The 52,062-nt window shown below is 66.2% G+C and carries 51 protein-coding genes and 1 pseudogene; 38 read left to right on the plus strand and 14 right to left on the minus strand.

The features are described 5' to 3' along the window. Positions 1–125: 125 nt before the first annotated feature. From ACZ6YI_RS19035 to ACZ6YI_RS19045, 3 genes are read right to left on the minus strand one after another with little or no spacing between them, the layout of a single operon-like run. On the minus strand, positions 126–1,334 hold the full coding sequence (locus ACZ6YI_RS19035; protein WP_440327543.1) for an acetyl-CoA C-acyltransferase: 1,209 nt from the start codon (positions 1,332–1,334) through the stop codon (positions 126–128). Positions 1,335–1,346: 12 nt separating this feature from the next. After that, entirely contained in the window at positions 1,347–3,716 is a 2,370-nt protein-coding gene (locus ACZ6YI_RS19040) for a 3-hydroxyacyl-CoA dehydrogenase/enoyl-CoA hydratase family protein (protein WP_440327544.1), read from the minus strand. Between the two features lie 32 nt (positions 3,717–3,748). After that, positions 3,749–4,414 (minus strand): TetR/AcrR family transcriptional regulator, encoded by a 666-nt coding sequence (locus ACZ6YI_RS19045; protein WP_440327545.1) that lies wholly within the window; start codon positions 4,412–4,414, stop codon positions 3,749–3,751. A gap of 240 nt (positions 4,415–4,654) precedes the next feature. Between ACZ6YI_RS19045 and ndk the strand changes: the two genes are divergently transcribed. From ndk to moeB, 8 genes are all read left to right on the plus strand, one after another. Then, positions 4,655–5,080, plus strand: a complete 426-nt coding sequence (ndk, locus tag ACZ6YI_RS19050; protein ID WP_247426371.1) for a nucleoside-diphosphate kinase — start codon at positions 4,655–4,657, stop codon at positions 5,078–5,080. An 8-nt stretch (positions 5,081–5,088) separates the two neighbouring features. Further along, a complete protein-coding gene (gene rlmN / locus ACZ6YI_RS19055; protein ID WP_440327546.1) occupies positions 5,089–6,213 on the plus strand; it encodes a dual-specificity RNA methyltransferase RlmN in 1,125 nt (374 codons plus the stop codon). Beyond that, positions 6,203–6,988 (plus strand): type IV pilus biogenesis/stability protein PilW, encoded by a 786-nt coding sequence (gene pilW / locus ACZ6YI_RS19060; protein ID WP_465780014.1) that lies wholly within the window; start codon positions 6,203–6,205, stop codon positions 6,986–6,988. Before rlmN ends, pilW begins: the two co-directional genes overlap by 11 nt. Positions 6,989–7,077: 89 nt before the next feature. Continuing rightward, positions 7,078–8,049, plus strand: coding sequence for a helix-turn-helix domain-containing protein (locus ACZ6YI_RS19065; protein ID WP_465780015.1), 972 nt, complete (start codon positions 7,078–7,080; stop codon positions 8,047–8,049). A gap of 130 nt (positions 8,050–8,179) precedes the next feature. Beyond that, positions 8,180–8,830 (plus strand): YfgM family protein, encoded by a 651-nt coding sequence (locus ACZ6YI_RS19070; RefSeq protein WP_465780016.1) that lies wholly within the window; start codon positions 8,180–8,182, stop codon positions 8,828–8,830. After that, entirely contained in the window at positions 8,827–10,023 is a 1,197-nt protein-coding gene (bamB, locus tag ACZ6YI_RS19075; RefSeq protein WP_465780017.1) for an outer membrane protein assembly factor BamB, read from the plus strand. The genes ACZ6YI_RS19070 and bamB overlap by 4 nt, the downstream gene beginning before the upstream one ends. A 26-nt stretch (positions 10,024–10,049) precedes the next feature. Then, complete coding sequence (gene der, locus ACZ6YI_RS19080) at positions 10,050–11,459, plus strand: ribosome biogenesis GTPase Der (RefSeq protein WP_465780018.1); 1,410 nt, start codon at positions 10,050–10,052, stop codon at positions 11,457–11,459. 28 nt (positions 11,460–11,487) lie between these two features. Then, the gene (gene moeB, locus ACZ6YI_RS19085; RefSeq protein ID WP_465780019.1) at positions 11,488–12,657 is read left to right on the plus strand and encodes a molybdopterin-synthase adenylyltransferase MoeB; all 1,170 of its coding nucleotides are present in this window, start codon (positions 11,488–11,490) and stop codon (positions 12,655–12,657) included. Between the two features lie 36 nt (positions 12,658–12,693). Here the strand turns inward: moeB and ACZ6YI_RS19090 are convergent, their stop codons facing one another. Further along, on the minus strand, positions 12,694–13,254 hold the full coding sequence (locus ACZ6YI_RS19090) for a GNAT family N-acetyltransferase (protein WP_465780020.1): 561 nt from the start codon (positions 13,252–13,254) through the stop codon (positions 12,694–12,696). A gap of 50 nt (positions 13,255–13,304) precedes the next feature. Here ACZ6YI_RS19090 and folD point away from each other — a divergent pair, with 50 nt between their 5' ends. The 6 genes from folD to ACZ6YI_RS19120 all read left to right on the plus strand — a co-directional run bounded on the left by folD (position 13,305) and on the right by ACZ6YI_RS19120 (position 19,975). Further along, positions 13,305–14,159, plus strand: coding sequence for a bifunctional methylenetetrahydrofolate dehydrogenase/methenyltetrahydrofolate cyclohydrolase FolD (gene folD, locus ACZ6YI_RS19095; protein WP_440327554.1), 855 nt, complete (start codon positions 13,305–13,307; stop codon positions 14,157–14,159). A 166-nt stretch (positions 14,160–14,325) separates the two neighbouring features. Then, entirely contained in the window at positions 14,326–15,783 is a 1,458-nt protein-coding gene (guaB, locus tag ACZ6YI_RS19100; protein ID WP_247336822.1) for an IMP dehydrogenase, read from the plus strand. 95 nt (positions 15,784–15,878) lie between these two features. Then, positions 15,879–17,435 (plus strand): glutamine-hydrolyzing GMP synthase, encoded by a 1,557-nt coding sequence (guaA, locus tag ACZ6YI_RS19105; RefSeq protein WP_465780021.1) that lies wholly within the window; start codon positions 15,879–15,881, stop codon positions 17,433–17,435. A 36-nt stretch (positions 17,436–17,471) separates the two neighbouring features. After that, complete coding sequence (alkB, locus tag ACZ6YI_RS19110) at positions 17,472–18,116, plus strand: DNA oxidative demethylase AlkB (RefSeq protein ID WP_465780022.1); 645 nt, start codon at positions 17,472–17,474, stop codon at positions 18,114–18,116. Between the two features lie 106 nt (positions 18,117–18,222). Beyond that, a complete protein-coding gene (locus ACZ6YI_RS19115; protein ID WP_465780023.1) occupies positions 18,223–19,044 on the plus strand; it encodes a type IV toxin-antitoxin system AbiEi family antitoxin domain-containing protein in 822 nt (273 codons plus the stop codon). Continuing rightward, on the plus strand, positions 19,028–19,975 hold the full coding sequence (locus tag ACZ6YI_RS19120) for a nucleotidyl transferase AbiEii/AbiGii toxin family protein (RefSeq protein WP_465780024.1): 948 nt from the start codon (positions 19,028–19,030) through the stop codon (positions 19,973–19,975). The genes ACZ6YI_RS19115 and ACZ6YI_RS19120 overlap by 17 nt, the downstream gene beginning before the upstream one ends. 100 nt (positions 19,976–20,075) lie before the next feature. Here the strand turns inward: ACZ6YI_RS19120 and ACZ6YI_RS19125 are convergent, their stop codons facing one another. Continuing rightward, positions 20,076–21,020 (minus strand): AraC family transcriptional regulator, encoded by a 945-nt coding sequence (locus tag ACZ6YI_RS19125; RefSeq protein ID WP_465780025.1) that lies wholly within the window; start codon positions 21,018–21,020, stop codon positions 20,076–20,078. A gap of 97 nt (positions 21,021–21,117) precedes the next feature. Here ACZ6YI_RS19125 and ACZ6YI_RS19130 point away from each other — a divergent pair, with 97 nt between their 5' ends. The 6 genes from ACZ6YI_RS19130 (at position 21,118) to ACZ6YI_RS19155 (ending at position 26,588) form a co-directional block, all read left to right on the plus strand. Next, positions 21,118–22,149 (plus strand): SDR family oxidoreductase, encoded by a 1,032-nt coding sequence (locus tag ACZ6YI_RS19130; RefSeq protein ID WP_465780026.1) that lies wholly within the window; start codon positions 21,118–21,120, stop codon positions 22,147–22,149. Between the two features lie 159 nt (positions 22,150–22,308). Continuing rightward, positions 22,309–24,045 carry a DUF4166 domain-containing protein gene (locus ACZ6YI_RS19135; RefSeq protein ID WP_465780027.1) on the plus strand — a complete coding sequence of 579 codons (1,737 nt, stop codon included), beginning with the start codon at positions 22,309–22,311 and terminating at the stop codon, positions 24,043–24,045. Between the two features lie 138 nt (positions 24,046–24,183). Next, on the plus strand, positions 24,184–24,393 hold the full coding sequence (locus ACZ6YI_RS19140) for a ParD-like family protein (RefSeq protein ID WP_465780028.1): 210 nt from the start codon (positions 24,184–24,186) through the stop codon (positions 24,391–24,393). Next, positions 24,393–25,169 carry a type I methionyl aminopeptidase gene (gene map, locus ACZ6YI_RS19145; RefSeq protein ID WP_465780029.1) on the plus strand — a complete coding sequence of 259 codons (777 nt, stop codon included), beginning with the start codon at positions 24,393–24,395 and terminating at the stop codon, positions 25,167–25,169. Before ACZ6YI_RS19140 ends, map begins: the two co-directional genes overlap by 1 nt. A gap of 14 nt (positions 25,170–25,183) precedes the next feature. Continuing rightward, entirely contained in the window at positions 25,184–25,894 is a 711-nt protein-coding gene (locus ACZ6YI_RS19150; protein ID WP_465780030.1) for an SDR family oxidoreductase, read from the plus strand. Positions 25,895–25,943: 49 nt separating this feature from the next. Beyond that, positions 25,944–26,588, plus strand: coding sequence for a glutathione S-transferase family protein (locus tag ACZ6YI_RS19155; RefSeq protein ID WP_465780031.1), 645 nt, complete (start codon positions 25,944–25,946; stop codon positions 26,586–26,588). A gap of 76 nt (positions 26,589–26,664) precedes the next feature. On the opposite strand, the gene ACZ6YI_RS19160 is transcribed toward ACZ6YI_RS19155, so the two are convergent. Beyond that, positions 26,665–27,330: an O-methyltransferase gene (locus ACZ6YI_RS19160; protein WP_465780032.1), complete on the minus strand. Its 666-nt coding sequence runs from the start codon at positions 27,328–27,330 to the stop codon at positions 26,665–26,667. A 27-nt stretch (positions 27,331–27,357) separates the two neighbouring features. Between ACZ6YI_RS19160 and ACZ6YI_RS19165 the strand changes: the two genes are divergently transcribed. Next, positions 27,358–28,053: a TetR/AcrR family transcriptional regulator gene (locus ACZ6YI_RS19165; protein ID WP_465780033.1), complete on the plus strand. Its 696-nt coding sequence runs from the start codon at positions 27,358–27,360 to the stop codon at positions 28,051–28,053. 111 nt (positions 28,054–28,164) lie between these two features. On the opposite strand, the gene ACZ6YI_RS19170 is transcribed toward ACZ6YI_RS19165, so the two are convergent. After that, positions 28,165–29,055, minus strand: a complete 891-nt coding sequence (locus ACZ6YI_RS19170; protein ID WP_465780034.1) for an AraC family transcriptional regulator — start codon at positions 29,053–29,055, stop codon at positions 28,165–28,167. 170 nt (positions 29,056–29,225) lie between these two features. Here ACZ6YI_RS19170 and ACZ6YI_RS19175 point away from each other — a divergent pair, with 170 nt between their 5' ends. Beyond that, the gene (locus tag ACZ6YI_RS19175; RefSeq protein ID WP_465780035.1) at positions 29,226–30,065 is read left to right on the plus strand and encodes an SDR family oxidoreductase; all 840 of its coding nucleotides are present in this window, start codon (positions 29,226–29,228) and stop codon (positions 30,063–30,065) included. A gap of 129 nt (positions 30,066–30,194) precedes the next feature. On the opposite strand, the gene mgrA is transcribed toward ACZ6YI_RS19175, so the two are convergent. Beyond that, complete coding sequence (gene mgrA / locus ACZ6YI_RS19180) at positions 30,195–31,235, minus strand: L-glyceraldehyde 3-phosphate reductase (protein WP_465780036.1); 1,041 nt, start codon at positions 31,233–31,235, stop codon at positions 30,195–30,197. 146 nt (positions 31,236–31,381) lie between these two features. Here mgrA and ACZ6YI_RS19185 point away from each other — a divergent pair. The 4 genes and pseudogenes from ACZ6YI_RS19185 to ACZ6YI_RS19200 all read left to right on the plus strand — a co-directional run. Continuing rightward, positions 31,382–32,482 (plus strand): annotated as a pseudogene (locus ACZ6YI_RS19185) (NADH:flavin oxidoreductase/NADH oxidase); the annotation flags it as partial. A gap of 229 nt (positions 32,483–32,711) precedes the next feature. Next, the gene (locus ACZ6YI_RS19190) at positions 32,712–33,173 is read left to right on the plus strand and encodes a nuclear transport factor 2 family protein (protein ID WP_440327118.1); all 462 of its coding nucleotides are present in this window, start codon (positions 32,712–32,714) and stop codon (positions 33,171–33,173) included. Continuing rightward, positions 33,173–33,727 carry a TetR/AcrR family transcriptional regulator gene (locus tag ACZ6YI_RS19195; protein WP_465780037.1) on the plus strand — a complete coding sequence of 185 codons (555 nt, stop codon included), beginning with the start codon at positions 33,173–33,175 and terminating at the stop codon, positions 33,725–33,727. The genes ACZ6YI_RS19190 and ACZ6YI_RS19195 overlap by 1 nt, the downstream gene beginning before the upstream one ends. After that, complete coding sequence (locus ACZ6YI_RS19200; RefSeq protein WP_465780038.1) at positions 33,724–34,284, plus strand: DNA-3-methyladenine glycosylase I; 561 nt, start codon at positions 33,724–33,726, stop codon at positions 34,282–34,284. Before ACZ6YI_RS19195 ends, ACZ6YI_RS19200 begins: the two co-directional genes overlap by 4 nt. Here the strand turns inward: ACZ6YI_RS19200 and ACZ6YI_RS19205 are convergent. Then, positions 34,278–35,261 carry a JmjC domain-containing protein gene (locus ACZ6YI_RS19205; protein ID WP_465780039.1) on the minus strand — a complete coding sequence of 328 codons (984 nt, stop codon included), beginning with the start codon at positions 35,259–35,261 and terminating at the stop codon, positions 34,278–34,280. The genes ACZ6YI_RS19200 and ACZ6YI_RS19205 overlap by 7 nt on opposite strands. A gap of 199 nt (positions 35,262–35,460) precedes the next feature. After that, on the minus strand, positions 35,461–35,919 hold the full coding sequence (locus ACZ6YI_RS19210; protein ID WP_465780040.1) for a carboxymuconolactone decarboxylase family protein: 459 nt from the start codon (positions 35,917–35,919) through the stop codon (positions 35,461–35,463). Positions 35,920–36,030: 111 nt separating this feature from the next. On the opposite strand from ACZ6YI_RS19210, the gene pdxR reads away from it, so the two are divergent. Next, positions 36,031–37,434: a MocR-like pyridoxine biosynthesis transcription factor PdxR gene (gene pdxR / locus ACZ6YI_RS19215; protein ID WP_465780041.1), complete on the plus strand. Its 1,404-nt coding sequence runs from the start codon at positions 36,031–36,033 to the stop codon at positions 37,432–37,434. Between the two features lie 27 nt (positions 37,435–37,461). Then, on the plus strand, positions 37,462–37,953 hold the full coding sequence (gene tadA / locus ACZ6YI_RS19220; protein WP_465780042.1) for a tRNA adenosine(34) deaminase TadA: 492 nt from the start codon (positions 37,462–37,464) through the stop codon (positions 37,951–37,953). Here tadA and ACZ6YI_RS19225 read toward each other — a convergent pair. Together ACZ6YI_RS19225 and ACZ6YI_RS19230 are read right to left on the minus strand one after the other, a co-directional pair. After that, a complete protein-coding gene (locus ACZ6YI_RS19225) occupies positions 37,950–38,780 on the minus strand; it encodes an NAD-dependent protein deacetylase (protein WP_465780055.1) in 831 nt (276 codons plus the stop codon). The genes tadA and ACZ6YI_RS19225 overlap by 4 nt on opposite strands. Positions 38,781–38,788: 8 nt before the next feature. After that, positions 38,789–39,631 (minus strand): Hpt domain-containing protein, encoded by an 843-nt coding sequence (locus tag ACZ6YI_RS19230; protein WP_465780043.1) that lies wholly within the window; start codon positions 39,629–39,631, stop codon positions 38,789–38,791. 84 nt (positions 39,632–39,715) lie between these two features. Here ACZ6YI_RS19230 and ACZ6YI_RS19235 point away from each other — a divergent pair, with 84 nt between their 5' ends. The 9 genes from ACZ6YI_RS19235 (at position 39,716) to ACZ6YI_RS19275 (ending at position 48,764) form a co-directional block, all read left to right on the plus strand. Then, positions 39,716–40,354, plus strand: a complete 639-nt coding sequence (locus ACZ6YI_RS19235) for a response regulator (protein WP_465780044.1) — start codon at positions 39,716–39,718, stop codon at positions 40,352–40,354. Between the two features lie 192 nt (positions 40,355–40,546). Beyond that, entirely contained in the window at positions 40,547–42,187 is a 1,641-nt protein-coding gene (gene pgm / locus ACZ6YI_RS19240) for a phosphoglucomutase (alpha-D-glucose-1,6-bisphosphate-dependent) (protein WP_465780045.1), read from the plus strand. 3 nt (positions 42,188–42,190) lie between these two features. Next, on the plus strand, positions 42,191–42,739 hold the full coding sequence (gene yjjX / locus ACZ6YI_RS19245) for an inosine/xanthosine triphosphatase (protein ID WP_440327102.1): 549 nt from the start codon (positions 42,191–42,193) through the stop codon (positions 42,737–42,739). A gap of 137 nt (positions 42,740–42,876) precedes the next feature. Beyond that, positions 42,877–44,361, plus strand: coding sequence for a glucose-6-phosphate dehydrogenase (gene zwf / locus ACZ6YI_RS19250; RefSeq protein ID WP_465780046.1), 1,485 nt, complete (start codon positions 42,877–42,879; stop codon positions 44,359–44,361). A gap of 108 nt (positions 44,362–44,469) precedes the next feature. After that, on the plus strand, positions 44,470–44,931 hold the full coding sequence (gene msrB / locus ACZ6YI_RS19255; protein WP_440327098.1) for a peptide-methionine (R)-S-oxide reductase MsrB: 462 nt from the start codon (positions 44,470–44,472) through the stop codon (positions 44,929–44,931). After that, positions 44,928–45,428 carry a peptide-methionine (S)-S-oxide reductase MsrA gene (gene msrA, locus ACZ6YI_RS19260; RefSeq protein WP_465780047.1) on the plus strand — a complete coding sequence of 167 codons (501 nt, stop codon included), beginning with the start codon at positions 44,928–44,930 and terminating at the stop codon, positions 45,426–45,428. Before msrB ends, msrA begins: the two co-directional genes overlap by 4 nt. A gap of 62 nt (positions 45,429–45,490) precedes the next feature. Beyond that, entirely contained in the window at positions 45,491–46,564 is a 1,074-nt protein-coding gene (locus tag ACZ6YI_RS19265) for a sensor histidine kinase (RefSeq protein WP_465780048.1), read from the plus strand. Then, a complete protein-coding gene (locus ACZ6YI_RS19270) occupies positions 46,561–47,319 on the plus strand; it encodes a LytR/AlgR family response regulator transcription factor (RefSeq protein ID WP_465780049.1) in 759 nt (252 codons plus the stop codon). Before ACZ6YI_RS19265 ends, ACZ6YI_RS19270 begins: the two co-directional genes overlap by 4 nt. A gap of 74 nt (positions 47,320–47,393) precedes the next feature. After that, on the plus strand, positions 47,394–48,764 hold the full coding sequence (locus ACZ6YI_RS19275; RefSeq protein ID WP_465780050.1) for a serine hydrolase domain-containing protein: 1,371 nt from the start codon (positions 47,394–47,396) through the stop codon (positions 48,762–48,764). A 98-nt stretch (positions 48,765–48,862) separates the two neighbouring features. Here ACZ6YI_RS19275 and gph read toward each other — a convergent pair whose 3' ends face one another. Both gph and ACZ6YI_RS19285 read right to left on the minus strand, forming a co-directional pair. Then, positions 48,863–49,516, minus strand: a complete 654-nt coding sequence (gph, locus tag ACZ6YI_RS19280; protein WP_465780051.1) for a phosphoglycolate phosphatase — start codon at positions 49,514–49,516, stop codon at positions 48,863–48,865. A gap of 29 nt (positions 49,517–49,545) precedes the next feature. Next, positions 49,546–50,226 (minus strand): TetR/AcrR family transcriptional regulator, encoded by a 681-nt coding sequence (locus ACZ6YI_RS19285; protein WP_465780052.1) that lies wholly within the window; start codon positions 50,224–50,226, stop codon positions 49,546–49,548. A 94-nt stretch (positions 50,227–50,320) separates the two neighbouring features. Between ACZ6YI_RS19285 and ACZ6YI_RS19290 the strand changes: the two genes are divergently transcribed. Then, the gene (locus ACZ6YI_RS19290; RefSeq protein WP_465780053.1) at positions 50,321–51,871 is read left to right on the plus strand and encodes an MDR family MFS transporter; all 1,551 of its coding nucleotides are present in this window, start codon (positions 50,321–50,323) and stop codon (positions 51,869–51,871) included. Positions 51,872–52,062 lie beyond the last annotated feature (191 nt).

Here is a 52,062-nt window from a genome sequence, read left to right on the forward strand (position 1 = left end):
GGGGGGTGTGGTTACGGGGGGCCCCCTGGGCCCCCCGGGGGGGGGGGGGGGGCGGGGGGGGGGGGGGGGGGGGTGGGGGCCCCCCCCCCGCGCCCCCCCCCCCGCCCCCACGACGCAGCAGTCCGTTACAGCGCTTCGAACACGCCGGCCGCGCCCATGCCGGTGCCGATGCACATGGTGACCATGCCGTACTTCTGCTTGCGGCGGCGCAGGCCGTGGATCAGCGTCGCGGCGCGGATGGCGCCGGTGGCACCGAGCGGGTGGCCGAGGGCGATGGCGCCGCCCAGCGGGTTCACCTTCGACGGATCCAGGCCGAGGTCACGGATGACCGCGAGGGCCTGGGCGGCGAACGCCTCGTTGAGCTCGATCCAGTCGAGCTGGTCCTGGCTGATGCCGGTCTGCTTCAGCGCCTTCGGGATCGCTTCCTTCGGGCCAATGCCCATGATGTCCGGGGCGACGCCAGCGACGGAGAAGCCGACGAAGCGGGCGAGCGGGGTCAGGCCGTAATCCTTGATGGCCTTTTCCGAAGCCAGCAGCAGCGCGCCGGCACCGTCGGACATCTGCGAGGAATTACCCGCGGTGACCGAGCCGCCGAACTGGCCGTTGCGGAACACCGGGCGCAGCTTGCCGAGCACCTCGAGCGACGTATCGGCGCGCGGGCCTTCGTCGATCGAAATGATCCGGCGGTCTTCCTTCACCGTGCGGTTCTTCAGGTCCGGGTAGCGGTCGTCGAGCTGGAACGGGGTGATCTCGTCCTTGAACTCGCCGTTCTGGATGGCGGCGAGCGCCTTCTGGTGCGATTGCAGGGCGAACGCATCCTGGTCCTCGCGGCTGACCTTCCAGCGTTCGGCGACCTTCTCTGCGGTGATGCCCATGCCGAAGGCGATCGCGCGGTTTTCGTCGTTCTCGAAGATCGCCGGGTTCATGGCGATCTTGTGGCCCATCATCGGCACCATGCTCATCGACTCGGTACCGCCGGCGAGCATCAGGTCGGCTTCACCCAGGCGGATGCGGTCGGCGGCCATGGCGATGGCCTGCACGCCCGATGAGCAGAAGCGGTTGATGGTGACGCCGGGGACCTGTTCCGGCAGGCCGGCCAGCAGCACGCCGATGCGCGCCACGTTCATGCCTTGCTCGGCTTCCGGCATGGCGCAGCCGATGATCGCGTCGGCGATCAGGGCCGGGTCGATGCCCGGCGCCTGCTCCATCACCGCACGGATGACGTGGGCGAGCAGGTCGTCGGGACGGGTATTACGGAACACGCCGCGCGGCGCCTTGCCTACCGGGGTACGGGTGGCGGCGACGATGTAGGCATCTTGCACTTGCTTGCTCATGGAATGCTTTCCTCAGTTACGCAGCGGCTTGCCGGTCGTCATCGTGTGGGCGATGCGGGCCTGGGTCTTTTCGGTCTGGGCCAGCTCGACGAAATGCTTGCGTTCCAGCGCGAGCAGCCACTCCTCATCCACGGCCGAGCCGCGCTCGATCGGGCCGCCCGACAGCGTGTCGGCGATGCGGCTGGCGATGTTGATGTCGTGCGGCGAGGCGAAGTAGCCCTCGGCCATGTTGGCAAGGCTGGCCTTGAACGTCGCCGTGCTGGTGTCGCCGGCAGCGGGAATGGCACGTGCCGGCATCGGCGGGCGGTAGCCCGATTCCGCCATGGCAAGCGCCTGGGCCTTGGCCACGTGCAGCAGTTCGTAGGCGTTGAAGACCACGATGTCTTCCTTGCGCAGCAGGCCGAGCGTCTTCGCTTCCAGCGCGCTGGTCGAGACCTTGGCCATAGCCACGGTCTCGAACACCTTCTTGAGGTATTCGAACGGGTCTTCCGGGTTCTGCTGCGCTGCGCGGACGGCGAGTTCCTTCAGGCCGCCACCCGCCGGCAGCAGGCCGACGCCAGCCTCGACGAGGCCGATGTAGCTCTCCAGCGCCGCAACGGTGCGTGCGGAGTGCATCTGGAACTCACAGCCGCCGCCAAGGGCCAGGCCGCGCACCGCGGCCACGACCGGCACCAGCGAGTACTTGATCGCCATGCTGGTGGCCTGGAAGTTCGCGACCATGGCCTCGAACTCGGCGAGCTTGCCAGCCTGGAGCAGGCCCAGCGCACCCTTGAGGTCGGCGCCGGCCGAGAACGGCTCGTTCGGCTGCCACAGCACCACGCCGCGGAACTGCTGTTCCGCCAGGCCGATCGCATGCTGGATGCCATCGAGCACGTGGTCGTTCACCGTGTTCATCTTGGTCTTGAACGAGATGACGCCGATGCCGTCGCCCTGCGTCCACAGGCGCACGCCATCGTTTTCCCACACCGTCGTGCCCTGGTCGAACTTCTCGCCCAGGATCGGATCCGGGAACGCCTGGCGGGCATAGACCGGGTGCGAGGAGCGCGGCTTCTCGGCGTTGGCGCTGGCCGAGTACGAGCCGGCCTTGCCGTGCACCCCGTTGCGGCCATCGGTGACCCATGCGGGCAGCGGCGCGCTGCTCATCGTCTTGCCGGCGGCGATGTCTTCCGCGATCCAGCCGGCGACCTGCTGCCAGCCAGCGGCCTGCCACAGCTCGAACGGACCGAGCTTCCAGCCGTAACCCCAGCGGATGGCGAAGTCGACATCGCGCGCGGTCTCGGCGATATCCGCCAGGTGGAAGGCCGTGTAATGGAAGAGGTCGCGGAACACCGCCCACAGGAACTGCGCCTGCGGATCGGACGAGGCGCGCAGCTTGCCGAACTTCTCGGCCGGATCCTTGATGGCCAGGATGGCGGCGACCTCATCGGAGGGCTTGCCCTCGGACGGGCGGTAGTCCTGCTTCTGCAGGTCCAGTACCACGATGTCCTTGCCGGCCTTGCGGTAGAAGCCGGCACCGGTCTTCTGGCCCAGCGCACCCTTGTCGATCAGGCCCTTCAGCCACACCGGCGGCTGGAAGTACTTGTGCCAGGGATCATCCGGCAGGGTATCGCCCATGGTCTTCACCACGTGGGCGAGCGTATCCAGGCCCACGACATCCGCGGTGCGGAAGGTGGCGCTCTTCGGGCGGCCGATCGCCGGGCCGGTCAGCGCATCGACGGTGTCGAAGCCCAGGCCGAACTGTTCGGTGTGGAACATCGTCGACAGCATCGAGAACACGCCGATGCGGTTGCCGATGAAGTTCGGGGTGTCCTTTGCGTAGACGACGCCCTTGCCGAGCGTGGTGGTCAGGAAGGCCTCGAGGCCTTCGAGCACGGCCGTATCGGTGAGCTTCGTCGGGATCAGCTCGACCAGGTGCATGTAGCGCGGCGGGTTGAAGAAATGCACGCCGGTAAAGCGGTGGCGGAGCTGTTCCGGCAGCGCTTCGGCGAGGCCATTGATCGACAGGCCCGAGGTGTTGCTGGCGAGGACGGCGGTCTTCGAGACGTGCGGAGCGATCTTCGTGTAGAGATCCAGCTTCCAGTCCATCCGCTCGGCGATGGCTTCGATGACCAGGTCCACGTCGGCGAGCTGGCCCAGGTCATCCTCGTAGTTCGCCGGGATGATGGCCGCGCCCAGGCTCTTCTCGGCCAGCGGGGCCGGCGAGAGCTTGGCCAGGTTGGCGATGGCCTTGAGGGCGATGCCGCTCTTCGGACCTTCCTTGGCGGGCAGGTCGAACAGGACGGTTTCCACGTTGGCGTTCGTCAGGTGCGCGGCAATCTGCGCGCCCATGACGCCGGCGCCGAGTACCGCGGCCTTGCGAATGCGTAGCGGTGTTGCGGTCATGGTGATCTCCAGGGTGCAAATAGTCGTTCCGGTCAGCGCGGGCTGGCCGGAGCGTTCGAAACGGATGGGTTGCGCATGCCGGCCGCGGCGAAGCGGATCAGGTGCTCGGCGGCGGTTTCGCGGTGGTCGCGCTCGGCGACGTCGCTCTTGCGCTGGATGATGCCGAAGTCGGCCATGGCGTAGGTCAGGGCGCCGGTGACGATATCCAGGCGCCAGTAGATGTCTTCCTTGGCCAGGCCGGGCAGCAGGCGGCCGAACTCGGTGGCGAACTGGCGCAGGATGTGGCCGTAGTTCTCCGAAAGGAACCGGCGCAGCGTCTCGTTATGCTCGGCATAGGCCCGGGCCAGGACGCGGACGAAGGCCGCGCCGCCGCCATCGGTACGGGAGAGGTCCAGTGCCGGGCGGATGTAGGCGTCGAGGACGTCCTCGAGGGTGGTGTCGTCCTTGCCGGCCAGGCGGTGCAGGGCGGCCAGGCGGCGGCTGTTCAGCTCGTCCAGGCGGCGGCGGAACACCTCCTCGATCAGCTTGTCCTTGGAGCCGAAGTGGTAGTTCACGGCGGCCAGGTTCACCCTGGCAGCGGCGGTGACCTGGCGCAGGGAGGCCCCGGCGAATCCATGGGTCGCGAACAGGGCTTCGGCCGCACCCAGGATCCGTTCCTTCGTACTGCGCTCACGTGAGGCGTAGGGGGCAGGGGTCATGGCGGGCCACTCCGGCGGGGTCAGTTTGAATCAAACGATCGTTTGAGAATACGCCTGCCCTTATTTGGTGGTCAATGTGCGCCGCACAAGCCTGCAATTGGGTTTCGGATGAGCTAGAATCCGTCAAGAATTCGTGAGCTAAGTCAGTCATTCCTGACGGCTTTGCCTTCAAACTTTCACCGGGCGCCCTCGCGGGGTCCGGCATGCTTTGTTTATTCCTACCCTTCCCGGAGTACCCGTATGGCGCTGGAGCGCACCCTTTCGATCATCAAGCCCGATGCCGTCAAGAAGAACGTCATCGGTGAAATCCTGGCCCGCTTTGAAAAGGCCGGCCTCAAGATCGTCGCCGCCAAGATGAAGCAGCTGACCCGCGAAGAGGCCGAAGGCTTCTACGCAGTGCACAAGGAGCGTCCGTTCTTCGGCGCCCTGGTCGAGTTCATGATCTCCGGCCCGGTGATGATCCAGGCGCTGGAAGGCGAAGGCGCGGTCCTGAAGAACCGTGACCTCATGGGCGCCACCAACCCGAAGGAAGCGGCCGCCGGCACCATCCGCGCCGACTTCGCCGAATCGATCGACGCCAATGCCGTGCACGGCTCGGATTCGCTCGAGAACGCCGCCAACGAGATCAAGTACTTCTTTAACGACTCGGACGTCGTTTCGCACTGAGAACTGCCGTGAATACGCCTGCCGACAAGGTCAACCTGCTCGACTTCGACCGCCAGGGGCTGCGCGATTTCTTCGCCAGCATTGGCGAGAAGCCGTATCGCGCGGACCAGGTCATGAAGTGGATCTACCACCGTCTTGAAAGCAATTTCGAGGCGATGACCGATGTCGGCAAGGCGCTTCGCGAAAAGCTCAATGCCACCTGTTATATCGGGCCGCCATCCACCGTCTTTGAAAAAGGCGCGGTGGATGGCACCCACAAGTGGCTGCTCGGCATGGATGGCGGTAACGCCATCGAAACCGTGTATATCCCGGAACCCACCCGCGGCACGCTCTGCGTGTCCTCGCAGGTGGGTTGCGCCCTGAACTGCCAGTTCTGCTCCACGGCGACCCAGGGCTTCTCGCGCAACCTCTCGACGGCCGAAATCATCGGCCAGATGTGGGTCGCGGCCAAATTCCTGGGCAACGTCACGCACCAGCAGCGCCGCATCACCAACGTGGTGATGATGGGCATGGGCGAGCCGTTGCTCAATTTCGATAACGTGGTGAAGGCCATGAGCCTGATGCGCGACGACCTGGGCTTCGGCCTGGCCAGCAAGCGCGTCACGCTCTCCACCGCCGGCCTGGTGCCGATGATCGACCGGCTGTCGGCCGAAAGCGACGTGTCGCTGGCGGTCTCGCTGCACGCCGCCAACGACGAGCTGCGTACCGAGCTGGTCCCGCTGAACAAGCGCTACAACCTGGCCGAGCTGGCCGGGGCCTGCGAGCGCTACATCCGCCGGGCGCCGCGTACCACCATCACGTTCGAATACACGCTGATGAAGGGCGTGAACGACCGCCCGGAACACGCGCGCCAGCTGATCAAGTTCATGCGCCGCCTGCCCGGTAATAACAAGGTCAACCTTATCCCGTTCAATCCGTTCCCGGGCACGCGTTTCGAACGCTCGGAGCCGGAGGAGATCCGCGCGTTCCAGACGCAGCTGTTGAACGCCGGGGTGCTTACCATGCTCCGCCGCACGCGCGGCGACGATATCGATGCCGCCTGCGGCCAGCTGAAGGGGCAGGTGGTCGATCGTACGCGCCGGCAGGCGGAGTTCCGCAAGAAGCTCGAAGAAGGGGTTGTGAATGCGGCTTGAGCGGTGGGGGATGCTGGCGGCGCTCGCGATGGCGTGCGCCGGTTGCGTGACGACCGGGGGAGACGGTCCGGGGGCCAACCTCAAGCCGGACTCCAAGGCGGACGAGCGCCGGCATGGCGCTGAGGTCCATACCGAGCTTGGCACCAAGTACATGGAGCAGGGCAACCTGGAAGGGGCCATGGGCAAGCTGAACAAGGCGGTCCAGTTCGATCCCACCTACGCCCCGGCACACACCGTGCTGGGCGTGCTCTACGAGCGCATCAACGATCCTGCCAACGCCGAGCTGCAGTACCGCAAGGCGGTGGAACTCGACCCGAAGAAGGGCGACCCCAACAACAACCTCGCCGTGTTCCTCTGCAAGCAGGGGCGCGCCGGGGATGCCAAGCCGTACTTCGACCGTGCCCTGGCCGATCCGTTCTACGGTACGCCCGACCTGGCCCTGTCGAACGCCGGCACGTGCGAACTGAAAGCGAAGGATTACGACGGGGCCGAGGCGTACTTCCGCAAGGCGCTCGAGCGTAATCCGCGAAACCCGGACGCCCTGTATCAGATGGCGAACGTGTTGTACCTTAAGAACGATGCATTCCGGGCCCGCGCATTCCTCCAGCGTTTCGACGCGCTGGGCGTGAGCAGCCCGGATGCGTTGAAGCTCGGTCACGATATCGAGCTCCGTCTGGGCAACGGGGAGGTTGCCCAGGACTATGCCAAACGCCTGCGTGAAAAGTTCCCGGATTCGGAACCCGCGCACGCACTCGAAGCCACTGCACGTCAATGACCACTGCATCGTCGAATTCCAACGGTCGGGACGGACGCGAACAGGATCTGTTCGCCGGCATCGAGCCCTTTGTGAACAGGGAGGACGCCATGGACCCGCAGACTGATTCCCAGGCCACCGATGGTGGCCGCGTCCTGATCGACCACGCCCCCTCGCAGGAGGGCCACTTCGGTGCCCGGCTGCGCGCGGCGCGCGAGGCCCGGGGCTATACGGTCGAAGCCTGCGGCCAGGCCCTGCGCCTGCCCGTGCGCCTGCTGCGCCAGCTCGAGGCCGGCGAGTACGGCGGTATCGACTACCAGGTGTACCTGAGCGGTTACCTCACCAAATACGGTCGCCATGTCGGCGTGGACGAGGACGCCATCCAGGCCGAGCTCGGCCGCCTGGCTCCGCGCCAGCCCGACCTCGTCGTCACCGGCGGCGTCTCGCATTCGCGCTACCTGCTCGAGCGCTATGTCACCGCGGCGACCTACGTGGTCCTGACGGCGATCATCGTGGTGCCCATGGTGTGGCTGGGCGTGCGTGGCACGCTCGATCGTGACATGCCGCGCCTTGCCCCGCTGGATGCCGCGCCCGTGGCCCAGCAGGATGCGCCGGCCGCTGCCTCCAGCAGCGGCGCGCTCGTCGCATCGGCGGCACCCGCACAGGCCGCGGCCCCTGCGGAAGCCCGCCCGGAAGACCAGCAGCCGGTGCTGGCCAGCATGGCCATGTTCCCGCCGCTCGACCACAGCGCGACGAAGACCCCGCTGGCGACCAGTGCGGCCGCACCCGCCGCGGTGACCTCCGGCCAGGGTGGGCACGACCTCACGCTGAACCTGCCTTCGGCGAGCTGGGTGGAAGTCACCGATGCCGCCGGCCAGCGCCTGGAATACGGCATCCTGCCCGCCGGCACGCAGAAGTCGTACCACAGCGATTCCGCGCTCGATGTGCGCATCGGCAACGCGAACGGCGCCCAGGCGTCGGTCGATGGCCAGCCCGTGCAGATCGAAACCTTCCGCCGCGCCAACGTCGCCCGCTTCCGCGTCGATGTGCGTGATGGCAAGGCCTCGCCGGTCGCCTACTGATTGACCCGGCGCCGCCTCGCGGCGCTTTTCGGGTATCCTTGCCTATTGATCCGCGCGGCCGTCCCCGGACGGCCGGCGTGGGCCCGTTTCTTCCAAGGTTTGCTGCGCCCGGTGCGCAGTGGGTGATTGCATGGCATTCGACGTTTACGACGATTACGAACAGGGCGAACGCGTCCAGCAGTGGCTCCGCAAGAACGGCGTAAGCATCGCCGTCGGCATCGCCCTCGGCCTGGTGCTGATCTTTGGCTGGCAGCAGTGGAAGTCGCACCGCGCCGGCCATGAGCAGGCCGCCGCCAACGAATACGGCGCCCTCCAGGCGGCCGACGCCGCCAACAAGACCAGCGAAGCCGATGTCCGCACCGAGACCCTGATGAAGGAGTACTCGGATACGGCGTGGGCCGTGTTCGCCGCCGGCGAGCGCGCGCAGCGCAACGTCATGGCCGCGCAGTACGACAAGGCCGCGGGCGACCTCGACTGGGCCCAGGCCCATGCGAAGGATGACACCCTCAAGACCCTCGTCGGCCTGCGCGTGGCGCAGCTGAAGGCCGCCCAGGGCAAGCCGCAGGAAGCGCTCGCCGCGCTCGATGCGCTCAACGGCAAGGGCTTTTCGGCCTCCACCGAGGAACTCCGCGGCGACGTGCTGGTCAAGCTGGGACGCCAGGACGACGCTCGCAAGGCCTACCAGGCGGCGATCGCCGCCATGGGCAACAGCGCACCGCAGCGCGGTGTGGTTCAAACCAAACTCGATGATCTGGCCGTGGCCGGGAAGCAGGGTGCATGAAACGTTTCTGGGCAATCGCGTTGACCTCCTCACTGGCCGCCGTGGCCGGCTGCCATTCGTTCAAGAAGGAAAACGTCGAACCGCCGACCCCGCTCGACAAGAAGTTCGAGCCGTCCATCAAGGTGGAGCGCCTGTGGAAGAACAGCGTCGGTGACGGCGCCGCCGAATCCGGCATCCGCATGCGTCCGGCCGTGGTCGATGGCGTCGTGTACGCCGCCAGCACCGACGGCAAGATGGCCGCGTTCGACGCGAATACCGGCAAGACCCTGTGGTCGAAGAGCATCCGCCAGCACGGCTGGTTCGGCTGGGGTGATGCCAAGCGCGAAGATGCGCGCTTCTCGGGTGGCCCGGGCGTGGCGGGTGACCTCGCCGCCGTCGGTACGCTCGATGGCCACGTCTACGCCATGAACGCGAAGGATGGCGAGCGCCGCTGGGCCGCCGAGGTCTCGTCCGAGGTCGTGACGGCCCCGGTCGTTACCGCCGACCTCGTCGTGGTCCGCTGCAACGATGGCCGCGTCTACGGCCTGGATGCGAAGACCGGCGAGCGTCGCTGGGTCTACGACCAGTCCCAGGTCCCGCTGCTCAGCCTGCGCGGCAACGGCCGCCTGCTCGTCGCGAACGGCGTGGTGTTCATGGGCAGCGATGCCGGCAAGCTGGTCGCCATCCGCCTCGATAACGGCGAAAAGCTCTGGGAGCAGACCCTCGCCAGCGGCGAAGGCCGTACCGAGATCGATCGCCTGAATGACGCCGATGGCGCCATCGTCCTGGACGGCACCACCCTTTACGGTGGCGCGTACCACGGCGACATCGCCGCGTTCGATGGCCCCAGCGGCCGTCCGCTGTGGAACCACAAGTTCTCGACGTTCACTTCGCTCGACGTGCACGACAACTCGCTCTACGGCGTGGACGACACCTCGCAGGTGTTCGCCTTCGACAAGAGCAGCGGTGCCAACATCTGGAAGCAGGATGCACTGAAGTGGCGCTGGGTTTCGGCCCCGTCCGCCCAGGGCAACTATGTGGTGGTGGGCGATCTCGATGGCCACATCCACTGGCTTAACGGCACCGACGGCAAGATCGTCGGTCGTGAGCGCCTGTCGAAGAAGGCCATCCGTTCGCAGCCCGTCGTTTCCGGCGATACCGTGTACGTGGAAGACGTGGAAGGCCACGTCGGCGCGTACCGCGTCGCCCATTGATTCACTGAAGGACCTTAGCTTTCCCCATGTTGCCCGTCATCGCCCTGGTCGGCCGCCCCAACGTCGGTAAGTCGACCCTATTCAATGCGCTGACGCGTAGCAGGGACGCCCTCGTCGCCGATATGCCCGGCGTCACCCGTGATCGCCACTACGGCGTCTGCCATCTTGGCGAGCGCCCGTTCGTGGTCGTCGATACGGGTGGCCTCTCCGGCAGCGACGAAGGCATCGAAGGCCTGACCGCGCAGCAGGTTCGTCTCGCCATTGCCGAGGCGAACCTGCTCGTCTTCGTGGTGGATGCCCGTGATGGCATCCTCCCGCTCGATGCCTCGATCCTCAGCGAGCTCCGCCGCAGCGGCAAGCCGATCGTCGTCGTGGTCAACAAGACCGATGGCACCGACGAGCCGTCCGTCATGGGCGAGTTCGCCCGGTTCGGTGTCGCCGAAACGCTGCCGATGTCGGCCGCGCACAATCGCGGCGTCGATGTACTGGTAGCGCACGCCATGCCGCACCTGCCCGTCGATGAAGACGAGGAAGGCGAAGGTCGTCCGTCGCTGGAAGAGCAGGGCATCCGCGTGGCCATCGTCGGCCGCCCGAACGCCGGCAAGTCCACCCTGATCAACCGCCTGCTCGGTGAGGACCGCCTCATCGTGTCCGACCTGGCCGGCACCACGCGCGATCCGATTCGCGTGGCGCTGGAGCGGGATGGCCGGCGGTTCACGCTGATCGACACCGCGGGCGTCCGCCGCAAGGCGCGCGTCGAGGAGGCGGTGGAGAAATTCAGCGTCATCAAGACGCTGCAGTCGATCTCCGCGGCGCAGATCACCGTGCTGATGATTGATGCGCGCGAGAACCTCGCCGACCAGGACCTCACCCTGATCGGCCATGTCATCGAAGAAGGTCGCGCGCTCGTCATCGCCGTCAACAAGTGGGACGGCCTCGATGCCTACCAGCGCGACCAGACGGTGAAGGCGCTGGAGCGCCGCCTGCAGTTCGCCAGCTGGGCGAAGATCGTATTCATTTCGGCGCTGCACGGTTCGGGCATGCGTGAACTGATGCGTTCCGTGGTGCGTGCCCACGCGGCCGCCACCAAGGAACTCACGGCCAGCGACCTGACCCGCGCGCTGGAGAAGGCCTACGAGTCGTACCAGCCGCCGCTGGTTCGCGGCCACGCGCCCAAGCTGCGCTATGCGCACCCGGGCGGCAACAACCCGCCGACGATCGTCATCCACGGCAGCCGAACGAAGCACATCGCGCCGGCGTACCGCCGTTATCTCGAGAACTTCTTCCGCACGCGCTACAAGCTGGAAGGCACCCCGATCCGCATCGACTTCCGCGACGGTGAAAACCCGTTCGCCGGCAAGAAAAACGTGCTGACGGCAAGCCAGGCCCGCAGCCGCCAGCGCATGATCCGCAACGCGAAGCGGCGCGAGAAATAACCGCGCCGCACCTGCCGGGGGTGCCCGCATGACCGAAGGCCTTGATCGCGAGCGCTGGTTGAACGACCTGCGCCAGCGCGTGCCCGAAACCACGGCCGCCGACGCGCTGGCCCGCCAGCTTGGCGGCGCGCTGCTGATCGACGTACGCGAGGATAACGAGCGTGCCACCGGTTCACCGGAGGGTGCGGTCGGACTCTCGCGTGGCTTCCTCGAATTGCGTATCGAGCAGGTCGAGCCCGATCGGGATCGCGATGTGCTCCTTCTGTGTGGGAGCGGCCAGCGCTCGCTGCTGGCGGGCGAGGCATTGCAGCGCATGGGTTATCGCCGGGTGCACTCCGTGGCGGGCGGCATGGCCGCCTGGAAGGCAGCCGGCCTCCCGGTGAGTGCCGGTGCCCTGGATAGCGACGCGGCCGAGCGTTACAGCCGCCAGATCCTCCTGCCGCAGGTGGGTGAAGCCGGGCAGGCAAAGCTTGCCGCCGCGCGCATCGTGGTCATCGGTGCCGGCGGCCTTGGCGCCCCGGCACTGCTTTACCTGGCGGCGGCGGGTGTCGGCCATATCACCATCATCGATGACGATCGGGTGGAGCGATCGAACCTGCACCGTCAGGTCGTCCACGCCGATGCGCGGGTAGGGATGGGCAAGGCCGATTCGGCCCGGATGGCCTTGCTGGCCCTGAATCCGCGGGTCGAGGTGCGGGTGGTTACCGAGCGCCTGCGCGCGGAGAACGTCGAGGCCCTGATCCGCGACCACGACGTGGTGATCGACGGCGCCGACAACTTCGCGACACGCTACCTGCTGGCCGCGGCGACGCGCCGGCTGGGCATCCCCATGGTCTACGCCGCGATCGAGCGTTTCACCGGCCAGGCCAGCGTGTTCGATCCGCGGCTCGATGAGTCGCCATGCTATCGCTGCCTGTTCCCCGAACCGCCCGCGGCGGCCGATGCGCCGAACTGCGCCGAAGCCGGCGTACTCGGCGTGCTCCCCGGGGTGCTCGGGCTGGTCCAGGCCACCGAGGCCCTCAAGCTGCTCCTCGGCATCGGCCAGCCACTGGTCGGCCGCCTGCTCACCTATGACGCGCTGGGCATGCGCTTCCGCGAGCTGACCCTGCGCCGTGATCCCGCCTGTCCCGGCTGCGGCCCCGATGCGGTGTTCAACGGCTACACCGACCTGGAACACATGTGCGCTGCCGCGCTGTAGGAGCACGCTGTGGGATGGTGCTGTGGGAGCGCGCTTCTACAACGGCGGGATGACGGAGTACATGGCTGCATCGACTGGCTTATCGTTGATTACCAATCGGTTACGCAACATTCCTTCGAAACTACCTCCGATACGCTCGGCGGCTTTCCGGCTCGGCAGGTTGTCTTGCGCCGCCACGATTTCCACTCGCGTGACACCCACGACATCAAACGCCCAGGGCAGGGCAAGCTTCCCCGCGCGGGTCACGATGCCCTTGCCGTGTTCCGACTCGCGCACCCAATAACCTAGGTTCGCGAACCGGTGCTCGCGATGGCGCTGGTTGACGCCCATGCCGCCGAGGAAACGGCCGGTCTGCGCATCGACGATGATCATCTCGAAGCCATCGCCGAGCAGCCACGCCTGCTTGCAGAGTCGGATCCAGTCCTGCGCCGTCGCGGTGTCGTAGTCCGCGCGAGCCCAGGCCAGCCATGGGCCCGCCGTGCCCACGGATTCCCGGACCGCTTCCGCAAGGGCTTCGGCATCGTCGTCGCGGTAGGCGCGCAGGCGGACGACGCCATCGCTCAGGTCATGCGGGTAGGGCACGGTATCAATGGTCATTCCCCATTAAATCACGGATAATGCACCGCTTTTCGCAGGGCGAACTTTCCATGACGGCACGTATCCTCGACGGCAAGCGCATCGCCCACGAATTGCTGGAGCACATCGCGCTACGCGTTGCCAAACGCGTCGCCGAAGGTCGCCGCAAGCCCGGTCTCGCGGTGGTGCTGGTCGGCAACGACGCCGCCTCCGCGGTGTACGTCAAGAACAAGCGCCGCGCCTGCCAGCAGGTGGGCTTCGAATCGTTCGGCTACGACCTGCCGGCCGAGACCTCGCAGGAAGAGCTGTTCGCGCTGATCGATAACCTCAATGCCGATCCGGCGGTGCACGGCATCCTCGTGCAGTCGCCGCTGCCCGATCACATTGACGAAGACGCGCTGGTGGACCGCATCGACGCGCGCAAGGACGTCGATGGCTTCCAGGCGGTGAACGTCGGCCGCCTGGCACTGCGCCGTTTCGGCCTGCGCCCGTGCACGCCGAAGGGCGTCATGACCCTGCTGGGCCACACGGATCGCCCCGTGCGCGGCCGCCATGCCGTGATCGTCGGCGTCTCGAACCATGTCGGCCGCCCGCTTGCGCTTGAGCTATTAATTGCTGGCTGCACAGTGACTTGCTGCCATAAGTTCACGCAGGATCTCGAAAGCTTCGTCCGCCAGGCCGACATCCTCGTCGTGGCCGCCGGCAAGCCGGGTCTCGTAAAGGGCGAATGGGTGAAGGACGGCGCCGTGGTGGTGGACGTAGGCATCAACCGCCTGGAAGACGGGCGCCTGGTCGGCGACGTCGAGTTCGCCCCGGCCGCGAAGCGCGCCTCGTGGATCACCCCGGTACCCGGCGGTGTCGGCCCGATGACCGTGGCGACCCTGATGGAAAACACCCTGGAAGCCGCCGAAGCCCTCGACGCCTGAAGCGCAGGCCTTGCGGGAGCGCGCTTGCGCGCGATGGGTGCTCGCCACCAGACCCCATCGCGCGCAAGCGCGCTCCCACGGCCGGGTGCGGCAAAGCTGTCGCACCCACTGTCGCAATGTTGCAACGCAGGGTATAATGGCGTGATTTACTCGCGGGACTAATGCTATGCGCATCCTTGCCGAGGCACTCACTTACGACGACGTGTTTCTGGTTCCCGGCCACTCCACGGTACTGCCGCGCGATGTGGATACTTCAACGCGGTTCACCCGCGGCCTCCGCCTGAACATCCCGATCGTGTCCGCTGCCATGGATACCGTCACCGAGGCGCGACTGGCGATCACCATGGCCCAGAACGGCGGCATGGGAATCATCCACAAGAACATGACGTTCGATCAGCAGGCCGCACAGGTCCGCCTGGTCAAGAAGTTCGAAGCGGGCGTCATCCGCAGCCCGATCACCGTGCGTCCCGATACCTCCATCGGTGAAGTCATCGCACTGACCCGCGCGCACAACATCTCCGGTGTCCCCGTCGTCGACGGCGAGCGCCTGGTCGGCATCGTGACCGGCCGCGACATGCGCTTCGAGCGCAAGCACGACGACCCGGTCCGCAACATCATGACGCGCGAAGAGCGCCTCATCACGGTGAAGGAAGGCGCGTCGCACGACGAAGTCCTCGAACTCCTCCACCGCAACCGCATCGAAAAGGTCCTCGTCGTCAACGACGACTTCCAGCTCCGTGGCCTGATCACGGTGAAGGACATCCAGAAGGCCCGCGACAACCCCAACGCCGCCAAGGATTCGCATGAGCGCCTGGTCGTCGGTGCCGCGGTGGGCGTGGGTGGCGACACCGAACAGCGCGTCGAGGCCCTCGTGGCCGCGGGCGTGGACGTCATCGTCGTCGACACCGCGCACGGCCATTCGCAGGGCGTGATCGATCGCGCCGGCTGGGTGAAGAAGCGCTACCCGCAGGTGCAGGTCATCGCCGGCAACATCGTCACCGGTGAAGCCGCGCGTGCGCTGCTCGATGCCGGCGTCGATGCCGTCAAGGTCGGCGTGGGCCCGGGCTCCATCTGCACCACCCGTATCGTCACCGGTATCGGCGTGCCGCAGATCACCTCAATCGACCTGGTCGCCACCGCGCTGAAGGGCGAAATCCCGCTCATCGCCGACGGCGGCATCCGCTACTCCGGCGATATCCCGAAGGCCTTGGCCGCCGGCGCGTCGTCGGTCATGCTGGGCTCCATGTTCGCCGGCACCGAGGAATCCCCGGGCGAGGTCGAACTCTTCCAGGGCCGCTCCTACAAGAGCTACCGCGGCATGGGCTCCATCGGCGCCATGCAGCTCGGCTCGAAGGACCGTTACTTCCAGGATGAAGCCGACGCCGACAAGCTCGTGCCGGAAGGCATCGAAGGTCGCGTGCCGTACCGTGGCTCGATCCGCAACATCATCCACCAGATGATGGGCGGCCTGCGTGCCTCCATGGGTTACATGGGCACGGCCAACATCGAAGAGATCCACGAGAAGGCGCAGTTCGTGAAGGTGACCGGTGCCGGCGTGCGCGAGGCGCACCCGCACGATATCCAGATCACGAAGGAAGCACCAAACTACCGCGTCCTGGATTGATGCCCCGGGGCATCCGCGCCAGGTAACACAGGACGCCCGCGACACGTGGGCGTTCTGCTTTTCGCATACCGTATTTTTTACTGCAGGCCGCCACGATGACCGATATCCATAGCGACAAGATCCTCATCCTCGACTTTGGCTCGCAGTACACGCAGCTGATCGCCCGCCGCATCCGCGAGATCGGCGTCTATTGCGAAGTGTGGGCGTGGGATCACGCGCCGGAAGAGATCCCGGGCTTCAACCCGCGTGGCGTCATCCTCTCCGGCGGCCCGGAATCGGTCACCGAGGCGGATTCGCCGCGCGCACCGCAGGTGGTCTTCGAACTGGGCGTGCCGGTGCTCGGCATCTGCTACGGCATGCAGACCATGTCCGAACAGCTCGGCGGCAAGGTCGAAGCCGGCCACCACCGCGAGTTCGGTCCGGCCACGGTCACGTTCGCCTCGTGCGGCCTGTTCGATAGCGTCATGGATGACGGCGAGTCGCTCGGCGTGTGGATGTCCCATGGCGATCGCGTCACGAAGCTGCCGGAAGGCTTCCGTTCTACTGCATCGACCGCGAGCCTGCCGCTGGCCGCCATGGCCGACGACGAGCGCCGCTTCTACGGCCTGCAGTTCCACCCGGAAGTCACCCACACCAAGAAGGGCATGGAGCTGCTCCGCCGCTTCGTGGTCGACCTGTGCGGTTCGGACACCCTGTGGGATGCCGCCCACATCATCGAGGACGCGGTCGCCCGTGTGCGTGAGCAGGTCGGTTCCGACCGCGTGCTGCTCGGCCTGAGCGGCGGCGTCGACTCCTCGGTGGTCGCCGCGCTGCTGGAGAAGGCCATCGGCCACCAGCTCACCTGCGTGTTCGTCGACACCGGCCTGCTGCGCTTCCAGGAAGGCGACCAGGTCATGGCCACCATGGCCGAGCACATGGGCGTGCACGTCATCCGCGTGGATGCGAAGCGGCGCTTCTTCGACGCCCTGGCCGGCGTGGAAGACCCGGAAGCCAAGCGCAAGGTTATCGGCCGCCTGTTCGTCGAAGTGTTCGACGAAGAGTCCGCCAAGCTCGAGGGCGTGAAGTGGCTCGCCCAGGGCACGATCTACCCCGACGTCATCGAATCCGCCGGCAGCAAGACCGGCAAGGCCCACGTCATCAAGAGCCACCACAACGTCGGCGGCCTGCCGGAGCACATGAAGCTCAAGCTGGTCGAGCCGCTGCGTGAGCTGTTCAAGGATGAAGTGCGCCGCATCGGCGTCGAACTCGGCCTGCCGCGTGAGATGGTCTACCGCCACCCGTTCCCGGGCCCGGGCCTCGGCGTGCGCGTGCTGGGCGAAGTGAAGCCGGAATACGTCGACCTGCTGCAGCGCGCCGATGCGATCTTCATCGAAGAGCTGCGCGCGCACGGGCTGTACGACCGGGTGAGCCAGGCGTTCGCGGTGTTCCTGCCGGTGCGTTCGGTGGGCGTGGTCGGTGATGGCCGCGCTTACGAGTGGGTTATTGCCCTGCGCGCCGTGGAGACGATCGACTTCATGACGGCGCACTGGGCGCACCTGCCGTATGACTTCCTTGATAAGTGCTCTACACGTATTATCAACGAGTTGCGCGGTATTTCTCGTGTTGTTTATGACATTTCGGGGAAGCCGCCGGCTACGATTGAGTGGGAGTAAGGCGAGCCCGCAAGGGGGCCTTCTGGCGCAAATCGTATGGATTCACTTGACCTGTTCGAACCGACCGGTGCGAGGCTACGGCTAGGTAACGATGCCGTGGTGTTGCGCGCGTTCGCGCTCGGTCATGTGGGGGAGCTCTTTCCTGCGATCGTTGCCGTCGAGGCCGCGTCACCTCTGCGCCAGATGGTGACGCCGGGCGGTTTGACGATGTCGGTGGCGTCGACGAACTGCGGCATGCTGGGCTGGGTATCGGACCAGCGCGGCTACCGTTACACCTCGGTCGATCCGGAAACGCGCAAGCCGTGGCCGGCAATGCCGGACGTCTTCGCTTCGCTGGCGACCCTGGCCGCTGCGGAGGCAGGTTTTCCGGGCTTCGAACCAGATGCCTGCCTGATCAATCACTACGCGCCGGGCGCGCGGATGTCGCTGCACCAGGACAAGAACGAGCGTGATTTCGGCGCGCCGATCGTTTCCGTGTCCCTGGGGCTGTCGGCCACCTTCCTCTTCGGTGGCCACGAGCGGGCCGACCGCGCCGCGAGGGTGCCTCTGCATCACGGTGACGTCGTGGTGTGGGGCGGCGCCGACCGGCTGCGTTACCACGGCATCATGCCGCTGAAGAGCGCGCAGCATCCCCTCACAGGCACCGAACGGATCAACCTGACGTTCCGTATGGCGGGGTGAGTTGGGTCACGCCGGCCTTAAGAAGGTCGCTCCGAGTGACGTTTTTTTTGTTCTTGGTAGACCAGCGCCGCTTGCGTTAGTTTAAAAAACTCGTATTTTAGTCACCGTGAGTGACTCAAATCCCAAAAAATTAAACTCGCTGCTCAGCCAGCTCGGCGACACCCAGCTCGTCTCGGCACGCTGGCTGAGGACGCACGGATATCCGAGCAACCTGGTTGTGCGCTATGTCGCCGGCGGCTGGCTCGTGCCCGTTGCCCGTGGGGTTTACCTGCGCGCGGGCGGCCGGTTGACCTGGGAGGGCGCGGTTCGAACCCTTCAGGGCAACGTGAGTAGTTCGGTGCACGTTGGCGGCCGTTTTGCGCTCAGCTTGCAGGGGCATGAGCACTACCTACGCCTGGGCGATGCCGGTACGGTGACGTTGTACGGCCTGCGCCGCCCTCCGGCGTGGCTCGCAAAGCTTCCGCTTGAACAGCGATTTGCGTTCATGGGCTTGGGCTCGTTTGATTCGGCTTCCCAGATGTTTTTGGGTGGAGTCCCTGACGCCGCGCTGGCAGAGCGAGGACTATTTCGCCGCCGGCCCTTGGATGGCGACGGCGCCCTGGTGTGTTCAACCGTCGAGCGCGCCATGCTTGAACTATGTGACGGCGTATCCGAGCCGACGCTGGTCTATGAAATCGACGCACTGATGCAGTCGATGACAACCCTCAGCCCGCAGCGACTCGCACAGCAACTACGACACTGCCGAAGCATCAAGGCCAAGCGCCTGTTCCTTGCGCTCGCGCACCGCCACCAACATGCATGGCTGCCGCATGTCCCGCTCGACGGTGTGGATCTCGGTAGCGGCAAGCGCGCCCTGGTGCCGGGTGGCCGTCTGGACCCGACCTATCTAATCACTTTGCCAACGGATCTGGATGAGCACTTGGCTTGACGAAAGAGGGCAGCGATACGCTGATCGCGTGCGATTGCTGATCGAGATCCTTCCCGAGCTGGCTCGAGAGCCTCAGTTTGCCTTGAAGGGCGGAACGGCCATCAACCTCTTTGAGCACGACCTGCCGAGGTTGTCGGTCGATATTGATCTAGCCTGGCTGCCCGTCAATCCCTTCGCCGAAGATGCACGGCTCATAACGGAAGCCCTTGGTCGCCTGGCAGCTGCACTGCGAGCTCGTCCGCTTCAGCTTCATGTGCAGACGTCGGGATCTGCTGGCGGCTTCATCAATCGCCTCGTGGTCAGGCGAGGCAACGCGCGCGTGCAGATCGAAACGAGCCCCGTAATGCGCGGAACCGTGCATCCGGTGCGCACGATGGTCGTGCGACCTAGTGTCGAGGAGGCGTTTGGGTTCGCCTCCGTGAAGGTCGTCAGCTTCGCTGATCTCTATGCGGGCAAGCTTTCCGCCGCGCTCTCGCGACAGCATCCCCGGGATTTGTTCGATGTCGGGCTGTTGCTTGATGATAAGCGGACAGGGCAGGAGCTATGGCGAACGTTCCTCGTCTATCTGACGTGCAGTCCGAAACCCGCATGGGAGATGTTGGCGCCACGTATGCCCGCAGATTTTTCTGCGACGTTCGACGCGCATTTCAAGGGGATGACTGCCGAGCCGGTAGAAGTAGAGGGTCTGCTCGCTATTCGTGAGCGGCTCCTGGATCGCATCGCAGGTTGGCTGGATGAGCCATCACGGGCGTTCCTTCGCTCTGTTGAGCACGAGGCGCCGGACTTCGGTCTGATTGGGTTTGCTGATGCGGTCGAGTTGCCTGCGGTGAAGCACAAGCTGCGCAATCTTGCGCAGCGCACATCAGCGGAACGCGTCGCCGACAGAGCGTTGCTGGAGGAGGCGTTCGACTCTATAGCTGACGTGGTGTGAGTCTCGAAAAAGGCGTCGGAAAATCCTACTCGAAAGCTAGGTCATAAGAGAGTTATCCGCACACCGTCGAGGCGGCCGGCCATCGGGTGCTCTGGTATAGCTAAGCCAACTCCGAATCGCACACCGATCCCTCACGCATCCGAATCCGATACGCCCGCGGCGATTCCCCCATAGCACGCTTGAACGCGGCACTGAACGCGCTTTCCGAAGCATACCCAAGCTCGCCGGCAAGGACAGCGACAGCGATTTTGCCGTCACTCAGTGCGCGCGTTGCCAGGTGCATGCGCCACGAATTGAGGTAAGCCAGCGGTGTCGTTCCTGCTGTGTCGCGAAACCGATTGGCAAATGTCGTCCGTGACATCGCGCACGCCTGGGCCAGCTCTTCAAGGCTCCAGGCCCGAGCCGGGTCGGCGTGCATAAGGCGGATGGCCGGCGCGATCCGCGGATCACCAAGGGCACGCAGCCAGCCGGACGGCATAGGTCCTGAGGTCTGCAGGTGTGCCCGCAGGATCTGGATAAAGAGCAGCTGCGCGAGTTGCGCGGAGGCGAGCTGCGTGCCGGGTTGGTCGGTGCGCCGCTCCGCGACCAGCTCGGCGAGCAGCCAGCGGAAGGATGTGGCCTGGGGCGAGTCGGCGCCCACGTGGATCCAAGCCGGCAGCACGTCGGCCAAGAGCCGGCCGCTGGCTGGGTCGAGAAGGACATGGCCGCCGATGTGGGCGAAGTCGCTGCCATCCCCGAGCGTCACGACGGATTTGCCCGAGCCGGAGAACACCGCCATCGCATCCTGCGGTGGCACGCTGAGGTCGCTGGCCAGCACGATCCGGCGCTTTGCCGTGATCAGGCCCACATCGCCCGTGCCGAACCAGATGGGCTCGGGTTCACCCTCGATCGTCACCCAGCAGCCGCCCTTCACCACGGCGAAGAACTTGATGCTCGAGGGCGGCGGGAACGCGATGGCCCAGGGGCCACTGGCGCTGAAACCACCCGTGACCAGCGATTCCGCCTGGGTAAACCGGAGGATGTCGGAGAAGGGGTCCGCACTCATGGTCGTACTCTCGAGCAAGTAATGCGCACTGTATCGCATTCTCCGTACGCGCTCCGCTCCCTAAGCTTTCCGGATTCAGCGACTACCGGAGCAACCCATGAACCACGATCTCGTCCTCGTCACCGGTGGCACCGGTTTCATCGCGCAGCACTGCATCATCGCGCTGCTGGAACGCGGGTACCGCGTGCGCACCACCGTGCGAACACCTGGGCGCGAGGCCGAGGTGCGTGAAAACCTGCGCTCGGCGCGTGTCGATGCCGGTGACCGCCTGGCTTTCGTCCGGGCCGACCTCGGTGAAGACGCGGGCTGGGCCGAGGCCGCCCAGGGTTGCACCTACGTCATGCATGGCGCGTCGCCTACGCCTTCCGGTGACCAGGTGCACGAGGAGGACTGGATCCGCCCGGCCGTCGACGGCAACCTGCGCGTGCTCAAAGCGGCGCGGGACGCGGGTGTGAAACGCGTTGTGCTCACCTCCGCGTTTGGTGCGGTCGGGGCAGGGCACAAGGCCGGTTATCCGCGCCCGTTCAAGGAAACCGACTGGAGCGACCTCGAGGGAAATATCGCGCCGTACCAGAAGTCGAAGACGCTGGCTGAGCGCGCTGCATGGGATTTCATCAAGCGCGAGGGCAAGGGCCTCGAACTCTCGTCGGTGAACCCGACCGCCGTGATGGGGCCCGCCCTGGGTGCGGACTACTCGCACTCCGTCCGCCTGGTGAAGAACCTGCTGGAAGGCAACCAGAAGGGCTGCCCGAAGATCAATTCCGGTTTCGTCGATGTCCGGGACGTGGCGGACCTGCACCTGCGCGCCATGCTCGATCCGAAGGCATCGGGCGAGCGTTTCATCGCCACCGCGGGCGAGAGCATGGCGATGGCCGACGTGGCCCGGGTATTGCGCGAGCGCATGGGGTCGGCCGCGGCGAAGGTGCCGACACGCGTGCTGCCCAATTGGGTCGTCCGCCTTGCCGCGCGGAAGAATCCGGCGCTGCGCCCGGTAGTCGCCCTGCTCGGTGTCGACCTGAGCGCCACCAGCGCCAAGGCGCAGCGCGTGCTTGGGTGGAAGCCGCGTTCACGCGAGGATGCGATCGTGGCGAGTGCGGAAAGCCTGATCCGGCTCGGCCTCGTTGGCTGAGCAACCCAGTTGATCTTGTGGGAGCGCGCTTGCGCGCGATCAAGGCCGGCGCTTGACCCCATCGCGCGCAAGCGCGCTCCCACAGGATCGGGGCGATATTGACGGCCGCGGCGCCATTCGCAACAGTGCGCGAACCTTTAGCCGCGAGAGTTGCCACGGATGGACGACCGCTTTGATGGGCCGCAGGGGCAGGACGCCGCGAGTGCGGCCACGCGTGAACGAGCTCGACACGCCGGCCTCGGGAAGATCCTCATTCTCGGCGGCTACGGGGTCTTCGGCGGCCGTCTGGCGCGGTTGCTCTCCGATATCCCGAAACTCGAACTGATCATCAGCGGCCGCGATCTCGCCCGGGCCGAGGCGTTTTGCGCCGCGTACCAGGGCGTCGCGACCGTCCGCCCGCTTAAGCTCAACCGGTTGGACATCGCGGAGTTTCTCAGCGTCGATCGACCTGACTTGGTCGTCGATGCTTCAGGCCCGTTCCAGGACTACGGCGATGCCCCCTACGTCGTCATCGAAGCCTGCATCGCCGCCAGGGTGGACTATCTCGATTTCGCCGATGCGGCTGACTTCGTCTTCGGTGTCGCGGCGCTCGATGCGAAAGCAAAACAGGCGGGCGTGTTCGCGCTCTCCGGTGTAAGCAGCTTCCCCGTGCTCACCGCGGCTGTGCTGCGCGAGCTGGGTCGCACGATGGACATCGTCAGCGTGGAGGGCGGCATCGCGCCATCGCCGTATGCGGGCATCGGCCTCAACGTGATGCGCGCCGTGGTCGGGTATGCCGGCGCGCCCGTAAAACTATGGCGGGATGGCAAGCCCGGGCAGGGCATGGGCCTGGCGGAAAGCATGCGCTTCACGGTGGCGGTGCCCGGCAAACTGCCTCTGCACAATATCCACTTCTCCCTGGTGGATGTCCCGGACCTGCAGGTGCTCCCTCCGGAACATCCGACCATGCGCGATATCTGGATGGGGGCGGGCCCGGTGCCCGAGATACTCCACCGCATCCTCAACCTGCTGGCCAAGGCTCGCGCGCATTTCCAGACGCCATCCTTCGCGCCGCTATCGCCACTGTTCTACTGGGTACTCAACCGCACGCGCCTCGGCGAACACCGCGGGGGCATGTTTGTACGGGCGCGAGGGACCGCACAGGGCAGGCCGGTCGAACGCAGCTGGCACCTGCTCGCGGAGGGCGATGACGGTCCGTACATCCCTTCGATGGCGATCGAGGCGCTCGTGCGCAAGATGCTGAAGGGCGAGCGCCCCGAACCGGGCGCACGGCCGGCTACGCGGGCACTTGAACTCGCCGACTACGACGAGCTGTTCGAGGGTCGCTCGATCTACACAGGCTTTCGCGCGGATGAGCCCGGTGCGCCGCTTTACCGCCGCATCGTGGGCTCGGCGTTCGCGAGCCTCCCACCCCGCCTGAAGGAGCTACACGGCACCTCTGCGACGCGGGAGTGGGTGGGCAGTGCCGAGGTCCGCCACGGCGGAGGTTTGCTGGCCAGCATCGTCCGGGGACTGATTGGCTTCCCCAAGGCAGGCAAGGACATCGCATTGCGCGTGACCTTCACTCCCGATGGTGATGGAGAGCGCTGGACGCGCACGTTCGCCGGCAAGCCTTTCCATTCGCATCAATCGGAAGGCCGGGGCCGCGATGCGCACCTGATGGTCGAGCGTTTCGGCGCGGCCACGTTCGCCCTCGCATTGGTGGTGGAAGGCGAGCGTCTCCTCCTGATTCCGCGGCGCTGGAAGTTCCTGGGCCTGCCGATGCCGGGGTTCCTGTTGCCCAAGGGCATCAGCTTCGAGCATGAGGAGGCCGGCAGGTTCTGCTTCGACGTGGAAATCTCCGCGCCGCTCGTCGGCCTTATCGTCGCCTACAAAGGCTCGCTGACGCCGTTGTAAGAAGGCGCCGTGGGAGCGTGCTGTGGGAGCGTGCTTGCACGCGATGGGTGCTCGCGCCACCGCCCATCGCGCGCAAGCGCGCTCCCACAAGGGCCCTTCGAGCTTGCGTCAAATATACGAACCATATATGGTCCATATATGGGTATCGTAAACATCGATGATGAAACGCACGACCAGATCCGCCGCGCCTGCACGGTGACGGGGCGGTCGATCAATGCGCAGGCGAATTTCTGGATCCGGATCGGGATGCTCTGTGAGCTCAACCCGTCGCTGAGTTTCCAGGAGATCGTGGCGCAGGAGTTGCGGGAGGCCGGGGTGGAACCACTGGCCTTGCGCGCGACACGTTAGTGGTCAAGCGACCCGACGAGCTGGCCGCGATGGCCGAGGCTGGGCGACTGCTCGCCTCAGTTTTCCATCACCTGAATGGGCTGGATCTCGAAGGCCGTAGCACGCTCGCCATCAACGATCTGGTTGAACGGATGATCGTCGACGACCTAAAGTCGCGGCCAGCGAGCAAAGGCCAGTATGGGTTCGAATTCGTACTGAATGCATCTATTGATAACGTCGTATGCCATGGCGTCCCCTCGGCGGGCGATATCCTGCGCAGCGGCCAGATCGTCAACCTCGACATCACGCTCGAAAAGGACGGGTACATCGCCGATTCAAGCACGACCTACCTGATAGGTGATGTGGCATACCCGGCACGGCGCCTGGTCAAGGCGACCTACGAAGCAATGTGGAAAGGCATCGGCGCCGTCAAGCCGGGCGCGCGCCTTGGCGACGTGGGCCACGCGATCGCCCGGCACGCGCAAGCGCACGGCTACAGCGTGGTAAAGGAATACTGCGGCCACGGCATCGGCCGCGAGATGCATGAAGATCCGCAGATCCTGCATTACGGGCGCCCCGGCACCGGCATGGTGTTGCGCGAAGGCATGGTCTTCACGATCGAACCCATGCTCAACCAGGGCCGCGCGGCTATCGTGAACCAGGAAGGCGTATGGCCGGTCTACACGCGGGATGGACGCCTTTCGGCGCAGTTTGAGCATACGGTCGCCGTCACGGCGACAGGCGCGCGCGTACTGACGCTGCGCCCTGGAGAAACACCGTTATCCCCCATGACCTGACCCATGAGGCACCCATGACGAGCACGCCGAACGACGCGCCTTCCATCCTCATCATTGGCGCCTCGCGCGGACTGGGCCAGGCCATGGCCGAAGGGTTCCTGAAGCAGGGCTGGTCGGTCACGGGTACGGTACGTGGGAGCAAACCCACGCCCCTGCACGACCTGGCCACGACTTACGCTGATCGCCTGGCGATCGAATCCATCGACATCACCGACCCGAAAGACACCGAAGCCCTTCGCGGCCGCCTTGCGGGCAAGCGCTTCGACGTCCTGTTCATCAATGCGGGCACCACGAACGAAGACCCGAACCAGACGATCGCCGAGGTCACCACTGACGAGTTCCTGCACGTGATGGTGACCAACGCGCTGAGCCCGATGCGCGTCGTCGAAGGCGTCGAGAGCCTGGTCACCGACAACGGGCTGATCGGCGTGATGTCGTCGGGGCAGGGCAGCATCGCCAACAACGAGCGCGGTGGCCGCGAGGTGTACCGCGGCTCCAAGGCCGCCCTCAACCAGTTCATGCGCAGCTACGCGGTTCGCCAGGCGCATACGAACCGTGCGCTGCTCCTGCTCGCGCCCGGCTGGATCCGTACCGATCTGGGTGGCGATGACGCTCCGTACACGGTCGAGGAAAGCATCCCGCTGATCCTCGATGTGATTCAGAAGAAACGCAACCGGCCAGGCCTCGAATACCTGGACCGCGACGGCAAGACCGTTCCCTGGTGAGCCCCATGGGGTAACCTCCAGACTCCACGAAAACGACTGGAGGTGCATGGTGGCCGACCTGATCCTCAACACGTTCGACTGGGTGCCCGAGGCGCCACGCGGCTATGTACGCGACCTACGCGTGCGCTGGGCGCTGGAGGAAGCCGGGCTTCCGTACACGGTGCGTGGCGTGTCGTTCAAGGAGCGCGATGCCGCGCACTTCGTCCACCAGCCCTTTGGGCAGGTGCCGTGGATTACCGATGGCGACATCTCCGTCTTCGAAAGCGGCGCGATCCTCATGCACCTTGCCGGCCGCAGCGCCAAGCTCATGCCCGGTGACGCCCGCGGCCGCGCCGAGGTGACCGAATGGGTATTCGCTGCCTTGAACTCGGTGGAGATGGCCAGCCTGCCGTGGGCGATCCTGGTGTTCTCCGAGGAAAGCCGCGAGTCCTCCGCATGGGAGAAGCTCAACGGCTTCCTTCGCCTGCGCCTGGGCCACATGGAGTCGGTACTCACCCTTCGCGAATGGCTGGCCGGCGAGTTCTCCGTGGCCGACATCCTGATGGCCGACGTGCTGCGCCTTGTCGATCGCTTCGACGGACTGGCGGACTACCCCGCCTGCCACGCGTACGTCGCACGAGCCACCGCGCGGCCGGCGTTCCAGAAGGCGCGAGCGGACCAGATCGCGCACTTTTCTGCGGCGGATGCTGCCTGAGGGGTGGGGCTCGGCGGCCGCGACGCCAGTGCTCCCGGCGGGGGGTAGCTAGTTGCCCGCGCCCCGGACGGAGAAATCACCCAAGCCGAATCGAGAGTTCGACGTCGTCAGAGAACGGTACTGACAGATATCCGCTGTTGGCCGAGCGCACGCGTTCCATGTACTCCGGGCTGTAATCGGCATTGTCGGCGATGATCAGGGCGCCCACGCGCAGGCGCGGCTCAAGCAGGGCCAGGATCTCGGGGTAGAGCGCCTTGGCACCATCAAGCAGGACAAGGTCGATGCTTTCGGGCAGGTCACGGGCGAGTGTTTCCAGCGCATCGCCCTCGCGGATCTCGACCAGGTCGATGACGCCACCCGAAGTTAGATGGTCACGGGCCTTGGCCACTTTCGATGCTTCGAATTCGCTGGTGATGAGGCGGCCGCCGCCGTTGTCGCGGAGAGCCGCGGCGAGGTGTAGGGTCGAGATGCCGAACGAGGTGCCGAACTCGACGATGCTGCGCGCACCGGTGCTTCGGGCGAGCATGTAGAGCAGGGCGCCCGTCTCGCGGGACACCGGGAGCGGCAGGTCCTTCATGACGCCGTAGAAATCCAGGTACTCGGTCTTGCTGTGCATCAGCCGCGAGCGGTCCGCGTCCGTGAGGTCCTTCAGGGCGGGGTTATCGGTCCAGGAGATCTGGTCGGCTTCACGGAACAGGCGGTCGACGAGCCCGGCCAGGGGTGCGGTGGTGAGGGTGGTCATGGTTATCTCCGGTTGCGTTGAAATGGCGTGGGATTAGAATGTGACGAATCCGTCAGGTTTTCTATTCGCATTCCCCGGGGCGCCATGGCTAGCCAGAAAAAACCGTCGATTTCCTCGCGAAAGAGCCCGAAACAGGCGCGCTCCAACGACCTCGTAGCAGCGATCCTGGAGGCGGCTGCTCAGGTTCTGGCGAAGGAAGGGGCCGCGCGATTCACGACCGCGCGGGTCGCCGAGCGCGCTGGCGTCAGCGTCGGTTCGATCTACCAGTACTTTCCGAACAAGGCCGCGATCCTGTTCCGGCTACAGAGTGACGAGTGGCGGGAGACCACCGACATGCTGGTCGCCACGCTTGTCGGCGACGGCCAGCCACCGCTGGAGCGCTTGCGTCGGCTTGTCCATGCCTTCATCCAGTCGGAATGCGATGAGGCAGACATGCGCGTGGCCCTGGATGATGCGGCGCCGTTGTATCGCGATGCGCCCGAGGCCCGGGAAGCGAGGGCGGCGGGCGAGCAGGCGTTCAACACGTTTATGGTTGAGGTGCTGCCGAAGGCGAGCGATGAAGCGCGAGCCACCGCGGTGTCGCTGATTCTTTCCACGTTCAGTGCGGTGGGGAAGGATTTTTCGTCAGCGCCGCGCACGCGTGAGGAAGTCGAGGCGTTCAGTACGGCTATGGCTGATATGTTTTGTGCGTATCTTCGGGATATTGAAGCGCGCTCGTTGTAGGGGGGCGCTTGTGCGCGATTCACGATTCCCGTGAGCACCCATCGCGCGCAAGCGCGCTCCCACAAGACGCTCCCACGGCGCGCGCCCACAGCATGCTCCCACAGCGCGCTCCTACAGGGGCCGTGTCGCAGCGGTCAGGCGGGAGGTGTCAGTGGCCGGGGGCGCGCCGAACATGCGCTTGTAGTCGCGGGTGAACTGGGACTGGCTGTCGTAGCCGACGGCGGCGGCTACGGCACCGGCCGAGCGGGGTTCCGCGAGCAGCAGCTTGCGTGCTTCCTGCAGGCGAAGGCGCATGCGGTACTGCACGGGCGTCATCAGTGTGATCGCCTTGAAGTGGCGATGGAACGACGTGACGCTCATGCCGGCCACGTCAGCCAGCGCGTCGATCGACATCGGCGCCGCGTAGTTCGCCTTGATCCACTGGGTCGCCCGGCCCACCTGCGCAACATGCGAGCTGTTCTGGGCCAGCTGGCGTAGCGGCTCGCCCAGGCCGCTGCGAAACAGGCGGTAGTAGATCTCCTGCACGATCAGCGGAGCGACGAAAGGGATGTCATCGGGGTGGTCAAGCAGGTCGAGCAGGCGTGCGAAGGGCTCGAGCAGGTCGGGCGTCATGGCGGCGGTCGCCGCGCCGGCGGGTGCGCCGGAAGGCGCCTCCTTCAGTGGAAGCCTCGACATGGCTTCCGCCAGCGCCGAGCGGTCGATGTCGAGCGAGAAAGCGAGGTGCGAGCGGCCTTCTGCATCGAGGAAGACCTGCGCGCAAACGGGCAGGTCCACGGTGACCAGCAGGAAGGTCGACGTATCGGCAAGGAAGGGCGCGTCGCCTGCGGCGATGGTCTTGCTCCCGCGAAGGATCACCACCATGCGTGGGCGGTAGAACACGTGGGAGGGGTGCGCAGCCTGGTTGACCCGATACAGGGTCAGGCCGGGCAGCGCAGTCTCCTGGCGCGGGTGGGCGGCGTGGCGTTCGACCGCTTCGCACATGTGTTCAAGCATCGTCTCCATGCCGGCATTATGCACCCGGCGATCACGGTACCTGAACAGGCCAGCGGGCAGTTTGGCAGGATCGTGCAAAACACCGGCAGCTTTGGCGTAGTCCCGCCTCGCCTTGGGCGCGATGCTTTATGGGTGCCGGCGATACCGCTGGCCCATGCCTCCCCGCCAAAGGAATCCCCATGTCCGATTCAAAGATCTGGTTCATCACCGGCTGCTCCACCGGCTTCGGCCGTGAGCTTGCCGAGCAGGTGCTTGCCCGCGGCGAGCGCGTCGTCCTTACCGCTCGCAAGCCGGAGCAGGTGCAGGATATCGCCGACAAGTACCCCGAAACCGCGCTTGTACTGGCCCTGGACGTCACCAGTGAGCAGGCGATCCGCACGGCCGTTGCCGATGCGGAGGCGCGCTTTGGCCGCGTCGATGTGCTTGTAAACAATGCGGGCTACGGCTATTTCTCGGCGATCGAAGAAGGCGAAGACGAAGAGATCCGCCGCCAGTTCGAAACCAACGTATTCGGCCTCATCTCGCTGACCCGCCATCTCCTGCCGGGCATGCGTGAGCGCCGCAGCGGCCACATCGTCAACGTGTCGTCGATCGGTGGCCTCGTGGCGTTCCCGGCGACCGGCTATTACCACGCGACGAAGTGGGCGGTGGAAGGCTTCTCGGAATCGCTTTCGAAGGAAGTGGGCCCGCTGGGCATCAAGGTGATCATCGTGGAGCCTGGCCGCTTCCGTACCGACTGGGCCGGCCGTTCCGTCATCGAATCGAAGACGGTCATCGATGACTACGATGCGACCGCAGGCGAACGCCGCCGCCAGGCCAAGTCCTACACCGGAACGCAGCCCGGCGACCCGGCCCGTGGCGCCGCCGCGATCATCCAGGCCGTGGATGCGGAAAACCCACCGTTGCGCCTGCCGCTGGGCTCGGATGCGTACAAGTTCCTGAGCGATCGCCTAGACGAACTGCGTGCGAATTTCGAAGCCGTGAAGGACATTTCGACCAGCACCGACTTCCCAAGCTGATACCAGGCTCGTGTAGGACCACGCTGTGGGAGCGTGCTTGCACGCGATGGGTGCTCGCGTCATCCCCCATCGCGCGCAAGCGCCCTCCCACAGCGCGCTCCCACAACGGGCGCGCTCGCACAACAGGCTTCAGCGCTTGCCGATGCTCGAGGACACTTCCCAAAGATCGACGCCGCCATCGCGCGCGTGCTGGTCGATCTCAGCGAGTTCTCCCTTGCTGAAAGCCAGGTTGTTCACGGCATCCAGCGAATCGTCCAGCTGCTCTACCGTACGCGCGCCGATCAGCGAGGACGAAACACGCGGGTCGCGCAGCGTCCAGGCGATCGCCATCTGGGCCAGGGTCTGGCCGCGCTTCTCAGCCATGCCGTTGAGCGCGCGGATGTGCTTTAGGTTCTCTTCACTCAACATCCCCTCGTTCATTGAATCGCCGCGCGTCACGCGGGCATCGGCCGGGATGCCGTTGAGGTACTTGCTGGTAAGCATGCCTTGGGCCAGCGGCGAGAATGCGATGCAGCCGGTGCCGAGCTCGCCCAGCGTATCCAGCAGGCCGTGCTCGATCGTCCGGTTCAGCATCGAATAGTTCGGCTGGTGGATGAACAGGGGCACGTTCTCCGCGGCGAGAATCGAGGCTGCTTCACGGGTGAGCTCGGGCGAATACGACGAGATGCCGACGTACAGGGCCTTGCCCTGGCGGTGCAGGTGCACCAGCGCGTTCATGGTTTCGTCGAGCGGTGTATCCGGATCGACGCGATGCGAATAGAAGATATCCACATACTCGAGGCCCATCCGCTTCAGGCTCTGCTCGCAGCTGGCGATCAGGTGCTTGCGCGTACCCGTCGGGCCGCCGTAAGGGCCTGGCCACATATCCCAGCCGGCCTTGCTCGAAATGACCAGCTCATCGCGATGCGTCGCGAAATCCGCGGCGAACCAGCGGCCGAAGTTCTCCTCCGCCGAGCCGTACGGCGGACCGTAATTATTCGCGAGATCGAAGTGGGTCACGCCACGATCGAACGCACGGCGCAGGATGGCGCGCCCGGTCTCGAAGCGATCGACGCCACCAAAGTTCTGCCACAGGCCCAGCGACACCGCGGGCAACACCATGCCACTACGGCCAACACGGCGATAAGGCATGCGCCCGTCATAGCGGGACGAATCAGCGACAAAGGTCATGGGGATTCCTTGGCGTGGGGATGTGAGGGGTTTGTGATCACCCGATGGTAACGGGTTATGCCCTGCATACCATCGTTTAAAGGTACTTGCGCCCCGCCGCGAAAGGCCCAACCCTGCGGGCAACCTTTTTGAGCAGGGAGTTTCCCATGGCTAATCCCGTCCTCTTCTCACCGGGCCACGTGCGCGGCCTCGAGCTGGCCAATCGCATCGTCATCGCCCCGATGTGCCAGTACTCCGCCGTCGATGGGCGAATGAATGACTGGCACCTCATCCACCTGGGCCAGCTCGCGATCTCGGGGGCCGCGCTGCTTACGATCGAGGCCACCGCGGTGTTGCCCGAGGGCCGCATCACCTGGGCAGACGTGGGCCTTTACGACGATGCCACCGAGGAGGCGATGCGCCATACGCTGGAGGGTGTGCGGCGCTGGTCGGATATCCCGATCGTGGTGCAGCTGAACCATGCCGGGCGCAAGGCATCGACCGATACGCCGTGGGTCGGCGGCGCGCAGATTCCGCCGGGCACCGAGCGCGGTTGGCAGACCGTGGCGCCCTCGGCGATCCCGTTCCAGGAGGAGCAGAACCCACCGCTCGCGCTTGATCGGGACGGCTTGCAGCGGATCAAGGCGGCCTTCGTCGAAGCGGCACGGCGTGCCGTGCGCATCGGGCTCGATGGGGTGCAATTGCATGGTGCGCACGGTTATCTCCTGCACCAGTTCCTTTCGCCGCTTTCCAACCAGCGCACCGATGAATATGGCGGCTCACTCGAGAACCGCATGCGTTTCCCGCTGGAAGTGTTTGATGCCGTAAGGGCTGCGTTGCCGGCCGACAAGCTGCTGAGCATGCGCGTTTCGGCCACGGACTGGGTCGAAGGCGGCTGGGACCTCGAGCAGACCATCGCCTTCGCCAAGGCCCTCGAGGATCGTGGCTGCGATGCGGTCCATGTGTCGACGGGTGGCCTGCATCCGGCGCAGAAGATTCCCGTGGGTCCGGGCTACCAGGTGCCGTTCGCCCGCGGGGTGAAGCAGGCGGTGAAGATGCCGGTCGTCGCGGTGGGCCTGATCACCGAACCCGAACACGCGGAGGCCATCCTCGCCAATGGCGATGCCGACATGATCGCGCTGGCCCGCACCATCCTCTACGACCCGCGCTGGCCGTGGCACGCCGCCGCCCAACTCGGCGGCCAGGTCAGGGCACCCAAGCAGTACCTGCGTTCGCAGCCCTCGCGGCACCGGCACCTGTTCCATACCGATGCGGCGATGAAGGCTGAGGCGCAGTGGGTGCGTGGAGACGACTGGCGCTACGTTTGATCCCTCCGATCCGTTGTGGGAGCGCGCTTGCGCGCGATTGGGTTTGCCGCGAGCACCCATCGCGCGCAAGCGCGCTCCCACAACGTCGCCCGGCGGCATACGTTGGTATGATTGCCAGCCATTGTACCGATTGGTACAGTGCAATCTCCCCGGTACAGGAGATAGCATCATGGCCGCACCCGTTCCTCCGTTCACCCACGAAACCGCCGTCCAGAAAGTCCGCCTCGCCGAAGACGGCTGGAACAGCCGCGATCCGGCCCGCGTGTCGCTGGTCTATACGCCCGACAGCGAATGGCGCAATCGCGCCGAGTTCGTCCATGGCCGCGAGCAGATCGTGGAGTTCCTCACCCGTAAGTGGGCAAAGGAGCTCGACTACCGCCTCATCAAGGAACTCTGGGCGTTCACCGGCGACCGCATCGGCGTCCGCTTCGCCTATGAGTGGCACGACGACAGCAACAACTGGTACCGCTCCTACGGCAACGAGAACTGGGAGTTCGGCGAAGACGGGCTGATGCATCACCGCTACGCCTGCATCAACGACATGCCCATGAAGGAATCGGACCGGAAATTCTTCTGGCCGCTCGGCCGCCGCCCGGACGACCACCCGAGCCTTTCCGACTTGGGCCTCTGATGCCGCGCCTCGTTTACGAACGCGCCGATGTCCTGCCGTTGCTCGCGGAAGCCTTCCGCGAGCTCGGCTTCGACGGCGCATCCATGGCGCGGATTACGGAGAAGACCGGTCTGGGCAAAGGCAGCCTGTATCACTTCTTCCCGGGCGGGAAGGAGGACATGGCGGCGGCCGTGCTGGGCGAAGTGGATGCGTGGTTCGAAGACCGCGTGTTCACGCCGCTGGCCACGATGCCGCCTGCCGAGGGCATCCCGACCATGTGGCGCGCCGTGGACGAATATTTCCACAGCGGCGCGCGCGTTTGCCTCGTCGGTGCCTTCGCGCTCGATGAAACCCGTGATCGCTTCGCGGCGGCCATCGGTGACTACTTCGCACGCTGGATCGATGTGCTTACCGCGGCGCTGAAGGGTGCCGGCGCGCCCGAGCCCCGGCAGGCCGCACTGGAGATCGTCGGCGGCATCCAGGGCGCACTGGTGCTCTCGCGGGCCCTAAACAATCCGGGCATCTTCGTGGAAACTACGGCTCGACTCCGCCAGATGGGCAGCGCCACGCCGTGACGAAAACCAAAATCCGTTGTGTCTGGGCGGGCAGCGACCCGCTCTATGCCGATTACCACGACACCGAATGGGGCGTGCCGCTGCACGACAGCCGCATGCTCTGGGAACAGCTGATGCTGGAAGGCTTCCAGGCGGGCCTGTCGTGGATCACGATCCTGCGCAAGCGCGAGAACTTCCGGAAAGCGTTCAAGAACTTCGACCCGGTGAAGGTCGCCCGTTTCACGGAGAAGGATATTGAACGCCTCCTCGGCGACGAGGGCATCATCCGCTCACGGGCCAAGATCGAAGCGACGATCCAGGGCGCCAAGATCTACCTCGACATGAAGGCGCGCGGCGAAGACTTCGCCGACTACTGCTGGTCGTTCACGAACGGCAAGGCGCTGCATGGCGATGGCAAGACCGTGCACGCGCAGACGCCGCTCTCCGCCACCATCTCGAAAGACATGAAGAAGCGCGGCTTCAAGTTCGTTGGCCCGACCATCGTCTATGCGTGGATGCAGGCCGTGGGCATCGTCGACGACCACGCCCGTACCTGCTTCCGCTACCGGGCTCAGTAAGAGCCCGGTGGTGCCTTTTCGCCCCACCAGCCTTCCTCCGGCCGGTGGTGGGCCTTGAGTCCGCCGTAGAAGGTGAGGGCGCGCAACGCCCACTGGCGGCTCACGCCCAGCATGTATCCAAGCGGTGCCTTGAAACGGTCGCGCCAGTAATGGTGGCCGGGCGTAGCCGGATGCATGCCCAGGTACTTGCGGCACACCCGGTTGAACTGGTGCACGCGCGCGTTGCGCACGGTATGGCTCGTGTAGAAGGTGACGCCGATCGAGATCGATACGGCGTCATCGCCATGGACCCAGTCGGTGTCGGATCGCGTCATGTGCGGCGCAGTGGTCGGGAAATACACGCCGTCTCCCGGGCCGCTATCGAAATCGTGGCTCGTGGCGCGCGATGAATCCTTCAGCCGGACATCGCGCAGGGTATGGCTGACGATGAAATCCTCGACGTGCGCGGCGCTCACGGCGTCGCGATCGTCGGGCTCCCAGACGCTCAGCGTCTTGCGGCCGTGCAGCTGCATCCAGAAGTTATTCTCGCGATCGATGTGGAATGGCGTGACCGAAGGCGGGGCCGAGATGAAGATGAAGCCGGTGACATTGAAGATGCCTGGCTGTTCCTTCTCGATCAGCGGGCGCAGGCCGTCGATGATTTCTTCCAGCAAGGCTCGGTAACGCGGCACGGCCTCGACGTTGTACAGGGCAATCCACGAACCGCTTTCATGGATCCGCTCGAATACCTGGTCGATGTCGCGCCCATCGGTCGGCCTGGGCTCGTGGCGGAACGCCGAGTCCTGCTGCATGCCAGGTCGCACGAAGCGGCATTGCTCCTTCGGCATCAGCTCGCGCGCCAGGTTGGCCAGTTCCTGTAACTGGAACAGCGCATGGCGATGGAAATTGTGCCGCAGCCGGGTGATCCGGTGCGTGGAGAACCCCGCAGGGTCCAGGGGCCACACGATATGCGGCTCGCCGTTGTCGCGCTGATCCATGGTGACGCTCCCCTCGAAACATGACCCCTGCCAGCGAGGAAAAGCGTCGTACTAACCTGCGGCCCGTGCCATTGGACAGACGGCCTAACCGCAAGGTCCTATCAGCGGGGCGGGGTTGTGGGAGCGGGGGGGGGGGGGGGGGGGGTGGGGGGGGCGGCCCCCCCCCCCCCCCCCCCCCCCCGCTCCCACACGGGCCGGATCACGCCAGCCGCGAGGCGGCGACCGGGGTGTTGCGGAAGGTGACGCCGAGGCGATTGAAGGCGCTCATCAGGGCGATCGCGACGGAGAGGTCGGAGAGCTCCTTGTCGTTGAAAACGGCCGTGGCGGCTGCGTAGTCCTCGTCGGGCACGCCGGTCTCGGCGACGTTCGCGACCGACTCGGTCCAGGCCAGCGCAGCCTGTTCGCGCGGGGTGAACACCTCGCCAGCTTCGCGCCATGCGGAGGTGAGGATCAGCTTTTCGAACGGCACGCCGTGCTTGTGCAGGTCCTGCGAGTGCATGTCGATGCAGAACGCACAGCCGTTGATCTGCGAAACGCGTAGGTAAACGAGGTCGATCAGGTTCTTGTCGAGGCCGCACTGGGCCAGGTAGCCGTGTACGTTCAGGAAGCCCTTGGCGGCGTCGGGGGCGGCTTTCATGTAATTGATGCGCGAGCTCATGGTGGCAACTCCGGTATGAAGGAAGGTGGCTATGGGATGGGGATAGCCTGCGCCCGGCATGGGTCAGTCGCCAGAGCCAAGAATGCGTTCCGGCGATGTACCATCGGCGGCATGGAAGCTTCCTTCGGCATACGAATCGATCGCGGCGCACGGCTCTCGCTGTCGGCGCAGATCGCGGATGGCATCCGCGATGCGATCCGCGACGGCAGGCTTGCCCCCGGCACCCGCCTGCCGTCCTGGAACGACCTGGCAGCCCAGCTGGGGGTCGCGCGGGGCACCGTCCGAATGGCCTATGAGGAACTGGCCGACGGCCAGTTCGTGGTGCCTTCGGGGGCGGCGGGCACGCGCGTCGCGCGTCGCGTCCCGGCGTCGCGCCCGGAGCCGGAACCCATCCGCACGCGCGCTCCCTTCGGTGGTTACCCGGTCGGGCATACCTCCGCGCTGCCGTTCCAGGTGGGCGTGCCGTCGGCGGACCTGTTTCCGGCGGCGCTCTGGTCGCGGTTGCTCGGCCAGGCGGCGCGCGAGACAGCCGCCGCCCCGGCTGACTACCCGGATCCGCGCGGCGAGCCGAACCTTCGGGCCGGGATCGCGGGCTATCTCGCCGTCGCACGTGGCCTGGCCTGCCACCCGTCGCAGGTCTTCATAACGCACGGGTATGCGGGCGCGCTCAGCGCGATCCTCCGCGTGTTACGCGTACAGGGCGCCGATGCGTGGTTCGAGGAGCCGGGCTACCCGTTCGCGCGCACGGCGCTGGGCTGGGCCGGCCTGCGGCCGGTGCCGGTGCCGGTGGACGCTGAAGGCATGGACGTCGCAGCGGGCAGGGCGCTCGCACCGCATGCCGCGGTCGCCCTCGTCACGCCTGGCCAGCAGGCACCCACTGGCGTGGCCATGTCACTGGAGCGGCGCCTCGCACTGCTTGAATGGGCGCACGGTGGCGAGCGCTGGATCATCGAGGACGATTATCTCGGCGAACTGCAGCTCACCCGGCGCGCGGCTCCCGCGCTCGCATCGATGGACGAGCACCGCGTGATCCATATAGGCACCTTCAGCAAGACCATCGCGCCGGGCTTGCGCATGGGCTACCTCGTGGTGCCGGCCGCACTGACCGCCGCGCTCCACGAGGTGGTCGGCACGCTGGAGCCCGCCCCGCCACCGGTCATGCAGCACGCGGTCGCCGCCTTCATCGAGCAGGGGCACTACCTGCGCCACCTTCGCCGGATGAAGCGCGCGTACGCCAGCCGGCGCGACGCCGTGGCCGCGGCGCTCACCCGGGCGGGCCTGGCCTGGGAGGGTGGTGGCCTTTCGCTGTGCGTGCCACTACCCGCGGGCACCAACGACGTCGCGCTGGCCAGGGCCGCGCATGCCGCGGAACTGGCGCCGGTGCCGCTATCGCCGTGGTTTGCCGGGCCGGAGAAGCGCGCAGGGCTCCTGCTGGGCGTGACCAACGCCGACCCGGCGCAAGCGGATCAACTGGTGGAACGGCTTGCGGCGGTGCTGCGTGGCGCGACCGGCTAGAATGCGCGGCTTGCCCTGGAGTACTCCTTGAACAACCCGCTCATCCCCGATGCCGCTCCTCCGTTCAGCGATGAAGACCGCGCGTGGATGGCGCGCGCGCTCGAGCTGGCGGCGCATGCGCGGGACGCGGAGGGCGAGGTCCCCGTGGGCGCCGTCCTCGTGGTGGAAGGCAAGGCCGTCGGCCTGGGCTGGAACCGCAACATCACCCTGAACGATCCCACCGCGCACGCCGAGATCCAGGCCTTGCGTGCCGCAGGCGAAGCGCTGGGTAACTATCGTTTCCCCGGCGCGACCCTATACGTCACCCTGGAGCCCTGCGCCATGTGCGCGATGGCGATGGTCCATGCGCGCGTGGGCCGGGTGGTCTACGGCGCGACCGATCCGAAAACCGGTGCGGCCGGCAGCGTGTTCGACACGCTCATATCGGATCGTCACAACCACAAGGTCGTCGTGGCCGGGGGCCTCGAAGCCGACGCTGCCGGCGACATGCTGCGCCAGTTCTTCCGGTCGCGCCGCTAGGCGAACGGTCGCAGCGCTTCCGCCACCGGCAAGGGAATGGGCAGGGTCAACAGGGCGTCGGCGCGCGTCACGCCGAGGTTGACCGACGCGATGGGCAGGCCCTTGCGCGATGCCTCCAGGACGAAGCGATAACCGGAAAAGACCATCAGCGACGAGCCGACGACGAGCATGGCATCGGCGCGAGCGAGATGGGCCCATGCGGTATCCACCCGGGCGCGGGGCACGTTCTCTCCGAAGAACACCACGTCAGGCTTGAGGATCCCGCCGCACACCGTGCACGGCGGCACGACGAATCGTGAGAAATCCACGTTATCGAGGTCCGCATCGCCGTCCGGCGCAACCGTGGCCTGGAGTTCGAGCCAGGCCGGATTCGCTTCCTCCAGGCGGCGCTGCATGGCGTCGCGGCGGGTGATGTCGCCGCACTGCATGCAGCGGACGCGATCCATGCGGCCATGCAGGTCCACCACGTTTACGCTGCCGGCGGCCTCGTGCAGGCCATCGACGTTCTGCGTGAGCAGGAGCTCGATGCGGCCCTGTCGCTCCAGGTTGGCAAGCGCGTGGTGGGCGATGTTCGGCTGCACGGCGCCGAAGTGCCGCCAGCCGATCATGCCGCGTGCCCAGTAGCGCGCGCGGGCCGGTTCGCCACTCATGAAGAGCTGCAGGGTCATCGGCGGGCTGCGCTTCCACGCGCCCTGGCCGTCGCGGTAGTCGGGGATACCGGAATCGGTGCTGATGCCGGCGCCGGTCAGGACGAACAGGCGCGGATGCGCGTCTACGAATGTTCGCAGAGCTTCGGGCGCGGCATCGTACGCATCGGTGAGTGTCATCCGCTTCACTATATCAGCGGTTCGTTGCCGCGGCCTTCACGCAGCCAGGCCAGCGCCCGGGTCGCATCCATGGCGAAGCGGCGGATGCCCAGTGCCATGTCATCCAGCGGGCGTACCGCCAGATCCTGTTCGAGCCGGATGCCCATGGCGGAAAGCCCGGTGGCTTCAGCCATGCCGAGCGCGCCGGAAACGCGGTGCAGCCATTGCCGGACCGCGTGGGCATCCGCCCGGGCCAGCGCGCCCTCGAGGTCACCGACGTCGGCGGCGAGGGCTTCACGAAGCGCATCGATAACCTCGCGCATCGCCGCGTCGCTACCCAGCATCGTGCGCAAGGCGACGACATCCACATGCGGCGCGGCAGGCGGCACGATGAAGCCCAGTTCGATGGTAATGCGGAACACATCGGCTGCCTCGATGGCCAGCGCACCGCCCAGGGTGTCCAGCCGTCGCCTGATCGCGTCGATGACCGAAGCGAACGGGTCCGTCGCGGCTGCGTTGGACGGCTTCAGGGTCACGCTGAAGTGCGCCACCTGCCTTCCGGGCTCGTCACGCACAACATCGATCGCGAGCGTCACCACATCGCTCGCCGGGTGGTCGATGGCGAGTTCCATAAGCGGCTGCAGCATGTCGCCCAGGCCGCGGATGGGTCCGACCAGATCGGGGCCGAGCGTGGGATCGATCTCCAGCGCGAGTTGCAGGCCGCGTCGCTGGGCGCGCCCACGATAGCGTTGCCCGAGACGTTCGAGCAGGTCAGGCAAACCGGCGGCATGTGCGATGCGTGCGGCGCGCGCGGCGCGTGCATCAAGCCAGCGCTCCACGGTCGTGCGCCACCAGTGTGCTGGCATCCCCATGCGCGATGTGCTCAACTCAGCGCCCCGCGGAGCACAGGCATGGCAACGCGGCCACATGGACAGCGCCACATCGAAGGATCACTCATGGCCTATCGCGTCATCATTGCCGACGACCATCCGGTCGTGTTGAAGGGCATCGGACTTGCCCTGTCCCGTAACGGCGTCGCGCGTGTCACCGGCGAGGCGGATTCGCCCGAAGCGTTGCTCAATCTCCTTGAAACCACCGCATGCGATGCGCTGATCACGGATTTCAGCATGCCGGGGTCTGCTCGTGATGGCCTTGCGATGCTGCAGGCCGTGCGCTCGCGTTACCCGGGTCTCCCGGTGATGGTGATCACCACCATCGCCAATCCCGCGTTGTACCGCGAGATCCTTTCGATGGGTGTGTTGGGGCTCATCGGCAAATCGGGCGACGCGCGGGATATTCCCGAGGCACTGCGTGAGATCGTTGCCCGTCATGTGTATCTCGGCGCCTCCGTGCAGGCCGTGCTGGGCGTGGAGCAGGGCACGGTGGTCGACCGCAGCGGTACCCTGGCCGACCTGTCGCCGCGCGAACTCGAGATCCTGCGCATGTTTGCCGCCGGCCACGGCGTCACCGATATCGCCCGGGCCACAGGCCGCGGCCTGTCCACCGTCAGCCAGCAGAAGACCAATGCCATGCGCAAGCTGCGCCTGGCCAACGACAACGAGGTTTTTGAGTACATCGAGCGGCTGCGCCTGTGACTGCTGAACGGACGCTGCCACGATAGCCAGCGAATGCGGCCGGGGACATAGAAGAATTCTCAAAACTACGCGATCCTTGCCAGCTGGCGGGCGCGGCAACGTGCACGCCTGCTTGACAACCCCAGGCACGCGCCGTGCCTACAATGCCCGACCCCGGGGCCCCCGCGGCTCCCGTAGCAAGGAGATTCATCGGTGAGTGCCAAGATCAGCCCCCTCGCGGGAAAGCCCGCTACCGAGAGCAAGCTCGTCGATCTGTCGGCGCTCGTGGCCGCCTATGCGGACCTGAAACCGGATCCCTCGGTCCCCGAGCAGCGCGTCGCCTTCGGCACCTCCGGCCATCGTGGCTCATCGTTCGAGCGCTCGTTCAACGAGGCGCATGTCCTCGCCGTGGTCCAGGCGATCTGCGAGTACCGGAAGAAGGCGGGCGTCGATGGCCCGGTCTACGTCGGCATCGATACCCACGCGCTGTCGCAGCCGGCGTTCGAAAGCACGCTGGAGGTACTCGCGGGTAACGGCGTCGAGACCATGGTCTCGGCCGGCGGCGAGTACACGCCGACTCCCGCCGTGTCGCACGCCATCCTGGTGCACAACCGCGGTCGCGAGGCAGGCAAGGCCGATGGCATCGTCATCACGCCGTCGCATAACCCGCCGGATAACGGCGGCATCAAGTACAACCCGCCGCATGGCGGCCCCGCGGATACGGATGCGACGAAGTGGATCGCGGACCGGGCCAATGCGCTGATCGAGGGTGGCCTGCGCGACGTACGCCGCGTGCCCTACGCGCAGGCCGCGAAGGCGTCGACCACGCACGCTTTCGATTTCCTGCAGCGCTATGTCGGCGACCTGGGCGACGCACTTGATCTTGAGATCATTCGCGCCAACGGCGTGCGCATGGGCGTGGATCCGCTGGGCGGCGCCGGCGTGCATTACTGGAGCGCGATCGGCGAGCGCTACGGCCTGAACCTCACCGTGGTGAGCGAGGCGGTCGACAAGACCTTTGCGTTCATGTCGCTGGACTGGGACGGCAAGGTCCGCATGGACCCATCGTCGTCGTACGCCATGCAGCGCCTGATCCACCTCAAGGACAAGTTCGACGTCGCCTTCGCCTGCGATACCGACCACGATCGCCACGGCGTCGTCGCACCCAGCGTCGGCCTCATGCCGGCGAACCACTATCTCGCGGCAGCGGCGTGGTACCTGTTCCAGAACCGCCCCGGCTGGCGTGCGGACGCGGCCGTCGGCAAGACCGCGGTCAGCACCGGTTTGCTCGACCGCATCGCCACGCACCTGAAGCGCCCGCTGCTCGAAGTGCCCGTCGGCTTCAAGTATTTCGTGCCGGGCCTGTTCGATGGCAGCGTCGGTTTCGGTTGCGAGGAAAGCGCGGGTGCATCGTTCCTGGCGAAGGATGCCTCCGCCTGGTCGACCGACAAGGATGGCATCCTCGCTGCGCTGCTGGCCGGCGAAATGACCGCGCGCACCGGCGGCGATCCCGGCAAGCTGTACCAGGAGATCACCGGCAAGCTGGGCGATCCCGCCAATTCGCGCATCGATGCGCCCGCGACGCACGCGCAGAAGCAGAAGTTGTCAAAGCTCGATCCGGCGCAGGTCACCTCGAAGACGCTCGCCGGCGACCCGATCACCACGGTTATCAACCAGGCCGATGGCCAGCCCATCGGCGGTATCAAGGTGAGTTCGGCGCAGGGCTGGTTCGCGGCGCGGCCCTCGGGCACCGAAGACATCTACAAGGTCTACGGCGAAAGCTTCCGCGGCAAGGACCACCTGGCCCGCGTGCTCGAGGAAGCCCAGGCCATGGTCGACAAGGCATTGGGCTGAGCCATGGCGCACGAACCCATCCGCGTGCTGGTCGGCTCGCGTAACCCGATCAAGGTGGCCGCGGTCCAGCGTGGCCTGGCGCCGCTTTTCCCGGGGCGCCTGGTCGAGTGCACCGGCATGCACGCCCCCTCCGGCGTCCCCGACCAGCCGATGACGGCGGCGGAGACCCGCGAGGGCGCATTAAACCGGATGAACTACTGCCGCCAGCACGGCGAGGCGGATTTCTTCGTCGCGCTGGAGGGCGGGGTCGATGTCACGGAAGACGGCCCGGGCACCTTCGGCGTCGTCGCCATTGGCCACGGCGATGTCGTCTCCGTGGGGCGGAGCGCGTGGCTGCCGCTCCCGCCGGCCGTGTACGAGGCCCTGCTGGAGGGCGACGAACTCGGCGATGTGATGGACCGGCTGTTCGGTACGGTCAACATCAAGCAGCAGGGTGGAGCGATCGGCCTCGTCACCAACGGCCATGTCACCCGCGAGGACGCTTACGCCCAGGCCATGGCGCTGGCGATGGCCCCGTTCCTCCACCCGGAGCTCTACAGCCTCGACCTGTAGGGCGGGGCAAAGGTGTTGTGCCGCCGGCGTAACGATTTAGATCGATTCAACCCCTTGAATCCGGCCCAAGGCCCCTTATCCAGCATGGCATCGGTGACGGTGTGTCCGCCGCCATCCCTTGCCTCGGATACCAGGTCATGACCTCTTCAAGCCCGCTCGAACCCGTCCCGTCCTTCGATTACGTCATTTTCGGCGCCACCGGCGACCTCACCATGCGCAAGCTGCTGCCGGCGTTGTACCGGCGCTTTGCGGAAGGCCAGGTGCCGGCGGATGCGCGGATCATCGGCACGGCGCGTTCGCCGCTGGATGATGCCGCGTATCGCGAGCGGGCACTTAAGGCGCTGCGCGAGTTCATCCGTGGCGACGAGCTGGTCGACGCCACGGTGGAGCGATTCCTGCAACTGGTGCACTACGTGAGCCTCAACGGTGCGGACGCGAACGGCGACTGGGCGAGCCTGGCGGCAAAGCTGGCCAGCAATGATCCGGCCCGGGTCCGCGTGTTCTACCTGGCGACGGCGCCCGACCTCTATGGCGCGATCGCAGCGAACATCGACCAGAAGGGCCTGCGCACCGCGCACTCGCGCATCGTCCTGGAAAAGCCCATCGGCACGGATCTCGAGACCGCACGCAAGGTCAACGAGGGCGTGGGCCAGCACTTCCCGGAAAACAGCATCTACCGCATCGATCACTACCTCGGCAAGGAGGCGGTGCAGAACATCATCGCGCTGCGCTTCGCGAATCCGATGCTCGAGCGCATGTGGGACCACGAGTCCATCGAGTACGTGCAGATCACCGCCGCGGAGACCGTTGGCCTCGAGGGTCGCGGTGGCTATTACGATGGCTCTGGCGCCCTGCGCGACATGATCCAGAACCACCTGCTGCAGGTGCTCACGGTGGTCGCCATGGAGCGTCCGTCGTCGCTGGATGCCGACGCGCTCCGCGACGAGAAGGTGCGCGTGCTCACGTCGCTGAAGCCGCTCGACCGGCATAACCTCGCGGCCAACGTGGCGCGCGGCCAGTACGTCAGCGGCACCTCGGCCGGACAGAGCGTGCCCGCGTACCGCGATGAACTGCCCGATGCGGCGCCGAGCAAGACCGAGACGTTCGTGGCGTTGAAGGCGGAGATCGATACCCCGCGCTGGCAGGGCGTGCCGTTCTACCTTCGCTCGGGCAAGCGCATGCCGGAGAAGCTCACGGAAGTGGTCATCCAGTTCCGCGCTGGCGAGCCTGGCCTCTTCGGCGAAGCGCGCCCGGGCAGCCGCCTGGTGATCCGCGTGCAGCCCAACGAGAGCGTGATCCTGCCGCTCTTCGTGAAGCAGCCGGGCAATGCGTTCGGGCTGGACGAAGTCGATGCGCTGTCGAAGCTGGGCGAGCCGGGCCGCGTGCGCTTCCGCGACTCGTACGAGGGCCTGATGCTGGATGCCGTGAAGGGCAGCCCGGCCCTGTTCGTCCGTAAGGATGAGACCGAAGCCGCCTGGCAGTGGGTGACCCCGATCCTGCAGGGCTGGAGCGATGCGGCCAGCGGCCCGGATGCGTATGAAGCGGGCACCTGGGGGCCGGAATCGGCGCGCGCGTTGCTGGCCCAGGCGGGTCACCAGTGGGTGGAAGACCTGGCCGCCTGAGCGGCCCCTTCACCCTCCCGGGGCATTGCATCCACGCCGCTCGCCCGCATTATGTGGGGAGCGGCGAAGCGGGCGACCGCGGCGCCGATCATCCCCAGGAGGCTCCCCATGTCCGACTACCGCAAGACCCCCGAGGCCCTCGCCCGTCTCAGCCCGGAGCAGTTCCGGGTGACCCAGCAGAGCGGCACCGAGCGCCCGTTCCATAACGCCTTCCACGAAAGCAAGGAACCGGGCATCTACGTCGATATCGTCTCCGGCGAGCCGTTGTTCTCGTCGCTCGACAAATTCGACAGCGGTTGTGGCTGGCCCAGCTTCACCCAGCCGCTCGAGAACGAGCACGTTGTGGAGAAGCACGACGCCAGCCACGGCATGGTCCGTACGGAAGTGCGCTCGACCCATGGCGACAGCCACCTGGGCCACGTTTTCCCGGATGGCCCGCGCGATCGCGGCGGCCTGCGCTATTGCATCAATTCCGCATCGTTGCGGTTCATCCCGGTCGCCGACCTGGAGAAGGAAGGCTATGGCGATTACGCCAGGCTGTTCACGAATGCCAATGGAGGTGCCGCATGACATCGAAAGCCATTCTCGCCGGCGGTTGCTTCTGGGGCATGCAGGACCTGATCCGCAAGCAGCCCGGCATCATCAGCACGCGCGTCGGTTACTCCGGCGGCGATGTGCCGAACGCAACCTATCGCAACCACGGCACGCATGCCGAGGCGATCGAGATCGAGTTCGATCCGGCGAAGATCAGCTACCGGAAGATCCTGGAGTTCTTCTTCCAGATCCACGACCCGACCACCGTCAATCGCCAGGGCAACGACCGCGGCACAAGCTACCGTTCGGCCATCTTCTACCTGGATGACGAGCAGAAAGCGGTCGCCGAGGACACCATCGCCGATGTGAACGCCTCCGGCCTGTGGCCCGGCAAGGTGGTCACCGAGCTGAGCCCGGCCGGCCCGTTCTGGGAGGCGGAGCCGGAGCACCAGGATTACCTGGAGAAGTACCCCAGCGGTTACACCTGCCACTTCATCCGCCCCGACTGGGTGCTGCCGCGCCGCGCGGCCTGACCCCATCGTGCCACCCGCCGGCTCTGGTATAAGAGCCGGCGGAGTGTCGGCGGGGAAAAGGCATGGCGGTTGGCGAGGGCAGGGCGGTTCCACCCGCGTGGCGGCGCCATGCGCTGTGGCTGTGGATCGCGTTGCTGGTGGCCATCGGGTTGCTCCGGGCCACCAACCGTTTCCTGATCGACGTGGCCAACGGGTATTCGAGCCCGTTCGCGCCGAAACTCATCGAAGAACTCACCGGCTCGCTGACCTTTGGCGCGTGCCTGCCGCTGCTGTTCATCGCCCTGCGTCGCATGCCGCGCACGCTGCTTGCCCATGCTGGGCTATTCCTAGCACTGTCCGTGACCCAGACGACGCTCATGATCGCGTCGCGCGCGGTCGTGTTCCGCCTCGCCGGCGACCCGGGGCTCGCGTATCCGGTCACCGTGTGGCGCTATCTCATGGAGATGCCCACCCAGCTGTTCTTCTATGCGGTGATCGTGGCCGGCGTGTGGTTGTTCGATCGTTACCGCGAAGGCCGAGCGCGCGAACTGCGTAATGCCCAGCTCGAATCCGCGCTATCCGAGGCGCGCCTCGAAGCGTTGCGCCTCCAGCTCAATCCCCATTTTCTATTCAATACGCTCAATGCCGTTTCCGAGCTCATGTACGAGCGGCCGCGCGTCGCCGATGAAATGCTCGCGCGCGTCGGCGAGCTACTGCGCGCGACACTTGCCGCCGGCAGCCAGGAGCATGCGTTGCGCGAGGAATGGCGCCTGCTGGACCTGTACCTGGATATCCAGCGCGCGCGCTTCGGCGCGGGCCTCGATGCCGGGAGGAATGCGGATGAAAGCCTGGCCGATATCCAGGTGCCGTTCCTCGTGCTGCAGCCACTGGTTGAAAACGCCATCGAACACGGCGGCGTCGGCGATGCGCGTTACGTTCGCATCGAAGCGCGACGCGACGGCGAGCACGCAGTGCTGACTGTCCGCGACGGTGGCGGGGGCACGACGGCGCGTCCCGGACACGGCATCGGCCTGGGTAACGTGCAGGCGCGTTTGCAGCATCTCTACGGTGCGGCGGCCGGCGTGCGTCTGGAACCTGCTGGGCAGGGTTCCGTGGTTACGTTGTGGCTTCCCGCACGGGAGGCGTCCACGCCATGAGCCTGCGCGCCGTAGTCATCGACGACGAAGCGCCGGCCCGGGCGAAGCTTCGCCGTTACCTCGCCGAGCACGAAGGCATCCTGTGGGTCGGCGAGGCTTCCGACGGGCCCTCCGCCGTGGCGCTCATCCAGCGCGAGCGCCCGGATATCGTCTTCCTCGACATCAGCATGCCCGGCATGGATGGCTTTGCCGTCCTGCAGGCGCTGGGCGATCCGCTGCCGGCGGAGGTCGTCTTCGTCACCGCCCACGGCGACCAGGCCGTCCGTGCGTTCGAGGTCCATGCGTTCGATTACCTCATGAAACCGGTGGGCCCCGAGCGTTTCGCACGCACGGCGCGACGCCTTTGCGAGCGCATCGTGCCGTCCATCGCAAAGCTCGATGCCTTGCTCGGCGATGCACCGCCACCCGCGCACTATCTCGAGCGCTTGCTGCTGCCCACCGGCGACTCGGCGGCACTGGTGCCGCTCGAGCGTGTGGACCGGATCGAATCGGACCGTAACTACCTCGACGTCTACGTGGAAGGGACGCCGCGACGGCTGCGCGGCACGCTCGACGCGATGCTGGCCCGCCTGCACCCCTCACGCTTCGCCCGGGTGAACCGCTCCACCATCGTGCGCCTGGATGCCGTGGTCGAAGTGCAACCCTGGCCGGATGGAGAGAAGCGCCTGGTACTGGTCGACGGCAGCCGGGTGACGTGGACGAAGCGCTACTTCGATGCGGGTATCGCCGGGGCGTTCGGTTCGTCCCCGGGCTGAGCGGGTTCGTCCCAGCCACCGCGCCGCGGCCGGTTGCCCCACCGCAGACTAGCTCCACCCAACGGAGCCCAGCCATGCGCAAGAAAGCCCTGATTGCCTCAGCCATCACCCTGGCCCTCGCCGGTACGGCATGGGCCGTGGCCCGCCCTGACCAGGCCGTGCGCGTGGGCGCCGGGCTGGCGGCCCACCACGTCTGCTCGATGACGTTCGTCGGTCACCAGGATCCCGACGCGATCTTCAGGGAACTGGTGACGCCCATGCTGGGCGAGGCCGGCGCGAAACTGCTGAGCGTGCACGTCGATCGCGACCGGCAGAGCGTATCGGTCGACGGCCTCGTTTCGACGCTGGCGACGGCCTCCTACACGCCCGGCTACGGCTGCCGCCTCGACTTGCCAGGCAACGCGCCGCTGGTATCCGATCCGCACCGCCGGCCGGATATCGACGATGGCTTCGCGCCCGGATCGCTGGTCACCACGGACAAGCCGGCTGTCGCCCAGGCGCTCGACCGCGTGTTCGCGGAACGGCCGGGTGAGGCGCCGAAGGTGGTGAAGGCCGTCGTGATCGTGAAGGACGGCAAGGTGGTCGCCGAACGCTACGCCGCGGGCTATGGCATCCATTCGCCGCTGATCAGCTTCTCCGTCGCGAAGTCGTTCACCAATGCCTTCCTGGGCATGCTCGCGCTGGATGGCAAGGTGGATGTGAAGGCACCCCTGAACGCACCCGAGTGGCGCCGTCCGGGGGACGCGCGCGCGGCCATCCGCATCGAAGACCTGCTGCGCATGCAGAGCGGCCTGGACGCCGAGGAAGCGGAATCACCCTTCAGCATGGTGGCGAAAATGGAGTTCCTGCATGGCGATATGGCCGGCTATGCCGCCGCGCAGCCCGCCGCGGAAGCGCCGGGCAAGACGTTTGACTACACCTCGGCGGACACCGTGCTGCTCGATCGCCTGATCGGCGGACACGTCGGTGGCGGCGCTGCCGGCCTGCGCGAGTTCGCGCACCGGCGCCTGTTTGACCCGCTGCACATGGGCGACGTCACGATGGAGTTCGACGGGAAGGGCACCTTCATCGGCTCGACGTATGTGTTCACCAGCGCCCGTGATTACGCCCGGTTCGGCCTGCTGTACCTCAACGATGGCAAAGCGCCGGACGGAACGCGGCTGCTGCCGGAGGGTTGGGTGAACTGGTCGCGCACCTCGGCGCTGGGCGCCCCGTACGGCGCAGGCTTCTGGACCAACGACGGCCCGAGCGATGTCGCCCGTTATCGCGTCGAGGGCGGCTTCCCGAAGGATGGTTTCTTCGCCAGCGGCACGATGGGCCAGCGCATCTACATCGTGCCTTCCGAACACCTGGTGATCACCCGCTTCGGTTACTCCGCGCCGCCGAACTACGGCATCGAGGACGATGTGCGGTTGATCAAGGCGGCGATCGAGGCATACCGCTAAGGCGTCCAGTCCTGACCTTGTGGGAGCGGGGGTGGGGGGGGGGGGGGGGGGGGCCCCCCCCCCCCCCCCGCGCCCCCCCCCCCGCTCCCACAACGGCGTTAGCTGTTTAGCTTCAGCAGGTCGGCGAAATGGTCGATCACGGCGATTGCGCCGGCATTATGGACATCCAGCGACTTGGGATAGCCGTAGGTCACGAGCACGTAAGGCACGCCGGCATCCTTCGCCGCGAGCATGTCGCTTTCGGAGTCGCCCACCATCACTACACGATCGAGCGGCACGCCCGCCTCATCGGCCAGATGCTTCAGCGGCACGCCGCTCGGCTTGCGCTCCGGCAACGTGTTCCCACCGACGATGCCGTCGATATACGGCATCATGCCGCGCGCCTCGAGCAGCGGGCGGACGAATTCTTCGTTCTTGTTCGTGCATACGGCCAGTTTCACACCCTGCGCATGCAAGGCGGCCAGCGTATCGACCACGCCATCGTATGCCACGGCATCCAGCGCGGTTTCCGCGTAGTGCACCAGGAACCCCGGCATGACGTCGTCGATATCCGCATCGCTGCCCGCATCTTGGAACGCGTAGGTGATCAACTGGCGCGAGCCTTCACCGATCCACCCGGTGATCTGCTTCACGTCGTACACAGGCAGCCGCCAGTCGCTCAGGGTGCGGTTCACCGATTCGGCGATATCCGCCGCGCTGTCCACCAGCGTGCCGTCGAGGTCGAAGATGACGAGGGAATAGGGGAAGGCCAAGGTGCCGCTCCGCGGTAAAAACGTTGATTCTACGCCTTCACGGGGCCCAGGCCGTGGCCAAGCAGCGCCGCGGCGTGGCGACGGATGGCTTCGCGATCCACGTCCTTGCGCATCGGGTCATCCTTCCACTTGCGTCGGGCGGCCATGAACAACATGGTCAGCGACATGATCGAAGGCATCACCAGCGCGGGATCGAGGTCGGGATTCAGCAGCCCCTCGGCCTGCCACTGCAGGATGCGTGCGTGGAAGGCCTCCTGCTTCTTGTAGTCGATCTTGTTCCGGGCGTGCTTGCGGAACGTATCGCCCTCGGTGAGCAGGTCGCCGAAGAAAACCGGCGCGATCCACTCGTGTTCTTCGGCGACTTCCACGAAACGCTCGGCCACCTTCACGAAGGCGGCGACGGGATCGCCCCTGTACTCCTCGAAGATCGCCTCGACCCGGCCGCGCATCGGCGCGATATGCGCCTCGTGCACCTCGTCGAACAGCTGTTCCCGGGTCTTGAAGTAGTAGTGCACGGCCGCGGGAGTCATCCCGGCGGCACGGGCAATGGCGGCGAGGGTCGTGCCGTTGTAGCCATGGCGGGCGTACAGCGCCAGGGCGATCTCGATGATCCGGCTGCGCTGGTCGGCGCCGTCGGGCTGCGCGTGGGGTCGGCCCGGGGGGCGGCCACGGCGCGGTCGGGTCGGGTTGTCGATATCGGAATCAGTCATCGCAGATGAATAGCACGGTGTCGGGGTGTTGCCTTGCGGTCCATTGCCGCATATATTAACTGACGACTTAATTAATTTACAGGCCCACCTCGCCGTGAACGCCGTCCACCGTCCCGAACCCGCCGAAACGCCCGCCGGCGTGGTCGAGCCCAGCCTGGCGCCGATCCCGGCCCAGCCGTCGCTGCGCCTGCTTTTCCCGGCGCTGATGCTGGTGATGCTGCTGGCGGCGCTCGACCAGACCATCGTCTCCACCGCGCTACCCACGATCGTCAACGACCTGGGCGGCCTCAGCCAGCTCTCCTGGGTCGTCACCGCCTACCTGCTGACCTCCACGGTGGTAGTGCCGCTCTATGGCAAGTTCGGCGACCTGTACGGCCGCAAGATCGTCCTGCAGGTGGCCATCGTCATCTTCCTGATCGGCTCCGTGCTGTGCGGCCTGGCCCAGGACATGACCATGCTGATCCTGATGCGCGCCCTGCAGGGTCTCGGCGGAGGCGGCCTGCTGGTGATCACCATGGCGGCGGTGGGCGATGTCGTGCCACCGGCGGATCGCGGCCGCTACCAGGGCCTGTTCGGTGGCGTCTTCGGCCTCGCCACGGTCATCGGGCCGCTGCTCGGCGGCTTCCTGGTGGATCACCTCACCTGGCGCTGGATCTTCTATGTGAACCTGCCGCTGGGCATCCTGTGCCTGCTGGTGATCGCCGCGGTATTCCACCCGCATACGCGCCACGTGAAGCACGCCATCGACTGGTTCGGCGCGGGTTTCCTCGCCGTCGCACTCAGCTGCATCATCCTGTTCACGACCGAGGGCGGCGCGCAGATGCCGTGGGATTCGATCGCGCTGTGGATGATCCTCGTGATGGGCCTGGTGAGCGTCGTGGGTTTCATCTACGAAGAGCGCATCGCCAGCGAGCCGATCATCCCGCTGCACCTGTTCCGCCACCGCACCTTCCTGCTGTGCAGCCTGATCGGCTTCTTCGTCGGGACGGCGCTGTTCGGCTCCACGACGTACCTGCCGCTTTACCTCCAGGTGGTGAAGGGCGTCTCGCCCACGGGCGCTGGCCTACAGTTGCTGCCGCTGATGGGTGGCGTGCTGGTCAGTTCGATCGTCGCCGGCCGGATCATCAGCCGCATCGGCCGCTACCGGATGTTCCCGATCATCGGCACGCTGCTCGGCGCGATCGCGCTGGTCCTGCTGGGCAGCGTGGGTGAAGACGATCCGCTCTACCTGATCTACGGTTACGCGGGCCTGCTGGGCCTCGGCATCGGCATGGTGATGCAGGTGCTGATCCTGGCCGTGCAGAACAGCGTGGACATGAAACTGATGGGCGTCGCGACCTCGGGCGTCACGATGTTCCGCTCCATCGGCGGCTCGGTCGGCGTGTCGGCGTTTGGTGCTCTGTTCACCCACGGCCTGCAGGCGCGGATGTCGGCTGATATCCCCGCGGCATCGATCGGGCCGCGCACGTTCTCGCCGGACATGGTCGCGAAGATGCCGGCGGACCTGCATGCGAAGTTCCTGCACGCGTTCGCGTCGTCGCTGCACGTGGTCTACCACGTCGCCGCGGTGGTGGTGTTCCTCGGCTTCGTGCTGGCCTGGTTCCTGCGCGACGTACCGCTACGCCGCGCGGGCGCGAAGGGCTGACGAAGCGTTTGTCCCAACTGGCTCTGTGGAAGCCAGGCTTTATGGGAGCCTGGCTTTGTGGGAGCGGGGGGGGGGGGGGGGGGGGGGGGGGCGCGCCCCCCCCGCGCCCCCCCGCGCCCCCCCCCCCCCACCCCCCCCCCGGTAGGCAGGGGTGGGCGAGGCCGCGCCGGGGAGTTGGGTGGATAAGAAGT

The sequence above is a fragment of the Luteibacter sp. NPDC104163 genome (genome assembly GCF_055584245.1).

Excerpts from the sequence above, each read along its gene's own strand:
- ACZ6YI_RS19090 (WP_465780020.1), bottom strand. The coding sequence starts at position 13,254 with ATGACCATTGATACCGTGCCCTACCCGCATGACCTGAGCGATGGCGTC.
- der (WP_465780018.1), top strand. The coding sequence starts at position 10,050 with ATGTTGCCCGTCATCGCCCTGGTCGGCCGCCCCAACGTCGGTAAGTCG.
- ACZ6YI_RS19195 (WP_465780037.1), top strand. The coding sequence starts at position 33,173 with ATGCCGCGCCTCGTTTACGAACGCGCCGATGTCCTGCCGTTGCTCGCG.
- ACZ6YI_RS19070 (WP_465780016.1), top strand. The coding sequence starts at position 8,180 with ATGGCATTCGACGTTTACGACGATTACGAACAGGGCGAACGCGTCCAG.
- ACZ6YI_RS19140 (WP_465780028.1), top strand. The coding sequence starts at position 24,184 with ATGGGTATCGTAAACATCGATGATGAAACGCACGACCAGATCCGCCGC.
- ACZ6YI_RS19275 (WP_465780050.1), top strand. The coding sequence starts at position 47,394 with ATGCGCAAGAAAGCCCTGATTGCCTCAGCCATCACCCTGGCCCTCGCC.
- ACZ6YI_RS19125 (WP_465780025.1), bottom strand. The coding sequence starts at position 21,020 with ATGAGTGCGGACCCCTTCTCCGACATCCTCCGGTTTACCCAGGCGGAA.
- ACZ6YI_RS19130 (WP_465780026.1), top strand. The coding sequence starts at position 21,118 with ATGAACCACGATCTCGTCCTCGTCACCGGTGGCACCGGTTTCATCGCG.
- zwf (WP_465780046.1), top strand. The coding sequence starts at position 42,877 with ATGACCTCTTCAAGCCCGCTCGAACCCGTCCCGTCCTTCGATTACGTC.
- moeB (WP_465780019.1), top strand. The coding sequence starts at position 11,488 with ATGACCGAAGGCCTTGATCGCGAGCGCTGGTTGAACGACCTGCGCCAG.
- ACZ6YI_RS19265 (WP_465780048.1), top strand. The coding sequence starts at position 45,491 with ATGGCGGTTGGCGAGGGCAGGGCGGTTCCACCCGCGTGGCGGCGCCAT.
- pilW (WP_465780014.1), top strand. The coding sequence starts at position 6,203 with ATGCGGCTTGAGCGGTGGGGGATGCTGGCGGCGCTCGCGATGGCGTGC.
- ACZ6YI_RS19170 (WP_465780034.1), bottom strand. The coding sequence starts at position 29,055 with ATGGAGACGATGCTTGAACACATGTGCGAAGCGGTCGAACGCCACGCC.
- ACZ6YI_RS19175 (WP_465780035.1), top strand. The coding sequence starts at position 29,226 with ATGTCCGATTCAAAGATCTGGTTCATCACCGGCTGCTCCACCGGCTTC.
- ACZ6YI_RS19230 (WP_465780043.1), bottom strand. The coding sequence starts at position 39,631 with ATGGGGATGCCAGCACACTGGTGGCGCACGACCGTGGAGCGCTGGCTT.
- ACZ6YI_RS19035 (WP_440327543.1), bottom strand. The coding sequence starts at position 1,334 with ATGAGCAAGCAAGTGCAAGATGCCTACATCGTCGCCGCCACCCGTACC.
- alkB (WP_465780022.1), top strand. The coding sequence starts at position 17,472 with ATGGATTCACTTGACCTGTTCGAACCGACCGGTGCGAGGCTACGGCTA.
- ACZ6YI_RS19160 (WP_465780032.1), bottom strand. The coding sequence starts at position 27,330 with ATGACCACCCTCACCACCGCACCCCTGGCCGGGCTCGTCGACCGCCTG.
- ACZ6YI_RS19045 (WP_440327545.1), bottom strand. The coding sequence starts at position 4,414 with ATGACCCCTGCCCCCTACGCCTCACGTGAGCGCAGTACGAAGGAACGG.
- ACZ6YI_RS19040 (WP_440327544.1), bottom strand. The coding sequence starts at position 3,716 with ATGACCGCAACACCGCTACGCATTCGCAAGGCCGCGGTACTCGGCGCC.
- ACZ6YI_RS19135 (WP_465780027.1), top strand. The coding sequence starts at position 22,309 with ATGGACGACCGCTTTGATGGGCCGCAGGGGCAGGACGCCGCGAGTGCG.
- guaA (WP_465780021.1), top strand. The coding sequence starts at position 15,879 with ATGACCGATATCCATAGCGACAAGATCCTCATCCTCGACTTTGGCTCG.
- pdxR (WP_465780041.1), top strand. The coding sequence starts at position 36,031 with ATGGAAGCTTCCTTCGGCATACGAATCGATCGCGGCGCACGGCTCTCG.
- folD (WP_440327554.1), top strand. The coding sequence starts at position 13,305 with ATGACGGCACGTATCCTCGACGGCAAGCGCATCGCCCACGAATTGCTG.
- msrA (WP_465780047.1), top strand. The coding sequence starts at position 44,928 with ATGACATCGAAAGCCATTCTCGCCGGCGGTTGCTTCTGGGGCATGCAG.
- ACZ6YI_RS19120 (WP_465780024.1), top strand. The coding sequence starts at position 19,028 with ATGAGCACTTGGCTTGACGAAAGAGGGCAGCGATACGCTGATCGCGTG.
- mgrA (WP_465780036.1), bottom strand. The coding sequence starts at position 31,235 with ATGACCTTTGTCGCTGATTCGTCCCGCTATGACGGGCGCATGCCTTAT.
- yjjX (WP_440327102.1), top strand. The coding sequence starts at position 42,191 with ATGGCGCACGAACCCATCCGCGTGCTGGTCGGCTCGCGTAACCCGATC.
- ACZ6YI_RS19235 (WP_465780044.1), top strand. The coding sequence starts at position 39,716 with ATGGCCTATCGCGTCATCATTGCCGACGACCATCCGGTCGTGTTGAAG.
- guaB (WP_247336822.1), top strand. The coding sequence starts at position 14,326 with ATGCGCATCCTTGCCGAGGCACTCACTTACGACGACGTGTTTCTGGTT.
- ACZ6YI_RS19065 (WP_465780015.1), top strand. The coding sequence starts at position 7,078 with ATGGACCCGCAGACTGATTCCCAGGCCACCGATGGTGGCCGCGTCCTG.
- ndk (WP_247426371.1), top strand. The coding sequence starts at position 4,655 with ATGGCGCTGGAGCGCACCCTTTCGATCATCAAGCCCGATGCCGTCAAG.
- ACZ6YI_RS19225 (WP_465780055.1), bottom strand. The coding sequence starts at position 38,780 with ATGACACTCACCGATGCGTACGATGCCGCGCCCGAAGCTCTGCGAACA.
- ACZ6YI_RS19270 (WP_465780049.1), top strand. The coding sequence starts at position 46,561 with ATGAGCCTGCGCGCCGTAGTCATCGACGACGAAGCGCCGGCCCGGGCG.
- msrB (WP_440327098.1), top strand. The coding sequence starts at position 44,470 with ATGTCCGACTACCGCAAGACCCCCGAGGCCCTCGCCCGTCTCAGCCCG.
- ACZ6YI_RS19205 (WP_465780039.1), bottom strand. The coding sequence starts at position 35,261 with ATGGATCAGCGCGACAACGGCGAGCCGCATATCGTGTGGCCCCTGGAC.
- bamB (WP_465780017.1), top strand. The coding sequence starts at position 8,827 with ATGAAACGTTTCTGGGCAATCGCGTTGACCTCCTCACTGGCCGCCGTG.
- ACZ6YI_RS19150 (WP_465780030.1), top strand. The coding sequence starts at position 25,184 with ATGACGAGCACGCCGAACGACGCGCCTTCCATCCTCATCATTGGCGCC.
- ACZ6YI_RS19210 (WP_465780040.1), bottom strand. The coding sequence starts at position 35,919 with ATGAGCTCGCGCATCAATTACATGAAAGCCGCCCCCGACGCCGCCAAG.
- ACZ6YI_RS19190 (WP_440327118.1), top strand. The coding sequence starts at position 32,712 with ATGGCCGCACCCGTTCCTCCGTTCACCCACGAAACCGCCGTCCAGAAA.
- ACZ6YI_RS19285 (WP_465780052.1), bottom strand. The coding sequence starts at position 50,226 with ATGACTGATTCCGATATCGACAACCCGACCCGACCGCGCCGTGGCCGC.